This window comes from Terrabacter terrigena (genome assembly GCF_042676085.1).
In the GTDB taxonomy this organism is placed as follows: domain Bacteria; phylum Actinomycetota; class Actinomycetes; order Actinomycetales; family Dermatophilaceae; genus Terrabacter; species Terrabacter terrigena.
Map to the genome: position 1 here is coordinate 1 of NZ_JBHTKH010000004.1, position 56252 is coordinate 56252.

Here is a 56252-nt window from a genome sequence, read left to right on the forward strand (position 1 = left end):
CACCGGGAGGTCTTCATCTGCCATGAAGGTCAGATCGTGTCGTCACACTGACTCGACCAACGTGACTGGGCATCACATCTAGCCCTCCCACTCGACATCGCCCGGACCGCAAAGTCTGGCCACTCGACGGTTGACGGGGTCAGGTGAGGCAGTCCTGGCACGTGCCGAGCAGGGCGGCGTGGCCGGTGTCGAGGACGAAGCCGAGGTCGGCGCGCAGCCGCTCGGCGACGTCGTCGAAGACCTCGGGCGCGACGTCGAGCACCTTGCCGCAGGCGTGGCACTGGACGTGGGCGTGGTGCCCGTGCGGCTGGTGGACCGTGTCGTGGTCGGCGTGATGTTGGGCCGGAACCGCGCTGAGGTGGTAGACGGTGGCAGCACCGCCCAGGTGCACGTGTGACAGCACGCCGGTGTCGACGAGCGAGGTGAGCGTGCGGTAGACGGTGGCGCGGTGCACGGCCGGCTCGAGCTCGGCCACGCGGGCGCCGATGTCCTCGGCGGTGAGGTGCTCGTCGCTGCGGTCGGCGGCGTCGACGACCCGCAGGACGGCATACCTCGCCGGGGTGAGGCGCTCGCCCGCCGCGCGCAGCAGGTCGACGGCCTGCTCGACACGCGCGCTCTCCGGTGGGTTCGTCACCCCGCCATCCTCGCAGCGCTCACGCCTCACCGGCGCCGCTGCGCAGGAAGGCCGGCACCGCCAGCACCCGCCGGTTCGTCGTGTGGTCGTGGGACTCGAGCGGCAGCGTCGTGAAGATCGCCGAGAGGTGGGCCCCTTCACCAGGAGTATTGCGCCGCCGGGCCCCCGTACATCGGTGTCTCCCCGCAAACGCACGCCGGGGGCCCCGGTCACCGCCCCCGAGACCAGGCCCGACGGCATACGGCAGACTCTCCCCCGTGCGTGCACTCACCAAGCTGTCCGCAGGCCCCGGCCTGGAGCTCGTCGAGCGTCCCGAGCCCGTGTGCGGGCCCGCAGACGTCAAGATCCGCGTGCTTCGCGCCGGCCTCTGCGGCACCGACCTGCACCTCGCGGGCTGGGACGACTGGGCCGAGTCGGTCGTCACGCCGCCGCTCGTGATCGGCCACGAGTTCTACGGCGAGGTCGTCGAGGTCGGCGAGGACGTCACCGACGTCAAGGTCGGCGACCGGGCCTCCGGCGAGGGCCACATCGTGTGCGGCACGTGCCGCAACTGCCGCGCGGGCCGACGCCACCTCTGCATCCGCACGCAGGGCATCGGCGTCAACCGTGACGGCGCGTTCGCCGACTACGTCGTCATCCCGGCGAGCAACGCGTGGGTGCAGCCGGCCGACCTCGACCCCGACCTCGGCGCCGTCTTCGACCCGCTCGGCAACGCGACCCACACGGCGCTGCAGTGGCCGATGGTCGGCGAGGACGTCGTCATCACCGGCGGCGGCCCCATCGGCGTCATGGCAGCCGCCATCGCACGGCACGCCGGCGCCCGCTACGTCGTCGTCAGCGACGCGAGCGACTACCGCCTCTCGCTCGCCGAGGCTGCCGGTGCCGACCTGACGATCAACGTCACCCGCGAGAGCCTCGCCGACGCCCAGCGGCACCTCGGCATGAAGGAGGGCTTCGACATCGGCCTCGAGATGTCGGGGGCCGCGCCGGCAGTCACCGACCTCATCACCAACATGAACCACGGCGGCCGCATCGCGCTGCTCGGGCTGCCGCACCAGTCCTACGACCTCGACTGGGGCAAGGTGATCACCCACATGATCACGCTCAAGGGCATCTACGGCCGCGAGATGTACGACACCTGGTACGCCATGTCGCAGATGATCGCGACGTCCGAGCATCTCCGCGCCGCAGTCGCCCAGGTGATCACCCACCGGTTCAAGGCCGAGCAGTGGGAGGAGGCCTTCGAGACCGCACGGTCCGGCCAGTGCGGCAAGGTCGTCCTCGACTGGAGCTGAGGGTTTCTCGTATGCCGTCCGCTGCCGACCCGAGTGCGCGTCCCCGGCCGCTCGTCCTCCTGCACGGGCTGGGTCAGTCGCCCATCGCGTGGCAGGACTTCGTGTCGGCGTTCGGTGCCGGCCGTCCGATGAACGCCCCATGGATGCGGGGCCTGAGGCCCAGGGACCCCGTCGGATTCGACCTCGTGGCCGCGGCCGCCGGGGTCGCCGACGAGCTGGAGCTGCAGGGCGTCAGGCAGGCCGACTTCGTCGGGGTCTCGGTCGGTGCGAGCGTCGCGCTGCGCCTCGCCGTCGAGCGGCCCGAGCTCGTCGGTCGGCTCGTGCTCGGCGGCACGCTCGTGCGCCCCTCGAAGGGCGCGCTGCGCATGCAGCGGCTCGCCATGCGGCTCGTCCCAGAGAGCAAGCTCGTCGACGCCGGGGTCTCCCGCCCGCGGATGCTCGCGGTGCTCGAGGCGCTCAAGGGCTTCGACGGCACCGAGTCGCTGCGCGAGGTCACGGCGCCCACCCTCGTCGTGGCGGGCTCGAAGGACAAGGCAGGCGTCACCGCCGCCCAGCACCTCTCGCAGCAGCTGCCGACGGCGCGGCTGCAGGTCGTCGAGGGCGCCGGGCCGCTGCTCAACACCGAGTCCGCGCGCGAGCTGGCCGACCTCACCCACGCGTTCCTCGACGAGCAGTCCCTCAGCAGAGGTTGATGCCGCCGGCGTCGAGAAGCTCGGCGACGACCTGCTCGTCCGTGACCGCCGGCACCATCCAGTCCTTGCCGGCGACGGACTTGACGCCCGCCTTGCACTCGAACGTGCTGACCCGGCGGTCGAGCTGCACCGCCTCGTCGTAGAAGGCGGCCTCGACCTGCCTGCCCTTCGACGTGCACGCGATCCTGTGCTCCGCCAGCGAGCCCGTCGAGTCACCGCTCGACGGGCAGACGAGCTCGGCGACGACGGCCCAGGAGGGGTGCGCGGCGGCTTCGGGCGACTGGCTCGGGGAGCTGCCACCACAGGCGGCCAGGGCCAGCGCGCAGGCAGTGACAGCGCAGGCGGGAGTCAGACGTCGGAGCACGAGAGCGTTCCCTGAGGGTGGGGGATGGAGGGCGGGCCGGGCGGGATCACCGCGCCGAAACCCGAACAACCCTAGTGGGGCAGCACGCCCGGGCCCCAGTCGAGACAGCGCACCCGAGCGTGGGTGAGTGACCGAGTCGACACGTGGAGCGACCTGGCCGGGACGGGCGCGACGTCAGCCTCGGCGGCCCGGCGCTCGCCGCGAGTGCTCCCACGACGACCAGTGCCGCACGTCCACCCGGACGAGTGGACCTCCGGGGCGGTCGGTCGCGTACTGCGGGTACTTCGCGACGAGGGCGTCGAGGACCGCGCCGGTGTCGTCCGGGCCGTCCGCTCCGACCTGGACGACGGTCGCGTCGCCGTCGGCCCGGACCCACCACAGCTTCGTCCAGTCGTCGTCGTAGTGGTCGACGAGCAGGCTCACCGCCGGCTGGGCCTCGATGTTGGCGAGGCGGCGCAGCGCACGGGTCGACTTCGGCTTGTGGTCGACCGCGCTCCAGACGACGTCGCCCCGCACGACGAAGACGATCGGCACCAGGTGCGGCGCACCATCGGCACCGACCGTCGCCAGCCGGGCCACCCGGGCTGCGGCGAAGCGGTCACGGTCCTGCTGTCCCATGCACCGAGGCCAGCTGGGGCCGTCAGGCGGTGACCGTGATCTCGTGGATCTCGTCGGCGGGGTGCCCGGCACGCTCGTGAATGCGCTGCACGGCCTCGGCGCTCGGCCCCTCCGACAGGCAGAAGACGTGACCCGTGTTGGGGTCGGCCCAGGCGTGCTTGAAGTTCACGCCCTCGTCGTCCTGGATGTCGAGGTCGGCCTGGTGCGCCGCCAGGAGCGCCTCCGAGGTGACGCCGGGCATGTTGGTGTGCACGTCCATGAACTCGGGCATGTTCTCGCCTCACTGGTCTCACTCCCCCGAGGAATGGATGCGCCTCACGCTACGCCTCGATGTCACCCCCCGCGGCGACTTGGCAGAGGTCGCGGCGCACACCGCGGGGCATACGCTGGGTGGCGCCACAAGCACCCCGTCATGCCACCCGACCCACGAAGGACACCGATGTACGGCTCCGTGAAGGACGAGATCACCGCGACGCTCCAGGAGATCCGCGAGGCCGGTCTCTACAAGAGTGAGCGAGAGCTGACGTCGCCCCAGTCGGCGCACGTAACGACGCTCAAGGCCGACGCCCTCAACTTCTGCGCCAACAACTACCTCGGCCTCGCCAACGACCCCGGTGTCGTCGAGGCCTCGAAGAAGGCCCTCGACGAGTGGGGCTTCGGGATGGCATCGGTGCGCTTCATCTGCGGAACCCAGACGCTGCACACCGCCCTCGAGGCGAGGATCAGCGAGTTCCTCGGCACCGAGGCGACGATCCTCTACTCATCTTGCTTCGACGCCAACGGAGGCGTCTTCGAGGTGCTCTTCGGCGCCGAGGACGCGATCATCAGCGACGAGCTGAACCACGCCTCGATCATCGACGGCGTGCGCCTGAGCAAGGCGATGCGCTACCGCTACAGGAACGCCGACGTGACCGACCTGCGGGCGCAGCTCGAGGCGGCGCAGGCGGCCGGTGCCAAGCGCAAGGTCGTCGTCACCGACGGCGTCTTCTCGATGGATGGCTCGTACGCCCCGCTCGACGAGATCTGCGACCTGGCAGAGGAGTTCGGTGCGATGGTCTTCGTCGACGACTCGCACGCGGTCGGCTTCGTGGGTGACGGCGGCCGGGGCACCCCCGAGCTGTTCGGGGTGCAGGACCGCGTCGACATCGTCACCGGCACGCTCGGCAAGGCCCTCGGTGGCGCGAGCGGAGGCTACGTCGCGAGCCACCGCGAGATCGTCGAGCTGCTTCGGCAGCGTTCGCGTCCCTACCTGTTCAGCAACTCGGTCGCCCCGGCCGTCACGGCGGGCTCGATGGCCGCGCTCGAGCTGATCGAGGGCTCGGCCGAGAAGCGGGAGGTCCTCAAGGCCAACACCGCGCTGTTCCACACGCTGATGACCGAGGCCGGTTTCGAGCTGCTGCCGGGCACGCACCCGATCCGCCCCGTCATGTTCCCCGGCGAGGACGGTGCCCGGCGCGCCGCCGAGATCGCCGACCACATGCTCGGCAACGGCGTCTACGTCATCGCCTTCAGCTTCCCCGTCGTGCCCAGAGGCAAGGCCCGCATCCGGGTGCAGCTCTCTGCTGCCCACTCGGAGGCCGACGTGCGCGCGTGCGTCGACGCGTTCGTCGCGGCACGCGACGCCGTCGGCTGAGGCACCTGCCAGGCGAGCCCCCGCCTACACCTGACGGGCCGCCGTGCTCCCTCCCGGCACGGCAGCGAACACCGCTGTCGCGTCGGCGGGGTCGTAGCTGACGCAGGCGCCGGGGCCGGTCGCGCGCGCCTGGCAGGTGAGCACCTGACCGGCCGCCCGCTCGTCGGCGGTCAGCTCTCCGGCGCCGGGGTCGACGTCGCCCGAGGTCACCCGGGCGACGCAGGTGCCGCACGAGCCGGCCATGCACGAGTAGGGCAGGTCGAGCCCGGCGCGCAGGCCCGCCTCGAGGATGGAGTCCGCGCCGCCCTGCACGACCTCGCTGGCAGCCCCGCCCGCGACGATGGTCAGGGGCGTGCCGTCGGTGGAGGGCCCGACCGACAGGTCGGGTGCGGCACCTCGGTCGAACGACTCGGACCGGATTCGGTCGGCGGGCACGCCCGACTCGATGAGGTGCGACTTCACGCCCGAGACGAACCCGCCCGGGCCGCAGAGGAAGGCGTCGTCGACCTCACCGAGCCGCAGCGGCTCGAAGTCGGAGTGGGCGAGGCGCTCTGCGTCGAGGCGCCCGTGTCGCACGGCCTGCTCGGCCAGGCCCTCGGGCGTCTCGATCGGACGGCTGAACTGGTGCACGACCGTCAGCCGCCCGTCGGTGGTCTGGGCCAGCTCGTCGATGGCGTCGGCGAGCATGACGCTGTCGGGGCCCTTGTTGCCCACGAGCAGCACGGCGCGGCTGTGCGGCTCGAGGTGCAGCACGCTCTTGAGGATCGAGAGCACCGGGGTGATGCCACTGCCGGCCGCGACGCCCAGGACCCGGCGACGGGCGAGGGCGTTGAGGGCGGTCGTGAACCGGCCGGCGGGCGGGGCGACCTCGAGGGTGTCGCCCTCACGGAGGGTGTCGACGATCCACGGGGAGACGGCGCCGCCGTCTGCGCGCCGGACGGCGATGCGCAGCTCGCCGTCCGCGAGGCCGCTGCAGATGGAGTACTGACGGGTCACCGGCCTGCCCTCGACCTCGCGACGCAGCGAGAGGAACTGTCCGGGCTCGAAGCGGAAGTCCTCCGCGTGCCGCTCCGGCACCTCGAACGACACGGAGACCGAGTCGGCCGTCTCGCGCCGCACCTCGCGCACGGTCAACGGGTGGAACGCCGCACCGGCGATGCCGGCGGCCCCGGCGGCCGGGGTCGCCAGGGACGTGGACTGCGGGCCGCTCGCGGCGGGCGCGCCGGCGAGCACGGGCTTGCGGCGACCGGCGAGCAGGCGGTAGGTCGCCAGGAAGAGGTACGCGCCGGCGGCAACGACCGCGAAGACCTTGACGAAGAGGCCACCGGCGTCGGTGCCGGCGGTGAGGGTGTGGATCGTCGTCAGCACGAACACGCCGTGCGCGGACGCGTGCACCCAACGCCACAGGCGGTCGGGGATCCACCGACGCGTCCAGCTCGTCACCGAGATGGCCACGAGCAGGTACATGGCCACGACGCCCCAGGCCACGGCGGCAGGGCGGAACGACGACGCGAGCGGCACGAGGATGTCGGACGGCCCGAACGCGCTGTACTCGTCGAGCACCAGCCCGGTCAGGTGCACCCCCGTGAAGACGACCGTGAGCGCGCCGAGGGCGCGGTGCAGGTCGAGAAGCCAGGCCGGCGCCGCCCGGTTGCCGAACACGCGTGTCGACAGGACCAGGCCCCAGAGGACCGTCAGGGAGACGAGGACCCAGGCCGTCAGCCCGCTCGAACGGGCGATGTACCACCAGAGCTTGTCGTCCATGGTGAAAACCTCTCGTAGTCGTGCGTGGTGAGCACCTCTCCCGAGGAGAGGGTGATGCGGGCGTCGAGGGCGTGCCGAGCGAGCAGGGCCAGGCCCTCGTCGGCGCCGGCGACGACGACCGCCTTGGCGAAGACCTCGGCCCAGAGCGTCTGCGAGGCGACGACCGTCACGCTCGCGACTCCGGTGTCGGCGGGTGCACCGGTGCGGGGGTCGATGAGGTGGTGGGCGCGACGCCCGGTGGCGTCCGCCCACGAGCGCTTGAGCACGCTCGAGGTCGCGACCGCTCCGTCGACCACGCCGACGACCGACCCGGGGCCCTCGGGCGCGAACGGGTCCTCGACCTCGACGGCCCAGAGGCCGTCGGACGACCAGCCCCGCGCGCGCACGTCGCCACCGGCGTTGACACAGGCCCCGTCGGCCCCGAGCCCCACGAGCTCGGCGGCGAGGAGGTCGGCCGTGCGCCCCTTACCGATGCCGCCGAGGTCGATCCGGCACCCGGCGGGCAGCCGCACGGCACCGTCGTCCACCTCGACGTCGAGCGGTTCGCGGGTGGCTCGGCTGTGCGCGTCGGCCTCGGTGTCGTGTTGCCCGACTGCCACCTGCGGGACGGCCTCGTGGGGGCCGGTGCCGAGCAGCTCGAAGCTCCGGTCGTAGCCGGCGTGCACGAGGTCGTCGTGGACGCGCGGGTCGAAGAGTCCCCCGGTCACGTCGTACGCGTGCACCGCGATGCCGAGCAGCGACGCGGTCTCGGGCTCGACGGCCGTCCACGCCCCCTCGGCCGCGTTGAGGCGCGACAGGTCGCTGTCGGGCCGGAACCGCGACCACGCCTGCTCGAGGGCCTCGACGCGCTCGCGGGCGTGCCCGAGCAGGGTGTCCGCGTCACCACCGGCGACGACGACGTGGAAGTCGCTGCCCATGGCCCGGAAGCCCACCTCGGCCAGAGGAGGGGCGATCGGTGGCAGCACGTCGGCCAGCTGCGGAAGGTCGCTCGGTGAGCTGACCACGGCGGCTCAGCTCCCGGCGGACTTCGTCGCCGGAGGGGGTGGGGCGGCCGGGGCCGCAGCCGCCCTGGGCGCCGCGGCGGGAGCCGGCGACGAGGACGACGACGACGACCCGGAGGACCCGGCAGAGGCGCCGACGACGGAGCCCGTCGCGCCCGCGCTGCCGGCGGAGACGTAGACCTTCTTGTGCACGACCTTCGTCACGACGCGCGGCGTCGCTGCCGCCGCCTTGGCCTTCTTCTCGTATGCCGCCTGGGCTGCGTTCCACGCGGTCATCTCGGCCGCCTTGTGGCGCGCCTTCTCGAAGGCCTCGGTCCGACCGTCGTGGTGGATCGCCGTCACGGCCAGCACCGTGCCTGCGACGCTGAGGCCCGACACGACGATGCGTGACGCGGAGGCGGGGTGCGTGTGACGTCCCCTGCTCATCGGCGTACCTCGTCGTCGTCGGAGCCGCCAGAGCTGCCAGAGCTGCCAGAGCTGCCAGAGCTGCCAGAGCTGCCAGAGCTGCCAGAGCTGCCAGAGCTGTGGCCGGAGTCGTCGCCACCGTGACCTGAGTCGTCGACGGCCGGGGCAGCGGGCGCTGCCGGCACAGCCGGAGCGGGGGCTGCAGCCGGGGCGACCGCCGCAGGCGCAGCGGGCGTGGCGGGCGCGGCGGGCGCCGGGACGACGACCTTGTCGACGACGACCTTCGTGCGCACGACCGTGGGCTGCTGGGATGCCACGGCGACGGACGCGGGGCGCGGTTTCGGGACCTCCGGCAGCTGCGGCTCACTGGCGAAGGACCAGGCCGCGAAGGCGCCGCTGCCGGCTATGGAGACGGCCGCCGTCGCGGCGGCCAGAGCATGTCGGTGCTCCATCAAGGGACTCCTTCAGGTGGGTATAAATCGTCCAACGTAGGGACGGCCCGAGGCCGGGTCAAAGTGCGGGAGCAAACGGTCGGAGCGCCCATTCGCGGACGTTTCCGGGCAAACCTCCGCTCCGCGCAGCGGCGAGTCGGCGGCGCATTCAGCGGCGTCTAGACAGGCGGGTCCGAGGGAAGGTCGCGCAGCCACGGGCGGGTCAGCCGGAAGCGGCGCCCCGAGATCTCGTCGACCTCGATGGCGACCACGACGGTCTTGGGGGTGCCCACCCAGGGCCGCACCGGCAGACGCTCGGCGACGTAGGCGGCCTGTCCCTCGAGCACGTGCGCTCGCCCCCGGCAGATGACACTCGTCGCGTGCTCGCCCGAGATGTCGTCGACCTCGAAGGCGACGTCGCTGTTCGACGTGACGCCGAAGAGCTTGCTGCCCTCGGACGTCATGAAGACGAGGCGCTCGCCGTCGACCGCGTAGTTGACGGGGACGATGTGCACCTCTCCGACGAGGTGGAAGGCGAGGCGACCGAGCTCGCGCTCGCGCAGGAAGCCCCACGACTGCTCGGGGTGCAGCTCCTGGACCGTGCTGCTGGACGGGTCGTGCATTGTGTCGGACATGGTGGCCTCCTCCGGGTCGCATCGGGCGGCAGCTCGACTACTACATAGTGTAGTAGATTGGCCACGGGTATGGCAGCCCTCGCGGCGAGGCCCGCGTCACACGTGCGTCGTTCGTCGAGCGATGTCTCCCGTGCGATTGACTGGGGCCCATGGACTTCTACAGCTCCTACGCCCAGGGTTTCGCCCGCGTCGCCGCCTGCACGCTGCCCATCGTCGCGGTCGACCCCGAGCGCAACGCCGACGCGGTGGTCGCCGAGGCCCGCGACCTCGCCGACGAGGGTGTGGCGCTCGCGACCTTCCCCGAGCTGTGCCTCTCCGGCTACGCCGTCGACGACCTGTTCCTGCAGGACCCCCTGCTCGACGCGGTCGACGACGCGCTGGCCCGCATCGCCGAGGCCACCGCCGACCTCACCATCGTGCTCGTCGTCGGCGCGCCGCTCGAGAAGGGCTCACGCGTCTACAACTGCGGCGTCGTCATCCACGCCGGGCGCATCATCGGCGTCGCCCCGAAGTCCTACCTGCCGACCTACCGCGAGTTCTACGAGCGGCGGCACTTCGCGCCGGGCGACGACCAGCGTGGCCAGACCATCGACGTCGCGGGTGACCGGGTGCCCTTCGGTCCCGACCTGCTGTTCAGAGCCACCGACGTGCCCGGCTTCGTGCTGCACGTCGAGGTGTGCGAGGACATGTGGGTGCCGGTGCCGCCCAGCCACGAGGCGGCGCTGGCGGGCGCGACCGTCCTCACCAACCTCTCCGGCTCGCCCATCACGGTGGCACGCGCCGAGGACCGCCACCTGCTCGCCCGCAGCGCCTCGACCCGCTGCCTCGCGGCCTACCTGTACGCCGCGGCGGGCGAGGGCGAGAGCTCGACCGACCTGTCGTGGGACGGCATGACGATGGTCTACGAGAACGGCGCGCTGCTCGCCGAGAGCGAGCGCTTTCCCGACGGGCCCCGCCGGTCGGTGGCCGACATCGACCTCGACCTGCTCCGCCAGGAGCGGCAGCGCCAGGGCACCTTCGACGACAACCGCCGCACGCTCGCCCACCGCACCGACGGGTTCCGCACCATCGAGCTCGAGCTCTCGCCGCCGTCGGGCGACATCGGCCTGCTCCGCAAGGTCGACCGCTTCCCCTTCGTGCCCGACGACGAGGAGAGGCTCGCGCTCGACTGCTACGAGGCGTACAACATCCAGGTCTCGGGGCTGGAGCAACGGCTGCGCGCGATCGGCCAGCCGAAGGTCGTGATCGGCGTCAGCGGGGGCCTCGACTCGACGCACGCCCTCATCGTCGCGGCCAAGGCGATGGACCGGCTCGACCGCCCGCGCAGCGACATCCTCGCCTTCACGATGCCCGGCTTCGCGACGAGCGACCACACGAAGAGCAACGCGATCGCACTGATGGACTCGCTCGACGTCACGTGGGAGGAGCTCGACATCAAGCCTGCCGCGACGCAGATGCTCACCGCGATGGGCCACCCGTTCGGCCGGGGCGAGGAGGTCTACGACGTGACCTTCGAGAACGTCCAGGCGGGGCTGCGCACCGACTACCTCTTCCGCATCGCCAACCAGCGCGGCGGCATCGTCCTCGGCACCGGCGACCTGTCCGAGCTCGCCCTCGGCTGGTGCACCTACGGGGTCGGCGACCAGATGAGCCACTACGGCGTGAACTCCGGCGTGCCGAAGACCCTGATGCAGCACCTCATCCGCTGGGTCGTCTCGTCGAGCCAGTTCGAGGACCCCGTCGGCGAGACGCTCATCTCGATCCTCGACACCGAGATCTCGCCCGAGCTGGTCCCCGCCAAGGAGGGCGAGAAGCCGCAGAGCACCCAGGCCAGGATCGGGCCGTACGCGCTGCAGGACTTCACGCTCTTCCACGTGCTGCGCCGCGGCTACCGTCCGTCGAAGATCGCCTACCTGGCCTGGAACGCGTGGCGCGACAGCGAGGCGGGGGAGTGGCCCACCGGCTACCCGGAGGCCGAGCGGAGGGCATACGACCTCGAGACGATCCGGCACTGGCTCGAGGTGTTCGTCAAGCGCTTCTTCGCCAACCAGTTCAAGCGCTCGGCGCTTCCCAACGGCCCCAAGGTGGTCGCCGGGGGCTCGCTCTCGCCGCGCGGTGACTGGCGTATGCCGTCCGACGCGACCTCGGTGGCGTGGTTGAGTGAGCTCGACGCGAACATGCCTGAGAAGTAAGGAAACCCGAGTGGCAAGTGCAGTGAAGGTCCGTGACTACGCCGATGCGGACTGGCCGCAGGTGTGGCCCATCATCGAGCAGGTCGTCCGGGCCGGCGACACGTTCCCGTACCCGACCGACCTCTCCGAGGCGGACGCCCGGGCGATCTGGCTCGAGAACGGCCCCGGCGGCCGGGCGAGCGTCGCCGTCGACGGTGACCGCGTGCTCGGCACGGCCAAGATGGGGCGCAACCGGCCCGGCCCCGGGGCGCACGTCTCGACGGCCAGCTACATGGTCGCCGCCGACTCCCGGGGTCTCGGCGTCGGTCAGGCGCTCGTCATCGACTCGATCCAGTGGGCACGCGAGTCCGGTTTTGCCGCAATGCAGTTCAACGCCGTGGTGGCGACGAACAAGAGCGCGGTGCGGCTGTACGAGAGCCTCGGCTTCACGGTGATCGGCACGGTGCCGCGGGCCCACGAGCTGCCCTCGGGCGAGCGCGTCGGCCTCAGCATCATGCACCTCGACCTCTGAGGCCGAGCGTGCGTCAGGCCTCGGCGAGCGAGCGACGCAGCAGCTCGACGAGCGCGTTCAGCTGCACGGTGTCGCCGCTAGCCACGTCGACGTCCGAGCCGTCGAGCGCCCGGGCCGCGAGTCCCTGCTTGGCGTCGATGAGCTCGGCGATGCGCGAGTCGATGGTGCCCGCCGCGAGCAGGCGCCAGGCCGTGACCGGCTCGTCCTGACCGATGCGGTGCACGCGGTCGATGGCCTGCTGCTGCTCGGCAGCGGTCCACGACAGCTCGGCGAGCACGACGTTGGACGCCGCGTGGAGGTTGATGCCCACGCCGGCGGCGAGGAGCGAGCAGACGGCGACGGAGACCTCGGGGTCCTTCTGGAACGCGTCGATCGCGTCGGTGCGCTGCTTCGTGGTCTGGTCGCCGCGGATCGACACCGTGCGCAGCCCCGCATCGGCGAGCACCTGCTCGGCGCTGTCCATGACGTCGATGTGCTTGGCGAACAGCACGACCTTGCCGACCGAGTGCGACAGCTGTGCGGCGTAGTCGGCGGCGAGGCGCGCCTTCGCCTGGCCGATGCGTCGCACGAGGCTGAAGACGCTCTCGGTCTTCTTGCCGTCGGACTTCTCGCCGGCGCCGGCGCGCAGCTCCGATGCGGCGACGCGCCGCATCAGTGCCTCGTCGGGCTCGCCCGGGACCTCGGTCGCGTTGGCCTCGGCGAGGAAGGCGCGGTAGCGGCGGGCGAGCTTGTCGCCCAACGCCTTCTCGGCCGCCCGGATCGAGCGACCGAGGTCGTCGTCGAGCTCGACCGTGATGTCGGCGATGCGCTTGTCGGGCAGGTCCTTCGCCACGTCGACCTTGCGGCGTCGCACGATGCCCTGGTCGATGACGACCTGGCGTGCCTCGGGGTAGAAGCCGCGGTCGGCCGGCGTGAGGCCGATGTCGTCGAGCCGGCGCACGATCTCGGGGGCGGGCTTGCCGTCCTTGATCCAGCCGAGGAACCGCCAGATCGCGTCGAAGTCCTTGACGTCGTTGATGAGTGGCGTGCCCGTGAGGGCGATGAGCAGCGGGTTGCCGCCGGGCGCCGTGGCCCGGAGCCGGTCGCCGAGGGCGAGCACCTGCTGGGATCGCTGCGACCCGAGGTTCTTGATGAAGTGGGCCTCGTCGACGACCATCGACCGGAAGCCGAAGCTCGAGAGCCACGCGAAGTGCCGGTCGAGGATCTCGTAGTTGACGACGAAGACGTCGGCGAAGGCGTCGACGTCGTTGCCGTCGCCGTGGATCACGGTGACCCGACGCTGCGGCGTCCACCGCTCGACCTCGCGGGCCCAGTTGATCTTCACGACGTTGGGCACGACGGCGAGCATCGGGTAGGCGCCCGCGATCGAGGCCGCCATCACCGACTGCGCCGTCTTGCCGAGGCCCGGCTCGTCGGCGAGCAGGAAGGTGCGGTGCCCCTCCTGGACGCTCTGGAGGAAGCGCGACTGGTGGACCATGAGCTGCGACCCGGGCGGCGAGAAGCGGTCGATCTGCGGCTTCGGCGGCAGTGCCATCGTGGCCGCCTCCCCGCCGGCGCCCTGCTCGAAGGCGCGGTAGAGCGGGCTGAGGAGGTCCCACCCGGCGAGGCGCCCCGGCAGGTACTGCTGCTCGGCGCGGCCGAGGTCCGGCGTGAGGAACGGGTTGGCGAGCGCGCGCGACGGCACCGACTGCGGCGTGACCTGGCGCGCCGCGATCTGCGGGGGCACGACCGGTCGGGGCGGCTCCGGCGCCTGGATGACGAGGTCCTCCTCGGCGAGCTCGGCGCCCGACTCGAGCAGCCAGTCTCGGCGCATCTGCTGGGCGGCCGGACCCGGCTTGGCGTTCGCGTCGAGCAGGGTCAGCAGGCTCGTGTCGCGAGCGGCGATCTGCGCGAGGATCGTCGCGATGCCGTCGAGGCGCTTGAGCAGGTCGGCGCGGGTGCCGCCGGGGATCGAGGCGTCGTCGCGCACGCGGGCCCGTTCGGAGCGCATCAGCAGGGCCACGACGAGGAACTTGGTGCGGTTCGTCGGGCTGGCCTTGCCCTTGCTCGACACCCGCGACTCGACCTCGCGGACCCGCCGGGCGAGCACGGGGATGAGCGGCGCAGGGTCGTCCTTGCGCTGGTTCTGGCCCTGGCCGTCGGGGCGGCGGCGGACGCGCGTTGCCATGTTCCTCCTGATGACGCGGCGGACGCGGGCCCGATGCCCGGAACGGCACCCCCACCCAGATGGAACAGGTGACGCGGTGTCGGCGGCGGACTCGGCCCGAGTCCCGGTGGACGCGCCATCGCGCGCCCGACGTCCCCTGCCGGATCCGGCGTTGGCGCCACGGACGGGCGCTGGGACACCTTGACTCTACAGCCCGCTGGGCGTGGTCGGTGCCGTATGCCGTGTGCGTCGTCGCGAGGGCCGGCCCGCTCAGCCCAGGCTGACCCCGACGAGCGCGCCGATGGCGTACGTGACCCCCATGGCAGCGAGCCCCCCGGCGACGTTGCGCGCGATGGCGCGCGGCACCGGACTGCGACCGAGCCGGGCGCTGACCCAGCCGGTGAGCGCGAGGGCCGCGGCCACGCTGACCACCGTCACGTGGATGCGTACGCGCTCGGGACTGAACGTGATGGTCAGCAACGGCAGGAGGGCACCGACCACGAAGGCCACCATCGACGCCCCGGCGGCGTGCCACGGGCTGGTGAGGTTCTGGGGGTCGATGCCCAGCTCGACCTCGGCGTGGGCGGCAAGGGCGTCGTGCGCCGTGAGCTCGCGGGCGACGTCGGTCGCCAGGCCCCGGCTCAGCCCCTTCGCCTCGTAGAGCTGTGTCAGCTCCTCGAGCTCGCCGTCGGGGTCGTCACGCAGCTCCTGCCTCTCGAGCCGGATGAGGGCGCGCTCGGAGTCGCGCTGGGTGCTGACGGAGACGTACTCGCCCGCGGCCATCGACATGGCCCCGGCGGCGAGGGCCGCGATGCCGGCGAGCACGATGGCACCGCGGTCGTCGGTCGCGCTCGCGAACCCGACGACGACCCCGGCCGTCGAGACGATGCCGTCGTTGGCCCCGAGGACTCCGGCCCGCAGCCAGTTGAGCCGGGCGCCGACGCTGTCGTCGTGCGGCTCCTCACGGGCGTCGAGGGCGTCAGGGGAGTCGGTCACGCGGGCTCCGATCGAAGGGGGCTGGTCGACCCGATCGTAGGTCTGTGGGGCGACATCCGGGCGCGGGGGCCCGGAATGGGCGAGGATCGTGTCATGTCGGATATTCCGGACGAGTGCGGCGCAGGGAAGGACGACCTCTTCGGCTGGATGGTCACCGCGTCCCCCGACGGACTCTGGGTCTTCGACGAGGACGGCCGCACGCTCTACGCCAACCCACGGATGGCCGAGATGCTGGGCCGCGACCCCGACGACATGGTGGGCTTCTCGGTCTTCGACGCGGTCGACGACGTCGGCAAGGGGCAGTTCCGGCAGCACCTCGACGAGCTCGTGACGCGCGGCGAGCCGGGCGACAACCTCGAGTGCAGCCTGCTCGACGCCCACGGCGCGCGCTTCTGGGCCCTCGTGTCCCACACGCCCCTGGTCGACGACACGGGCAGTCGGCGCGGCTGGATGCACCGGGTCAGCGAGCACAGCGCCGAGCGGAAGCTGCTCGACCAGCTGGCCGAGGCGCAGGCCATCGCGAGGATCGGCAGCTGGGAGTGGGACGTCGGCAACGACCGCGTGTCGTGGTCCGACCAGCTCTATCGCATCTACGGCATGGACCGCAGCGAGCTGGCCCCGACCTACGAGGGCTTCCTCGCCCGCATCCACCCCGACGACCGCGCCCACGTCGCCGACACCGTCGGCGCGGCCATCGCTTCGGAGGACTCCTTCGAGTTCGACGCGCGGGTGCTGCGCACTGGCGGCGAGGTCGGCTGGATCCGCGGACGTGGCCTCGTCACGCGCGACCTCGAGGGCAACGCCGTCCGCATGGGCGGCACGGCGCACGACATCACCGAGCAGAAGGACGCCGAGCAGGCCCTCGGTCTCGTCACCGCGATGGCGACCGCCGCCAACGAGTCGGCGACCCTGGATGAAGCGCTGCCGGCCGTGCTCGTGGAGGTGGCCCGGCACACGACCTGGCGGCCCGTCCTCGCGACGGTCGTCGACGCGGAGGGCGGTCTCGGGAAGCCGATCCTCGCCGTCGACGGCACCGAGACGAGCAGCCTCCCGGTCGACATCGGCCTGCAGTTCGCCGCGCGGGCAGCCGCTGACCGCACCGTCGTGGCCGACGCCTCAGCCGCCGGATCGGTCATCGTGGCAGTGCCGGTCATGGCCGAGGACCGCGTCGCCTGCGTCGTCGTGCTCGACATGCGCAGCACGGCCCCGCCCGTCGCCTCCGACGCCGCGACCATCACGCAGATCACCGCGCTCCTCGCGCGGGTGGCCGACCGCGAGTGGACCGCGCAGCGGCTCGCGCACGCCCGCGACGCGGCCATGGAGGCCTCGCGCGCGAAGTCGGAGTTCCTCGCGACCATGAGCCACGAGATCCGCACACCCCTCAACGGCGTCATCGGCCTCTCCGAGCTGCTCGGCCGCACCGAGCTGACCCCTCACCAGCGACGGCTCTCCGACGGCATCGACCAGGCCGGCCGGGTCCTGCTCGAGCTCGTCAACGACATCCTCGACCTGTCCAAGATCGAGGCCGGCCGCCTCGAGCTCGAGTCCGTCGACTTCGACCCCGCGGCGGTCCTCGAACGAGGAGTGGCCCTGCTCGCCGAACGGGCCCGCGCCAAGTCGCTCAACCTGTCCGTCACCCACGCGGCGGAGGTGCCGCTGATGGTCTCGGGCGACCCGGTGCGCTTCGGGCAGGTCGTGGCCAACCTCACCACCAACGCGGTGAAGTTCACCGACTCGGGCAGCGTCTCGGCGCACCTGTCGCTCGAGCGCCAGACCCCTGCCGGCCCGGTGCTGCGCGTCGAGGTCACCGACACCGGCCCGGGCATCTCGCCGGAGGTGCGCTCGCGGCTCTTCGAGTCGTTCTCGCAGGGTGACTCGTCGACGACGCGCGAGTTCGGCGGCACCGGGCTCGGCCTCTCCATCAGCCGACAGATCGTGACGGCGTTCGGCGGGGAGATCGGCGTCGACAGCGAGCCCGGGCGCGGCAGCACGTTCTGGTTCACCGCTGCCTTCGCGACCGCGGCGACCAGAGGGCTCGGCCGCACCGAGTCGCAGGTGGCGGCCGTCTCGGGCCTGCGCGCGCTCGTCGTCGGGGCCAACGCCGCGCACCGGCAGCGGGTCGAGGAGCAGCTGGCGGCCTGGTCGATGACGGTGGCGTCCGCGTCCACGGGTGTCGACGGGCTCGTGCAGCTCGACCGCGCCGAGCGCGGCGGGTCGCCGGTCGACGTCGTCGTGCTCGACGACCCGGGCTCGGGCGCCGGCGGTCTCCAGATCGCCCGGATGATCCGCTCCGACGGGCGGTTCGCGGGCGTACGCCTCGTGCTCGTCTGTGCCCACGTGCCGCCACCCGACCCGACGGCCCTCACCGACTCAGGGGTCGACTCGACGCTCACCGCACCGGTCATGCCATCGGCGCTCTTCGACACCATGGCCGACGTCGCCGGCCGTCACCTCGTGCTGCCCGGTGCCGTCAGCGCCGTGACGGTCGTCGTGTCTCCGGAGGCGGACGGCCCGCTGGGCACCGTCCTCGTCGTCGAGGACAACGACATCAACCAGCTCGTGGCCAAGGGCATCCTCGAGAGCCTCGGGTATGCCGTCGTGCTCGCGAGCAACGGCGTCGAGGGGGTCGCGGCGCACCATGAGCACGGCGGCGAGCTGGCCGCCGTGCTCATGGACTGCCAGATGCCCCAGATGGACGGCTACGAGGCGACGCGCGAGATCCGGGCGCAGGAGCCGACCGGGCGGCGGCTGCCCGTCATCGCCATGACGGCCTCGGCGATAGCGGGCGAGCGCGAGCGGTGTCTGCAGGCGGGCATGGACGACTTCCTCACCAAGCCGATCGACGTCGCGCTGCTCGCCTCGACCCTGCAACGGTGGACCGGGGCGACCCGGGTGCGACGGTCGCAGGCCGCCGGCCCGGACGACGCGCAGCAGCCCGTGGCCCGTGCCGCCGAGTCTGACCAGCCTGCCGGTGCCGCGGTCCTCGACGACCGCCGTCTCGCCGAGCTGCGCGACCTCGAGCCCGGGGACCCTTCGCTGCTGCTCCGCTTCATCGACCGGTTCGGCGACGGTGCGCGCCAGCGCGTCACCGACCTGCGGGCCGCCCACGCCGACGGTGACGCCGAGAGCCAGGGCCGGATCGCCCACGGCCTCAAGGGATCTGCGTCCAACCTCGGCGCCTCGCTGCTCGCCGACGTGTGCAAGCAGGTCGAGGACCTCGGCGCCGCCGGGCGCCTCGCCGACGAAGCCCTCGTCGCCCGGGTCGAGGACGAGGTCGACCGGGCGACGAGGGCGCTGGAGGGGTACGCAGCCGAGATCCGCGCGCTGCACTGAGCCGGTGCGGGCCCGGACCCGCACCGCAGACACGCGTCGGTCAGGTGCTCTTCGCGCCGCCGGTGCCGGAGCTGCGCCCAGAGCCCTGACCCGAGCCGCTGCCGCCCGAGAACGGGTCGATGTTCTGGTCGAGCTGCTTGAGCAGGTCCTGCGGGTCGAGCTGGCTCAGCGGGTTCGGGTCGAGTCCGCCGAGACCACCGCCGGGAACACCGTTCTGCAGGTTCGGCAGCTGCTGGCCGTTCGGGTTCTGCTGCCCGAAGCCGCCCTGGCCGGTACCGCCCGGGAACTGGAGGCTGCGTCCGCCGCCGGGGCCGCGGAACGAGTCGCCGCCCGTCGAGCCGGCGGGCACCGCGGCAGCAGCGCCGATCGCACCCACCGCCGCCAGCACGATCGCGAGGCCGGCGGTGACGGCGGTCTTCTTCGCGCTCCAGCGTCGGCCCGTGCCGTCACCCACCCCGCTGTCGGCGATGGGGGCGTTGCCCGTGGAAGCCGGCGTGCCGGCATACGCGTAGGGGGTGGACGGGGGCGTGACGGGCAGCTCGCCCGTCGGCGGGGCGGCCGGCAGCAGCTGCGTGTCGTCGGTGTGCTGCACCGACGGTGCCACCGGCACGGACTGGGTCTCCGGCGCGTTCGGGTCGAACTGCGGCAGGCTCGGCCGCCGCTGTTCGGCCGGCCCCGGATTGGTGGACTCGTTGCTCATGACGGCAACGGTCGAACCGCCGGCTGTGGTGGTGCTGTGGCAGACCCGTCGGCGGGCTGGGTCTTCGGGACAGAGAGCCCACAGGATTCGCACAGGGATGTGCTGGTCATCCCACAGTCCGACGGGCTTCACTGGGTGACATGAGCGAGAAGACCAAGCCCGCAGCGGCCCGCCTCCAGCGCCTCGACGGCTCCCCGGTGCGCGTGCTCGTCGTCGACGACGAGGCCAACCTCACCGAGCTGCTCGGGATGGCCCTGCGCTACGAGGGGTGGGACGTGCGCGCCGCCGGCACCGGCATGGAGGCCGTGCGCGCCGCGCGCGAGTTCGACCCCGACGCGGTCGTGCTCGACATGATGCTGCCCGACTTCGACGGGCTCGAGGTGCTGCGGCGGATGCGTGCCGACAACAGCAACGTGCCGGTCCTGTTCCTCACGGCCAAGGACGCCGTCGAGGACCGCGTCTCCGGCCTCACCGCGGGCGGCGACGACTACGTCACGAAACCGTTCTCCCTGGAGGAGGTCGTGGCCCGCGTGCGCGCACTGATGCGGCGCACCACCGTCGCGGTCTCGTCGTCCGACTCGGTGCTCGTCGTCGGTGACCTCACCCTCGACGAGGACAGCCACGAGGTGATGCGGGCGGGTGACGAGATCCACCTGACCGCAACGGAGTTCGAGCTGCTTCGCTACCTCATGCGCAACCCCAGGCGCGTGCTGTCGAAGGCGCAGATCCTGGACCGCGTCTGGAACTACGACTTCGGCGGCCAGGCCAACGTCGTCGAGCTCTACATCTCGTACCTCCGCAAGAAGATCGACGCGGGGCGCGACCCGATGATCCACACCATGCGAGGAGCCGGTTATGTCCTCAAGCCGGCCGTCTGACGCGAACACCGACAGCGCCGAGAGCGCCCGCAGCCTCGACCGACCCGACCCCGCCGACCTCCCGGAGGCCGACGGTGCACCGACCCCTGACCTCGGTTCGTCGGTCGGCTTCAGCGACGAGCCCACCGACGGGTCCGCCGACGGCACGCGTACGTATGCCGTCCCGCTCGCTCCCGCGGCCGGGTTCCCTCTCGAGGTCGACCCGGAGGAGGACGACCGCCGCAGCCTGAGGGAGCGCGTCTCCGACGCCCGGGACCGGGCGCGGCCGTGGTCGGCCTGGACGCTGCGCGCCAAGCTCGTCGCCTCGATGCTCGCCCTCTTCACCGTTCTCAGCCTGCTCACGGGCGCCTTCACCGTCGTGGCCCTCCAGCGTCAGCTGATGAGCCAGGTGGACGACCAGCTGAACACGTCGATCACCCAGCTGGTGGCGAGCCACAGGCCGATCAACCTCTCGGGCGACGAGAACGACAACCTGGGGCCGCGCGGCCCGGGTGACGAGGGGCTCGTCGCCTACTTCCCCACGAAGCCGACGGACGACGTCCCCGGGCCGAGGGGCGCCGCCACGTCCGACGCACACCGGCGCACGAGCCTGACGACCGCGCAGCTCTCCCAGATCGGCGCGGCAGGCATCACGTCCGAGCCCAGGATCGTCACCATCGAGGGGCTCGGCCAGTACCGCGTGCTGTCGGCGTACGAGCCCCTGATCAACCAGGCGACCGGTGCGCGCACGACGGGCGCACTCGTCATCGGGCTGCCGGTCGAGCAGCAGCAGCGCACGATCCAGCGGATGATCGTCCTCGCGCTGTCGACCGCGGGCGCGGGTGTCATCCTCGTCGCGGTGCTCGGCACCTGGTTGGTGCGGCGCAACCTCGAGCCGCTGCGCCGGGTCGCGGCGACGGCCACCAAGGTGTCGCGCATGCCGCTGCACTCGGGCAAGGTCGCGCTCGCCGAGCGCGTCGACGCGGCCGACACCGACACACGTACCGAGGTGGGCCAGGTCGGCGCCGCCTTCAACGAGATGCTCGACCACGTCGACGAGGCCCTCAACGCCCGCCACCAGAGCGAGCAGCGAGTGCGCCAGTTCGTCGCGGACGCGTCGCACGAGCTGCGCACGCCACTCGCGTCGATCAAGGGGTATGCCGAGCTGTCGCGTCGTGAGCCGAATGCCGTCCCGCAGACGGTGACCCACGCGATGGGGCGCATCGAGTCCGAGGCGAACCGGATGAGCTCCCTCGTCGAGGACCTCCTGCTGCTCGCGCGGCTCGATGCAGGGCGCCCTCTCGACGAGGCACCCGTCGACGTCTCGATGCTCGTCATCAACGCGGTGAGCGACGCGCACGCCGCCTCACCCGGCCACCGGTGGGACCTCGACCTGCCGCCCGAGCCGGTGGAGGTCCGTGGTGACGCCGCCCGCCTGCACCAGGTGGTCGCCAACCTGCTCGGCAACGCCCGCACGCACACGCCCGACGGCACCCGCGTCACGACGTCGGTGCGGCCCGAGGGCGAATGGGTTCGGGTTGCGGTCCACGACGACGGTCCCGGCGTGCCGGATGCCTTGCAGCCCAACGTGTTCGAGCGTTTCGCCCGAGGCGACGACGCCCGCGTCCGGGCCGGCGGCAGCACCGGCCTCGGTCTCTCGATCGTGGCCGCGGTGAGCAAGGCCCACGGCGGACGCGTGGAGCTCGACAGCAAGCCGGGCGACACGACCTTCTCGCTCCTGCTTCCCGCCGCCGTCTGAAGCCCGACCAGACCCCGGAAGCCTCGCCGCGGCGCAGTCTCCGGGTCTTCTGCGTGTCCCGGAGACCGGAAGTGCGCCCGGGCCGCGCTGGCGCGGTTGCTCATTCCCGCACCAAAGTCGGGTCATAGGAACGGCACAGCCGCGAGCCCGAACGTTGGGCCATGGACACGATGACCCTCACCACCACGGGCACGGCGGGCGGCTCGGCACCGGCGCCCTCGGGGCCGGCAGACCCGCGCCCCCAGACCTTCCCGACGCCCGCCGCCGCCCGTGCGGGTCGCCCGAACCGCCTCCGGCGCCTGTGGCGCGGACCGGGCGCGGACCCGGGGTGGGCACGTCCGGCGATGTTCGGCCTCCTCCTCGCGACGCTCGTGCTCTACACGTGGAACCTCACGGCGAGCGGCTACGCGAACTCCTTCTACTCCGCTGCGGTCCAGGCCGGCGCCGACAGCTGGAAGGCCTTCTTCTTCGGCAGCTCCGACGCCGCCGGCTCGATCACCGTCGACAAGCCCCCGGCTTCCCTCTGGGTGATGGCCCTGTCGGTGCGCGTGCTCGGCCTCAGCTCGTTCGCGATCCTGCTGCCGCAGGCCCTGATGGGCGTTGCGACGGTCGGTGTCGTCTACGCCACGGTCAAGCGCCAGTTCGGTGCGGCCGCGGGACTCATCGGCGGCGCCGTCGTCGCGCTCACGCCAGTGGCGGCCCTGATGTTCACCTTCAACAACCCGGATGCCCTCCTCACCCTCCTCATGGCCCTCGGCGCCTGGGCCACGGTCAAGGCGATCGAGCAGGCATCGCCCAGGTGGATGATGATCGTCGGCGTCTTCATCGGTCTCGGCTTCCTCACCAAGACGCTCCAGGTGCTGCTCGTCGTGCCGTTCTTCGGCCTCGCCTACCTCATCGCGGCCCCGACGATCCTGCGCAAGCGGATCGCCCACTCCCTGCTCGCGGTCGGGGCGCTGGTGCTGTCGGCCGGCTGGTGGGTCGCGATCGTCGAGCTCATCCCGGCCTCGGCACGCCCGTACATCGGTGGCAGCCAGACGAACTCGTTCCTCGAGCTGACCTTCGGCTACAACGGCCTCGGCCGCATCAACGGCGACGAGACCGGCTCGGTCGGCGGCGGCGGTGGCGGCGGCAACTGGGGCGCGACCGGGCTCTTCCGGATGTTCTCGTCGAGCGTCGGCGACCAGATCTCGTGGCTCATCCCGAGCGCGCTCGTGCTGCTCGCGGCCGGCCTGTGGTTCCGTGGCCGTCGCCCCCGCACCGATCTGCGCCGCGCGGCCTATGTCGTCTGGGGCGGCTGGCTCGTCGTGACGATGCTCGTCTTCTCGTTCATGGCGGGGATCTTCCACGAGTACTACACCGTGGCCCTCGCTCCCGCCGTCGGCGCGCTCGTCGGCATGGGGGTGGTCGAGGCCTGGCAGCGTCGCGCCGACGGCCTCGGAACGGTCGTCCTCGCGGTCGCGACCGCGGCGGCGGCGACCTGGGGCTTCCTCCTCCTCTCGCGCACCACGGCATACGGCGACTGGCTGCGCATCTCGGTGCTCACGGTCGGTATGGCGGCCGCCCTCCTCATCCTGGCCACGCGCTGGATGCACGTGCGCGCCGTGCCGCTCGTGCTCGCCGGGGCGCTCGTGGCGGGCCTCGCCGGCCCGGGGGCGTATGCCGTGTCGACGACGGCACAGGGGCACGCCGGGTCGATCGTGACCGCGGGTCCGGCCGGTACGAGCCGTGGACCGGGCGGCATGGGCGGCCTGCTCAACGCCGAGACGCCCAGCACGGCCGTCGTCGCTGCCCTCTCCGCGAACGCCGAGAAGTACACCTGGGTTGCCGCGGCGATCGGCTCGCAGACCGCGGCCGGTCTCCAGCTGGGGACGCAGCTGCCCGTCATGGCGATCGGCGGGTTCAACGGTTCCGACCCGAGCCCGACGCTCGCCCAGTTCCAGCAGTACGTCGCCGACGGCAGGATCCGCTACTTCGCAGGCGGTGGACGTGGCTTCGGCAACCAGAACGGTGGCAGCAGCGCCTCCTCCGAGATCAGCGCCTGGGTGCAGTCCAGCTTCACCGCGGTCGAGATCGACGGCTCGACGTTCTACGACCTGACCCAGCCCGCGTCGTCGGCGCAGTGAGCGCGGTCATGACTGACATCCGCACCGGCGAGGTCACCCGCGTGGCCCCGCCGGTGGCGCGGATCCGACTGTCACGACAGGTGATCCGGTTCGCCGGGGTCGGGGCGCTCTCGACCGTCCTGCACCTCGGCCTCTTCGCAGGGCTCGAGCACGCGGGGCTGGGGTCGCAGCTCGCCAACGGCCTCGCGCTCGTCGTCGCGACAGTCTTCAACACGGCCGTCAACCGGGCATGGACCTTCGGCGTCACCGGGCGCGAGCGCATGGTGTCGCACCACGGCCAGGCTCTCGTCATCTTCGCGATCACGTATGCCGCCACGTCCCTCGCGCTCGCCGTGCTCGGTCGCGTCGCGCCCGAGTCCGGAACTGCGGTGCAGACCGCTGTCGTCGCCGTCGCGAACGTGCTGTCCACGGCCGTCCGGTTCGTCGCGATGAAGCGGTGGATCTTCCGCCCGACGGAGGCACCATCCACCGACGCCTGACCGTCAACGAGCGCCATCCGAAAGGGCACTCCGTCACGTGACGGAGTGCCCTTTCGACTGGGGGGTGGGGTGAGGGGCGCCCTGATCGGGCTTCAGTCGCGGTCGCCGTCTGCGGCGCAGGACTCCCACCAGGGGTCCTGGTGGGCTGAGACCACCTCGTCGATGTCGTTGCCGCTCAGCTCGATCCGCGTGCCGACCTTCGGTGCGACGAGCCGCACACCGCTCTCGGCGGCGGCGCGGCGGGCCCACCGGATCGGCTCGCTCCACCAGTGGGTCGCGAGGTTGAAGGTGGCCCAGTGGATCGGCAGCATGACCGAGCGGGTCTCGCCCTTGTTGACGTCGAGGTGCGCCTCGATCGCCTGGGCCGGGTCGAGGTGGATGTCGGGCCAGTGCACGCTGTAGGCGCCGATGGGGATGATCGTCAGGTCGAAGGGCCCGAGGTCGGCGCCGATGTCGGCGTAGCGGTGGGTCGGGCCGGAGTCGCCGCCGAAGAAGACGGCGTGCCGCGGGCCGCGCATCGACCAGGCCGCCCAGAGCGTCTGGTTGCGCACGAAGCCACGACCGGAGAAGTGGCGCGCCTCGCAGCACGTGAGACGGATGCCGGCGACCTCGGTCTCCTCGCGCCAGTCGAGACTCGTGATCCGCCCCGTCGGCACGCCCCAGGCGCGCAGGTGCTCGTCGACGCCGAGGGGCACGACGTAGTGCGGCCGGTGGGTGCGCTCGAGCTGGCGGATCGACGGCTCGTCGAGGTGGTCGTAGTGGTCGTGACTGATGACGACGGCATCGAGGTGCGGGATCTCCGCGATGGAGCCGGGCACCGGGTGCAGCCGCTTCGGCCCGGCGACCACCGACGGCGAGGCGCGGTTGCCGAAGACGGGGTCGAGCAGGAAGCGTCGGCCGTCGAGCTCGACGACGCTCGTCGCGTGGCCGTACCAGGTGACGGCGAGGTCGGCCGGCTCGTGAGGGTGGCGCGGCGAGACGAGTGGCACGGTGCCCCGGGGGCGCCCGCGGCCGAACTCGCGCACCATCGTCATGAGCATGCTGCCGGGGCCCTCGGCCTCGGAGGTGGCCACGACGTGCGTCGGCTCGTGCGAACGGAACTCGCCGTCGCGGTAGTTCGGGGAGCCGGTGGCGCGGGTTCGCTGGGTCGCGGTCGAGGCGCCCATGCGACGGAGGATCGGGAGCTGCACTGGCTTCTCCTGCCTGTCGTGCATCACGGTCGGTGACCCGGGGGGTGGGCCACCGTCATTCTCGTCCAGCGACGGGCGAGCCGCCTGAGTTCCCCTGTGGAGATCCGGTGACGGCCGTGTGAACGTCAGTCGCGGTCGTCGGGGGCCGTGCAGACCTCCCACCACGGCTCGGCGTGGGCCTTGGCGACGGTCCTGGCGTCGCCCGTGGTCAGGTCGACGCGCTCGCCGACCAAGGGGAACGCGACGGGCACCCCGGCCTCGGCAGCGGCACGGCGCAACCGGCGTACGGGCTCGGCCCACCAGTGCATCGACAGGTTGAAGGTGGCCCAGTGCACGGGCACGAGCAGCGACTCGCGGGCCGCGGTGCGCACGGTGCGGGTGGTGTCGGTCGGCTCACCCTCCTCGTGCACGCCACCCGGCGTGTCGATGCGATGGTCCTGTGCGATGAACCGGTCGGCGACACCGGCTTCGTCTGCGACGAGCGCCTCCGCGTCGTCCCCGATGCGGTTGACGTCGCGGTGGGCGGCGAGGGCCTGCTCGGGGTCCATGTGGATGTCGGGCCAGAACGGGTCGTAGGCGCCGACGGGCATGATCGTGAGGTCGAAGGGGCCGAGGTCGGCGCCGATGGCGGCGAAGCACTTCGACGTGCCGGAGTCACCGGGGAAGTAGGCCGAGTGGGCAGGACCGCGCAGGGCCCAGCCGGCCCAGAGGGTCTGGCTGTCGACGAGGCCGCGGCCGGAGTTGTGGCGAGCCTCGGTGCAGGTCAGCCGTATGCCGGCCACCTCGGTCTCGCCGCGCCAGTCGAGCGCGGTGATGCGCTCGCGCGGCACACCCCACGCGAGCAGGTGCGCGTTGACGCCGAGCGGCACGACGTAGTGGGGACGGTGGGTCTGCTCGAGCCGGACGATCGACGGCTGGTCGAGGTGGTCGTAGTGGTCGTGGCTGACGAGCACGGCGTCGATGCTCGGCAGGTCGGCGATCGAGCCCGGCACCGGGTGGGCGCGCCGGGGTCCCACGTGCCGCACCGGCGAGACGCGCTCACTGAACACGGGGTCGATGAGGAACCGTGCGCCGTCGATCTCGAGGACGGTGGTCGCGTGGCCGTACCAGGTGAGCGCGAGCTCACCGGGGTGCTGCGGGGGGTCGGCCGGCACCACGGGCGCCGTGCCCACCGGCTCACCGCGGCCGTGCACGCGCATCATGGCGAGCAGGGCGCTCGTCTGGGCCTTGATCCTCGGGCGCAGTGAGGGCTCCTGGCCCTCGAACCGCCGGTTCTTGAAGTTCGGGGAGTCCTGGACGAAGGGGAGGATCGCGGCCGGGGAAGCGCCCATCCGATGCATGACACGGATGAACTGGCGGGACCGGGTGCGTGACGAGGCCTTCTCGATGGCGTGCGAGAGGGCTCTGACGGACGGGCGGTCAGACGTGCCGAGACTGCGCATCGGTGACCTTTCGAGGGGTGTGCGAGGTGAGGAGGGGCTGTGGCAACGTACCCGCGCCGCGGTTCGTCGTCAGCATGGTGTTGACGTGACACCACAGTGGTGTCATAGTGATGCGCATGGACATCACCGAGTACGTCGACGCACTGCGTCGGGATCTCGCCCGGGCGGCCAGGGCGATGGGTCCGGAGACCGAGCAGGCCGCCGAGCGCATCGGCTTCGCCCTGGAGTCGTCGGCTCGCCTGGCCCTCATGGACGCCCTGTCGCACGCGGCGGCCGAGATCACCAACGAGCTCGACGGCACGTCGGTCGAGGTTCGGCTCCAGGGCCGAGAGCCCGTCTTCGTCGTCGTCGGCTCCGGCCCGGCCGCGCTGGCCCACGACACGCAGGCCGTCCGCACGGATGACACCACTGCGATGTCACCCGAGGACGAAGGGCCCGAGACCGCCCGCATCACGCTCCGTCTTCCCGAGGTCCTCAAGACCCGGGCCGAGGAGCTCGCGACGAGCCGCGGCCAGTCGCTCAACACCTGGATCGTCAACGCGGTCCGGGCGGCGACGTCGTCGGGCATCACCGTCAACATCGGCGCCCAGCTCGGCCCCCAGTTCGGGCCCGGCGCGCCGGGACGCAACCGCTCCTCCAACAAGCGGGTCCAGGGCTGGGTCCGCTGACCGGGCTCGCAACCGAGCCGGCACGCGACCCCGCCGTCACCTGAGACCTGCCCCCACGGCATACGCACTCCTCGAGACAGGACACCCCATGAGCACCAGCTTCGAGACCCGGTTCGACACGACCGGGCCGATCAACCTCAAGGTCGAGCTCCTCGTCGGCGACGTCACGCTGACGGCAGGCGAGGCCCCGACCACCACGGTCCGGCTCGTCCCCCGCGGCCGCGGCGGCACCGAGATGGCCGAGAAGTTCACCGTCGAGGCGCACGGCAACGACGTCGTCGTCATCGCGCCGAAGCGTGAGAGCTTCTTCGCCTTCGGCAGCAAGGGCTCGGTCGACGTCGAGATCGAGCTGCCGACGAGCAGCACGGTCGAGGCCAAGACCGGCGCCGGCGACATCGCGGCCACCGGCCTGCTCGGCGACGTGCGGGTCAGCACGGGCGCCGGCGACCTCGGCTTCCACGAGGTCGGCTCGGCCCACCTCAAGTCCGGCTCCGGCGACCTGACCCTCCAGTCGTCCCGCGGCGACGTCAACGCCAAGACCGGTTCGGGCGACGTCTCCATCGGCTCGGCCGGTGGCCGTCTCGACCTCATCTCCGGCAGTGGCGACATCACGATCCGGCGCACCGACGCCGGCGTCAAGGCCCGCACCGGCTCCGGCGACCTCCACATCGACGCGAGCACCGGTGACCTCGAGCTCATGACCGGCACCGGCGACGTCGTGCTCGGGGCCGTGCACGGCGGTCAGGTCCAGGCCAAGACCGGCACGGGCGACGTCAGCATCGGCATCGCGAACGGCGTCGCGACCTACCTCGACCTCAACAGCGTCACGGGCGATGTCGACGTCGACCTCGAGAGCACCGACGGCCCCGGCGACTCCGAGGCCCGCGCAAGCCTTTCCGTCAACTCCGGCAGCGGTGACATCCGCGTCAAGCGAGCGAAAGTGAGCCTGTCATGAGCACCTACAGCAGCACCCTCGGCAGCACCCTCGGCAGCACCGTCAGCCTGTCTCCCCAGGAGGCGCTCGCCCGCGAGCTCATCGTCGAGCGGGTCGCCGCCCGGCCCCATGCGCCCAGGGCCGCGCGCGTGCGCCCCAGCGTCCGGGCCGCGCTCTTGCTGCGCGACATCGCCGAGCGGCTCGACCCGTCAGCCGCCCGGCCGGCCACCACTGACGCGCCCAGGCCGCCGCACGAGGGCAGCCCCCGCCCGTGGTCGGCGCAGCAGCGACCGGGCGGCCGCCGGGTCCCGCACCGCCACAGCTGAGGACCCTCCTCGACGGAGCCCGCCGCACCCTCCCTGCGGCGGGCTCCGCGCTGTCGGCTGAGCACTGGCGGCGTGCGACGATCAAGGCATGTACGTCCCCAAGGACTTCGTCATGGCCGGGCCGGAGCTGCACGACTTCCTCGACGCGCAGGCATCCGCCCACCTCGTCACGGTCGGCCCCGACGGGCGCCCCGACGCGACCCTCCTGCCGATCATCGTCGACGGCGACCGGGTGCTCGGCCACCTCGGGCGCAAGAACCAGCAGTGGGCGCGCATCGCGCCCGGGTCGCCGGGGCTCGTCGTGGTGTCGGGGGCCGAGGCGTACATCTCCCCGAGCTGGTACGCCGCGAAGGCCGAGCACGGGCGCGTGGTGCCCACCTGGAACTACACCGAGGTGCAGCTGCGTGGCGCGGTGACGGTGCACGACGACCCCGACTGGGTGCTCGACGTCGTCACGCGGCTCACCGAGCGCCACGAGTCGCACCGCGAGAGGCGCTGGCACGTGGGTGACGCGCCCGAGAAGTACCTCCGCGGACAGCTGCTCGGGATCGTCGGCGTCGAGATGGTGGTCGAGTCGGTGGAGGGCAAGGCCAAGCTCGGGCAGAACCGCTCGGACGCCGACCGGGCGGGCGCGGTCGACGGCCTGCGGCAGGAGCCGGGCGTCCACTCGCACGTCGTGGCCGATGCGATGCAGGCGACGCTCGGGCGCTGAGCCGACCGCGGGCGTCATCGTGGCGCAATGCTTGCCGAACGCATTCGGCCAGCACAGACAGTGCACAGGCACCGGCCCGAGGCTCGAGTCATGGACACGACACCACTCCCCGATCGCCCCGTCCCGCCCATGTCACGCGGGGGCTACCGCAGCTCCCTGCGCCGCGGCCTCCGTGCCGCCGGTGCGGCTGTCGCCGTGGCATTCGTCGGCACGGCTGCCCTCGGCGCCGGCCAGGCGCACGCCGCCGGGGTCGCCGGCGGGCTCACGCCCGTGAGGTCGGCGACCCAGCCGGCACCCCCGCCTCACCCGCACCGGGACGACGCAGCCCATCCGGCGAACCTGCCGCCGGCGTCGACCTCCGCCTACCGCTACTCGTTCCGCGACGGTCAGCTCATCGAGCTCTGACTGGTGTCACCGGCTCGGGTCGAGCCACGCGTGCACGAGCGGCACCACCGAGGCGCCCTCGCCGCTGGCCGCCGCCACGCGCTTCATCGAACCAGCACGGATGTCACCGGCGGCGAAGACGCCCGGCACCGTCGTCTCGAGGCTCTCGGGAGGCAGGCCGTCGCGCCACTGGTCCTGCGGCACGTCGCGACCGGTGAGCACGAAGCCGTGCTCGTCGCGGGCGACCTCCTCGGGCAGCCAGCCGCAGTGGGGTGCCGCGCCGATGAGCAGGAACAGCCCCCGGCAGTCGCGCCGGGTCTCGCTGCCGTCGCGGACGTCGCGCGTCGTGACCCAGCCGAGTCGCCCGTCGTCGCCCGCGCCGCCCTCGACGACCTCGCAGCAGGGTTGGACCGTGATGCGCGGGTTGTAGCGGATCTCGCCGACGAGGTAGTCGGACATCGTCTCGGCGAGGCTCTCGCGGCGTACGAGGATCGTCACCGACCGGGCGAAGCGGGCGAGGTGGATCGCGGCCTGCCCCGCGGAGTTGCCGCCGCCCACGACGATGACGTCGGCGCCCTCCATCTCACGCGCGGCCGTCATGGCGCTGCCGTAGTGCACGCCGAGCCCGACGAGCCGCTCGATGCCGGGCGCGTCGAGCCGGCGGTACTTCACTCCGGCGGACACGACGACGGCGCGGGCGCGCACGTCGCCGCCCTCGGTGCAGAGGCGGTGCGGCTCGGGGTTGCCGTCGTCGTCGACACCGCCGGCGACGAACGACGTGACCGGCCAGCCGGTGAAGAACTGTGTGCCGAAGCGGATGGCCTGGTTGCGCGCCCGCTGGGCGAGGCGCATACCGCTGATGCCCCGCGGGAAGCCCAGGTAGTTGCGGATCATCGACGACGTGCCGGCCTGTCCGCCAACGGCTTCCGCCTCGAGGACCACCGTCGAGAGCCCCTCCGACGACGCGTAGACGGCGGCCGCGAGACCTGCGGGTCCGGCCCCGACGATCGCGACGTCGACGACGCGGTCGACGTCGACGTCGGCCGGCCTGCCGTAGATCCGCGAGGCGACGTCGCGCACGCTCCTCGCGCTGCCGACCCGCTTGGCCATGTCCATGACGAGCGGGAACTCGGGCTCACCGCCCTCTGCCGCGAGCAGCTGCAGCACGTGCTGCCCCTTCTCGCTGTCGGGGGCGTAGACGCGGTTGGGCATGCCCATCCGGTCGAGGTAGTCGCGGATGCCGAGCGTGAGGGCGTCCTCGACGGGAGAGACGATGGCGACCGCCACGACCTCCGGCTCGGCGACGGTCGAGCCCCAGTCGGACAGCAGCTCGCAGATGGCCGTGTGGAACTCCTCGTCGCGGGCGCCGCGCGGCATGAGCAGGTACGCGTCGTACTTGCCCTTGGCCATGCCGCCACGCAGGCGCTCGGCGTCCTCGCGGAAGGTCGACACGTGCGCGGCGATGACGCGGCGGGCGGTCGGCACCGTCTGCCGCCACCAGTGGAAGGCCTGGTGCACGTCGCCGTCCGGCAGGCGCGACTCGGTGACGAACATGGCCACCTGCCCGCCCTCGGCGACGACGCGCTTGGCGGCCTGCTTCGCCTCGTGCGCCGACCTGGCCGTCGGCAGCTCGTAATCGCGCGCGTATCGGCCGAACTCGTCGAGCAGCTGCTCGCAGCGGGTCTCGGACACCAGGATGATCGCCGGCTTCACCCTGTCGATCCTAGGAGCGGCGGCCCCGAGTGGGTATGCCGTCGAGCTCAGTCGGCGACCACGGTGACGTCGGCGGGCGCCGAGAGCACCTCGAGGTCGCCGTCGTCGGACACCGCGAGGTCGACCCGCTGCCCGCAGAACCGCAGCCCCTCGACGCGGAAGGCGCCGTAGGGCGACGGGCGCACCGGCGAGAGGCGCAGCGTGCGGGTGGCCGCGTCGGGCCGGGGGCGCAGGGCCACCGACAGGAGCGCGACCGCCGACGCAGCGGACCACGCCTGCGGCCGGCACGACGCCGGGTAGGGCGTCGGGGCGCCGGCGAGCGCAGCCCCCGAGTAGAGCTCGGGCCAGCGGTAGCCGAAGGCCTCTGCGGACGACAGCAGGGTGCGGGCCACGGCGCCGGCCTCGATGCCGAAACCCTCACGGGACAAGCCGATTGCCGTGATCGCGGTGTCGTGCGTCCAGATGGAGCCGGTGTGGTAGCCGATGGGGTTGAAGCCGCCGTTGCCGGTGCCGAAGGTGCGCACGCCGAAGTCGTCGAGCAGCTCGGGCCCGGTCACGGTGGCGGCGACCTGCCGGGCCTCGTCGGGGCGAAGGGCCGACGTGCCGAGGACATGGCCCATGTTCGAGCCGAGGCCGTCGACCGCGCGCCCGGCGCCGTCGAGGGCGATGGCGAGGTGGCGGCCGGCGTCCGTGTCGACCCAGAACCGCTCGCGCAGGCGCTGCTGGAGGGCGGTCGCCTGCGCCTCGAGGACGTCGGCGCCGGGGACCTCGAGAGCGCGGTGGAGGCGGGCGGCAGAGCGGAGCGCCTCGACGGCATACGCCTGGGCCTCGACGAGCGCGATGGGGGCGTCGGCGACGGTGCCGTCACGCCAGCGGATGGAGTCGCCGGAGTCCTTCCAGCCCTGGTTGGCGAGGCCGGTGCCCGACGTGTCGATGTACTTGAGCAGGCCGTCGTCGGGCTGCCCGTCGCCGGTGAGCCAGCCGACCGCGGCGCGCAGGGCAGGCAGGAGGGTCCGCGCGCGCTCGAGGGGGAGCCCCCAGTCGACGGCCTCGGCGAGCAGGCAGACCCACAGGGCGGTCGCGTCGACCGTGCCGTAGTAGACCTGCGGCAGCGTCATGCCGGAGTTCTTGTCGCGGTAGACGTGGCGCCGGAGCTCGTGCGGGATCTTGCCCGGGGCCTCACCGGTGGCCGGGTCGTGCGAGGTGCCCTGCCGGCGGGCGAGCGTTCGGAGCGTGCCCTCGGCGAGCTCGGTGCCGAGGGGGAGGAGCAGTCGGGCGGTCCAGATGGAGTCGCGGCCGAAGAGGGTCAGGTACCAAGGGGTTCCGGCAGCTGCGAACACGTCGGCGGGCGACGCGGGGTCGCGGAGCACGAGGTGGCGCAGGTCGTCGAGGCCGTGGTGGACGGTGCGGCCCAGGCGGTGGTCGCGGGCGGTGACGCGCACGTCGTCCCACTGCACGGCGTCGGCCCCGGGGTCGGCGTCGAAGGCGGACGCCTGCTGCCGCTGGGTGGTCACGCGGAGGCAGAGCGAGGCGGTGGAGCCGGGCTCGACGACGAGGGTGGCGCCGAGGATGACCGTGCCGTCCGCTCCCGCCTCGACGCTCGCCTCGGAGCCGACCGGCAGGCCCTCGAGGGCGAGCGTCGTGCGGTGCCACTCGTCCTCGAGCACCGCGCGGCCGTCGACGACGGTGGCGGACGTGGCCGGTCCGGTGAGCCGCCCCGACTTGACGGCGCCGATGTCGAGGCCGTCGCCGCCGACGACGAGTCGCACCGGTGCGTGCACCGTCTGCGCCGCGCGTGAGGTGACGGCGACCTGCTCGGTCAGGGTGCGACCACCGTCCGAGAGCAGGCGCCGCGAGCGCAGGACCTCGACGGTGGGGTCGGGCCCGGGGTTGCCGAGGCCGCGCGCCGAGCCGGCGTACTCCGCCGAGGCACCCGAGGCGCGCTCTGCGACGAAGGCCGGCGCCTCGCCGGCGACCTCGAGGCGGAGCGTGCCGAGGATGCGGCGGTCGTCGACGTAGAGCCCCTGGCTCGTGCCCGGGAGCACGTCGCCCGACCGGTCGGCGAGGACGGTCGCGTTGCCGTCGACGACGATGGACAGCTCGTGCAGCCAGGGCTGGCGAGGGGGGAGCGACGCGTCGCGCTCGGTCACCGAGGGGCCTTCCGTCGAGCGGGATGGGGGTGTCGGGAGCGCCGTCGGCGCCGACCCAACCTGTCACGGAACGGTCAAGCATGCTTGACCAATTCGGGCAGACAAGAGCATGCTCCCTCTCGTATGAACGTTCAAGTCCACCGGACTTGCCGGTTTTGAACGATCAACTCGCTGGACTGGATGGGCTCGACCGCAAAGGAGCGTGGAGTGCAGGCCGAGGAGTCGCGTGGTGCCCGGACGACGATCGTCGACGTCGCCGTGGCGGCGGGCGTGTCGCGCCAGACGGTGAGCAACGCGCTCAACCGGCCGCACAAGGTCGCGCCCGACACGCTCGAGCGCGTGCTGCGGGAGGTCGAGCGGCTCCGCTTCACGCCCCACGCGTCGGCCCAGCAGCTGCGTCGGCAGCGCGCCTCGGCCTTCGGCTTCGAGGTCAACCCCTCGGGCCACCGCCGGCTCGGGCACATCCTCGACGAGTTCCTCGTCGAGCTGACGGTCTCGGCCCCGGCCCACGCGAGCCACCTGCTCGCCTTCGCGCCGGACCCCGACGACGTCATCGCCGGCTACCGGCAGACCCTCGCCAGCGGGCTCGTCGACGGCTTCGTCCTCGCAGACACCCGCCACGCCGACCCGCGGCCCCAGTGGCTCATCGAGCACGGCGTGCCGTTCGTGTCGTTCGGCCGGGTCTGGGACCGCCCCGAGCTCACGCGCTGGGTCGACGTCGACGGCCACGCCGGCGTGCTCGGCGCAGTGCGCCACCTCGCCGCCTCCGGCTACGAGCAGATCGGCTGGCTGGGATGGCCCTCCGGTTCTCCCGTCGGCGACGACCGCCGCCGGGGCTGGGCCGACGGTCTCGCCGAGCTCGGCGTCACGGGGGAGGCCCCGACCGCCGAGTCGGTGCAGGACCTCGACGAGGCGACCGGCGCTGCCGAGCGCCTGCTCGACCGGCTCGGGACCGACGCCGCGATCGTCTGCGCCTCCGACCTGCTCGCCCTCGGCGCGCTGAGGGCCGTGCGCAACCACGGTCTCGAGCCGGGTCGTGACGTCGGTGTCGTCGGCTTCGACGACACCGACGTCGCAGCCGCCATGCAGCTCACGAGCGTGCACCAGCCCGTCGCCGAGGCCGCCCGCACCGCCTGGGACCTGCTCGTCGACCCTGAGTCCACCTCGGCCCCCGTGCTCCTCGAGCCCACCCTCACCGTGCGGGCCTCCAGCATCCGCGAAACCTCCGATGCGGACTCCTCCGCCGTCCTCGACCCACCGTGAAGCAAGCGCGGTTCCACGACGACCCACACGGCATACGCCGCACGTCACGCCCCCACCACCCGAAACAGGAGACATCGATGTCACGCAAGACCACCACGGCCGCCGCAGCGGCCTGCCTCACCGGAGCGCTCATCCTGAGCGCGTGCGGCGGGGGCGGCTTCAGCGGTGGCAACAGCGCCCCGCAGGCCACGTCGAAGGGCCCGGTCAAGCTCACCGTCATGATCGGCAGCTCGGGAGACGCCGAGACCAATGCGGTCAAGAAGGCCACCGAGGCGTGGGCCAAGAAGACCGGCAACACGGTCGAGGTCATCGCCGCCTCCGACCTCGGGCAGCAGCTGGGTCAGGCCTTCGCCTCGACGACGCCGCCCGACGTCTTCTACACCGACGCCTCCAAGGTCGGCACCTTCGCCAAGGCGGGCAACCTCTACGCGTACGGCGACCAGGTCAAGGACGCAGGGTTCCTGCCGACCCTCGTCAAGACCTTCACCTATGACGACAAGTTCTACTGCGCGCCCAAGGACTACTCGACCCTCGCGCTCGAGATCAACACCGACCTGTGGAGCAAGGCAGGGCTCACCGACGCCGACATCCCCAAGGACTGGGCCGGTCTCGAGGCGGCGGCCAAGAAGCTGACGTCGGGCAAGGTGACCGGCCTCGTCATCGGCAACGACATCAACCGCAGCGGCGCCTTCATCAAGCAGGCCGGCGGGTGGATCGTCTCCGAGGACGGCAAGACGATGACGGCTGACAGCGCGCCCGCCAAGGCGGGTCTCGCGGAGGTCCAGAAGATGATGAAGGACGGAGTCCTCAAGTTCAGCTCCGACACCTCCCCGGCCACCGGCTGGGGCGGCGAGGCGCTGGGCAAGGGTGTGGCCGCCATGACCATCGAGGGCAACTGGATCAGCGGCGCCAAGAAGGACTTCCCCGACCTCAAGTACAAGGTCGTCGAGCTGCCGGCGGGCCCCGCCGGCAAGGGCACCCTGCTCTTCAGCAACTGCTGGGGCATCGCCGCCAAGTCGCCCAACCAGGCGCAGTCCGTCGACCTCGTGAAGTCGCTCATCACGACCGACCAGCAGATGGCCTTCGCCGACGCCTTCGGCGTCATGCCCTCCACCGAGGAGGGCGCGAAGGCCTTCGCGGCGAAGTTCCCGGACCAGCAGGCCTTCGTGGCCGGCGGTCAGTACGCCCAGGGCCCGGTCAACCTGCCCGGCTTCGACGAGGTCATGACGAAGTTCAACTCGCAGCTGGCCACTCTCGGCAAGGGCGGCGACCCCAACGCGTGGCTGACCGAGCTGCAGAAGAACGGCACCGCGGCTCTCTCCGGCTGACACCCAGCCCTGGCGTCCGCCTGCCGCACCGCGCGGCGGGCGGACGCCACCCTCCCTGTTCGGTCACCGATCCCCAGGAGCTCTCCATGGCATCCATCGACGGACGTCCACAGGACGACGTCACGGCCTCCGGCGCGCGAGCCGGCCAGGTCGCCTCGGTCTCCAGCGGCGCTCCGACCGGTCAGGCCGGCGCACCGGGGGCCCGACGCGCTCCGCGTCGCGGACACGGCGGCATACGCGGCCGTGAAGGCATCGCGGGCTGGACCTTCGTCGCCCCGATGATCATCATCCTCGGGCTCTTCCTCGTCATCCCGATCGGGATGGCGCTGTGGGTGAGCTTCACCAACTGGCAAGGCAACACCAGTCCCTTCGTGGTCGGGCAGGGCACCGACGTCGTGGGGCTGAAGAACTACACCGACCTCTTCGCACGGGACGGCCTGACCCGCGACAACTTCATGCAGTCGATCGGCAACACCTTCTACTACGTGCTGCTCGTCGTGCCGCTTCAGACGGTCCTCGCGCTCGGGCTCGCCCTGCTCCTCAACAACACGATGCTGAAGGGTCGCAGCTTCTTCCGCACGGCCTTCTACTTCCCGTCGGTGACGAGCTCGATCGCCATCGCGACGGTCTTCCTCTTCCTCTTCTCCAACACCGGCGCCGTCAACGCCTTCCTCGGCTTCTTCGGCATCGACGGGCCGCAGTGGTTCAGCGACAGCCGCGGCCTGCTGCACCTCGCCTTCAACGCGGTCGGGGTCGACAACCCCGACTGGGCGCAGGGCGAGATCTTCGGCCGCAGCCTCTGGGAGTGGCTCTCCGGACCGTCGGTCGCGATGTTCGTCATCATCTTCCTCGTCATCTGGACGACGTCGGGCACCTTCATGCTGATGTTCATCGCGGCGCTGCAGGACCTGCCCGTCGAGATCGACGAGGCGGCGGCCCTCGACGGCACGACGCGCTGGCAGAAGCTGCGGCACGTGACCCTGCCGATGATCAAGCCGGCGCTCTTCCTCGTCATCACGCTCGGGATCATCGGCACGTGGCAGGTCTTCGACCAGATCTACGTCATGGGCAAGGGTGCCCCCGCAGGCACGACGCTGAGCCCGGCGTTCCTCTCGTACCAGCAGAGCTTCGGCAACTTCCGCTACGGCTCGGGCGCGGCCATGGCCTTCGTCGTCTTCGTCATCATCATCGTCCTGACGCGGCTGCAGCGCCACGTGCTGACCGACAAGGACGAACGCAAGCCCCTCTTCCGACTCGGAGGCCGCAAGTGAGCGAACGCCGGTCCAACCCCGTCAAGACGATCCTGCTCTATGCCGCGCTGCTCGCCTTCGCAGTGCTGTTCATCTACCCGTTCCTCATCCAGATCTCGACCTCGTTCAAGACCGACCCCGACGCGGCGAACAACCCGTTGTCACTCGTGCCGAACCCCGCCACCACCCAGGTGTGGCAGCGGATCTTCGGTCAGACCGGCGACTCCTCGGTGCCCGTCACCACGTGGGTCCAGAACTCCGTCATCGTGACGCTCGTCGTCACGGCCGGGCGCGTCTTCCTCGACTCCCTCGCCGGGTACGCCCTGTCGCGGCTGCGGTTCCGGGGCCGCAACGCGGTCTTCGCAGCCCTGCTCGCCGTGATGGCGGTGCCCGGCGTGGCCCTGCTCATCCCGAAGTTCCTCATGGTCAACTACCTCGGGATCTACGACACCTACACCGCGATGATCCTGCCCCTCGTCGTCGACGCCGCAGGCGTCTTCATCATGAAGCAGTTCTTCGACTCGGTGCCGGTCTCGATCGAGGAGGCGGCCCGGATGGACGGCGCGAGCATCTTCCGCACGTTCTGGTCGGTGGTGCTACCGATGGCCAAGCCGGCGCTCATCACCCTGACCATCCTGTCGTTCCAGGGCTCGTGGAACGAGTTCTCGCACTTCCTCGTGGTGACCAAGGGCACGCCCGAGCACCAGACCCTCGTGACCGGCCTGGCGAGCATGACGAGCGGACAGCTGGGCGCCGGCACGCAGTATCCGCTCAAGCTCGGCACCGCCCTGCTGGCGACGATCCCGGTCGCGCTGCTCTTCTTCGCACTCCAGCGCTACTTCATCCGAGGAGCGAACGAGGGAGGCGTCAAGGGGTGACCGCCTCCGCCATCGCCTCACGGTGCTGGCGGAGCGTGAGCCAGAGCCGGTGGGCGGTGATGACCACGAGCGCCCACGCAAGGCCGATGAGCCAACCGGCGACGACGTCGGTGAGCCAGTGGTGGCCGAGGAACACCCGCGACAGGCCCATTGCGACGACGAAGACCGTCGCCACCGTGATGCTGACGACCCGCTGCCAGGTGGCGGTCGTCTGGATGAGCACGAGGTAGGCCACCACCGTCGTCAGGACGGTCGCGTTGAGGGTGTGCCCACTGGGAAAGCTCGGCGAGATCTCCAGGGGAGGCACGGCCAGCGCCGCCGGCGGTCGGGCGCGGTCGACGAAGTCCTTGCCGACGATGGTCATCGCGATCGACCCCGCTGCGGCGACGACCGCGAGGACGACGGGGGTCCAGCGGCGCCGTCGCCAGGTGACGAGGGCGACCGCGGCGGCCGCCAGGATCGGCATCCCGACCGGGCCGCCGACGTCGGTGAAGGCGGTGACGGCCGAGTCGAGGCCGGGGGAGCGGAGGTGGACCGCCGCGTCGAGCACCGGTTGGTCGATCGCCGCGAGGGACCTGTTCTCGGCGACGCTCTCGTAGACCGACTCGATCCCCTCGACGAGCCCGACCATAACGAGGATGGCGATCGCGGCGAAGACGACGAAGGCCAGGTGGGCCGACGACCACTGCACGGTGCGGGTCGTCATGGCCACGAGCCAGCGGCCGAACCGGGTGTGCCACGACGTGAGGTCGCGGGTGCCGATCGTGTCGTCGGGAGTGGGCGGCCGGCCGGGTAGGGGCATGCGTACATCCTCGCCCACGGGCGGCCGACGTCCGTGCAGCGCACCGGCGCGCGCGGGGCGTGTTCACGGCACGCACGCGGGGGTCACCGACGCGCCGCCCCTTCTGAGTCGCGAGTGCTGTGCTCGGGCTCAGCCGCCGAAGTCCTGCGTCCAGTAGGCGCCGTAGGGGCCGCCGCTGGCGTAGCCGACGCCGATGGCCTTGTAGCTGCAGTTGAGGATGTTGGCCCTGTGGCCGGGACTCTTCATCCAGGCGGCCATGACGCTCGATGGGGTGCGGTAGCCGGCGGCGATGTTCTCGCCGAGCCGCGTGCCCGTGTAGCCCTGCGCCCGGATCCGCTGCACGAAGGTGCGCCCGTCCAGCGAGGTGTGCGAGAAGTAGCGGCGCTTCGCCATGTCGGCCGAGTGGGCCTGCGCCGCCCGAGCGAGCCGCGCGTCGGAGACGAGCGCCCGGCACCCGACCTTCGCGCGCTGGGCGTTGACGAGCTGGACCACCTGCTGCTGGTACGTGAGGGCCGCGTTCGCCGGCGCCGCCACGGTCGCGAGCGGGGCCCCGGCGAGCACCGCGGTCAGTCCTGCGAGCACCACCGGACGGGTGCGGCGGGCCCGGGTGGTCGGAGCGGGCGTCGTCTTCATGGTGCCTCCGGCGGGATGTGGCTCGGTCGTCTGCCGTCCCGCCACGGTAGGCCCGTACTCACCCGTACGCCCATGAAACCGACAAAAAGGGCAGGTGGAGGGCGCGCGTCAGCCGTAGCGGTCCCGGTGCTCCGCCCGCGACGAACGTGTAGGCCTCCTCCTGCTCCACGGCGTCCCAGGCCGCCTTGAAGATGCGGGCGGCCCGGCTTTCTCCGGGTCCTCGGGCCCGCGGGGCAGCTCGCGTCGGCCGTGCGAGCCGGTCCGGCCTTGCCGGTCCGCCGGCACCGGACGGCCGTACTTCCTCCCACGCGGTAGAGCTCCGGGTGGGCGCGCAGGTCGAGGGCCGAGAGGTCGAGCCCCTCGTACGGGTCCGCAGGTGGCGTCACACCATCACCATTCCCTCGCGGGCAGCCGCCCTGTCGTGCCGCTGTCGGCCCGGCTGGCTAGCGTGCTGCCATGACCCTCGAGGTGCGCCCCGCCACGCTCGACCGCTTCGACGACGTCGCCACGATGCTCGGGCCGAAGAACCCCGCGAGCACCGTCTGCTGGTGCCTGAGCCACCGCCTCGACTCGAGGACGAGCCGGCAGCTCCTCGGCGCCGCCCGGGGCGAGTACGTCCGAGACCTCTGCAGTCGCGCCGTCGCGCCGGGCGTGCTCGCCTACGACGGCGACGAGGTCGTCGGCTGGGCAGCGGTCGCGCCTCGCTCCGAGCTGCCCCTCGCGCGCTCGAAGCTGATCCCGCACGTCGACGACCTCCCGGTCTGGTCGATCTGGTGCATCCGCGTGCGACCCGGCCACCGGCGCCGTGGCATCTCGCACCTGCTCCTCGAGGGAGCCGTCGACTACGCGCGTGCGCACGGTGCTCCCGCCGTGGAGGGCTACCCCGTCGACAACCGCGGCGAGAAGGTCGACCTCACGATGGCCTACGTCGGCACCCGCGGGCTCTTCGAGCGCGCCGGCTTCACCAAGGCCGCCGACACCGACTCCGTCTCGGGCGGCTTCCCCCGCGTCGTGATGCGCCTGGCGCTGTCCTAGGGTCGGCGCCATGACGGTCGTTGGAGCAGACGGGCTGGCCCGCCCCACCTGGGCCTCGGTCGACCCGCTCCTCATGGAGTACTACGACACCGAGTGGGGCATGCCGATCCGTGACGAGCGCGGCCTCTACGAGCGCATCTGCCTCGAGGGCTTCCAGTCCGGGCTCTCGTGGGCGACGATCCTGCGCAAGCGCCCGAACTTCCGCGCCGCCTTCGCCGACTTCGACCCCGACGCCGTCGCGGCCTTCACCGAGCGCGACGTCGAGCGGCTGCTCGGTGACGCCGGCATCATCCGTCACCGGGGCAAGATCCGGGCCACGATCACCAACGCCCGAGCGACCATCGCGCTGCGCGACGAGGGCGGCCTCGTCGACTTCGTCTGGTCGTTCCATCCCCACGACACACCGCGCCCCGACACGCACGCCGACGTCCCGACCGTCTCCGACGAGAGCAAGGCGCTGTCGAAGGCCTTGCGCAAGAAGGGTTTCGCGTTCGTCGGGCCGACCACCATGTACGCCCTCATGGAGGCCGTCGGCATCGTCGACACCCACCTGCTCTCCAGCCACCGCCGCGGCAGCTCCGGCGTCTGGCCCGACTGAGGCGAGCCTCGACCCGGGTCAGCCGAGGATCGCCCTGGCGGCGTTGTGGCCGGGGATGGCGCTGACGCCGCCACCGCGCCGGGCGCCCGCGCCGCCGAGCAGCACGTTCGCGTATGCCGTCTCGACGCCCCACGTGCCCACCTCGGAGTCCCGCTCGGCCCACGGCCACTGCAGCGAGCGGTGGAAGATGTTGCCGCCCGGCAGCCCCACGGACTGCTCGAGGTCGACCGGGCTCTTCACCTCGATGCACGGGTTGCCGTCCGTGTCGCGGGCCAGCACCGACTCGATGGGCTCCGCGAGAACCGAGTCGAGCGAGCGGATGGTCGCGAGCAGCGCCTCCTTGGTGGCCGTCTCGTTGTCCTCTCGGAAGAGCCGTGCCGGAAGGTGCAGCCCGAAGAGCGTCAGCGTGTGGGCCTCGGTCGAGGCGAGCTCCGGGCCGAGGATCGAGCGGTCCGACAGCGTGTGGCAGTAGATCTCGCACGGCGGAAGGTCGGGGATGCGCCCGTCGCGCGCGACGGCATACGTCTGCTCGAGCTGGCTGTAGCCCTCGTTGATGTGGAAGGTGCCGGCGAAGGCGGCGGCCGGGTCGACGGAGGCATCGCGCAGGCGGGGAAGGCGCGTGAGCAGCATGTTGACCTTGAGCTGCGCGCCCTCGACCTCCGCCTCGGTCTCGATGGGTTCGGCCCCCGACGCCGCGAGCAGCCTGTTGAGCACCGTGGGTGCGCAGCCTGCGACGAGCGAGCCACCGACCGCGCTACCGCTGCCGGCGGACCCGCCGGCCCACGCCACCTCGCCCGTCGACGGGTCGACCGATGTCACCTCCGCGCCCGTCACGATGGTCGCGCCGGCCGAGACCGCTGCTGCCGCAAGGGAGTCCGTGAGGGCGCCCATGCCTCCGACCGGCACGTCCCAGTCGCCGGTGCCGCCCCCGATGAGGTGGTAGAGGAGGCAGACGTTCTGGCGAAGGTCGGCCTCGCCGACCGAGGCGAAGGTGCCGATGAGGGCGTCGGTGGCGATGATGCCGCGCAGCGTGTCGTCGGAGGTCACCGACTCGATGAGCTCGCCGACGGGTCGCGTCGTCAGGGCGTCGAAGAGGGCGGCGTCGTCGGCGAGCGCCCGGACGTCGTCGCGCGACCGCAGCGGCTGCAGCACCGTCGGGAAGACCCGCTCGGCCACGCGGCGCATGCGCGCGTAGAAGTCGGTCCACCCGGCATACGCCTCGTCGCCGCCCGTCAGCGCACGGAACGCCGCCCGCGTCGCTGACTCGTCGGCGTTGTCGACGAGCAGTCCTCGGGCGGGGTCGGCCGGAACCGGAGTGTAGGAGGAGAAGCGCCGCCGGGTGAGCTGCAGGTCGAGGTCGAGGTCGGTGAGCACCTGCCGCGGGAGCAGCGAGACGAGGTAGGAGTAGCGCGACAGGCGGGCATCGACCCCGGCGAAGGCGCGGGCCGAGACGGCAGCGCCGCCCACCCGGTCCGAACGCTCGAGGAGGAGGACGGTCCTTCCCGCGCGGGCCAGGTAGGCGGCGGCCGTGAGGCCGTTGTGTCCGGCCCCGATGATGATGTCGTCGTAGCGCACCCGGTCAGACTAGGTGGCCCGACCGGGCTGCGCCCGACGACCTCATCACGACTTCATCGCGACGTCACACCACATCACCCGGCGTCATCGCGCCCCCGCGGCCTGGCGCTGCGACCACGTGCGGTCGGCGGCGTCGATGCTCGCGCGGCTGCGCAGGTCGACCCCGGCCCGCTTGGCCGCCCCCTTCGCCTCGGGCGTCGTGAGGTCGGGCGCGACGAACCGCTCCGGCGCGATGGTGCGGTCGGCGGCGGCATACCTCCTGTTGCCCCCCGCGATGGCGTCGGCGGAGTAGGTGGCGCTGCCGCTCCCCGTGGCGAGGGTGACGCCGAAGGCGGGCTTCGTCACGACGGCATACCCGTCGCGGTGGCCGGCGACGTTGGGGTGGTAGCTCTCGCTGACCGGGCTGGAGAGGCCGTTGAGCCACTCGGGGCTGTCGCAGACCGCGTGCCCGACGAACTTCGAGGTGGGGTTGACGAAGGCGAACCCCCGCGCGGCGGCCGCGCTCGACGTGCGCGAGTTGAGCAGGTCGGCCGTCGCGTTGAGCCGCGACTCCTCCGTCGGCGAGAACCACGTGAAGGCGTTGCAGTCCTCGCCGTTGAAGATGCGCGGGTAGCCGACGACGATGACCTTCGCGTTCGGCGCCTTGGTGCGGATCGAGGAGTAGAGCGTCGAGAGGCGCCCCGGCAGCGTGTTGTTGATGATGCTCTGCGCGCCGTCGATCGCGCCGTTGCAGTTGCTCATCCAGGCCGGCTGCGCGCACTCGGTGAGCACGTCGGCGAAGCCGGCGTCGTTGCCGCCCACCGAGATCGTCACGTATGCCGTCGAGCTCGAGAGCGCCGACAGCTGGGTGTTCGTCACGTCGGCGACGGTCGCGCCCGAGCAGGCGCGGAAGGTGAGCGCCAGGCCCAAGGAGGCGGCGTCGAGTGAGGGGTAGGCGTAGACGGACCGCTGGCACGAGGTGCCGTCGCTGATGTAGCTGCGGGTGCCGGTGCCCGACGAGTACGAGTCACCGAGGGCGACGTAGGACCCGCCGGCGGCCGCCGCAGGCGAGCCGAGCCCAACGGCGGCGCCGACGCCGATGAGACCGGTGAGGCTGGCGGCGACCGCACGCCTGCGACCGGGGGAGCTGGTGGGGCTTGAGGACCTGACGGGCTTGCTCTTCACGACACACTCCTTTGTGGGTGGAAGGCTGATGACGCCGAGCACTGCAGAGCCATGCGAAAGGGCGCCGACCCCGCTGGTGTGCTGCGGGTCACACGTCCCGTACCGGACAGTAAGGCCCCGCGGTCGAGCCCGCGAGCCGAAGTCGACGCGCCGCCGGTGCGGGGCCGCCATCCACGCGTCGACGGCCTAGGCTGGCGGTGCACCGTGGTTCCGGAGGCCCGAGCGGGCTTCAGCGACAGGAGGATCGACGATGGGCTTCCCCGAGAACGTGCTGGCCAAGGGCGAGAAGGTCGAGCGCGACCTGCACCCGCACTGGCTCACCGTGGTGGTGCCGACGATCTTCGGGGTGCTGCTGGCCGCGGCCTGCATCGCGATCGCCGTCGTCACCCCCGACGACACCGCCGGCAACCGCATCCAGTGGATCGCGGTCATCGTGCTCGTGCTCGTCGCGATCCCCGCCGTCGTCGTGCCCTACATGCGCTGGCGCACGACGCACTACGTCATCACGTCGCACCGCGTCATGGTGCGCCGCGGCATCCTCACCAAGAACGGCAAGGACATCACGCTCTCGAAGATCACCGACGTGAGCTTCCAGCAGACCGTGCTCGACCGGCTCATCAGGTCGGGGTCCCTGCACATCGAGTCGGCCGGCGACAGCCCCGACGAGAACCTCGCGAACATCCCGCGCAGCAACGAGGTCCAGCAGCTCATCAACAGGCTGATCGACGAGGACGACCTGCGCCGGCGTCGGCACGGCAGCGGGGTTGTCGACGACGGCTACGACGACGGCTCCTACGAGCAGGACTACGGGCAGGGCCACGGGCAGGGCTCAGGACCCGACGACACGACCGTCGTCCGCCAGGGGCGTCGCGACCCGGGCGACCGTCCAGAGCTGGCCGAGGAGCGGCGCCGCCGACCGCGCGACGTGGAGGACGGCCGCGACCCGTCCTGAGCGAGTCCCGTGCCCCGCTTGACCTCGAGCGGACTTGAGGTTGCACGCTCTCGGGCGTGACCCACGAAGCGATCGCAGAACCCACCCGGACCACGGACGACGCACCACGCCTGCTCTCGCGCACCCACGCGCCCGTGGCACTCGGTGTCGTCGCCCTCGTGACCCTCGGTGCCTTCGAGAACCGGGCCGTCTCGACGGCCCTGCCCAGCGTCCTCGACGAGCTCCATGCCGTGACGAGCTACGGGGTCGTGACCGCAGCCCCGCTCGCCACCTACCTCGTGTCGCTGGCGGCCGCCGGGTGGTGGGCGGACCGCCACGGCCCGGCGCCCGTGCTCCGCGTCGGCGTCCTCGCCTTCCTCGCCGGCCTGCTCGCGACGGCCACCGCGGGGGCCCTGCCGCAGCTCGTCGCCGGTCGGCTGCTCGGAGGGCTGGCCGAAGGGCTGCTCGACGTCGGCGTCATGGTGCTCGTGGCACGCGCACTGGATCCACGGCTGCGCCCGCGGGTCATGGCGCTGTTCGCGGCAGCCTGGGTACTGCCCTCGGTGCTCGGGCCGGCCGTCACCGGAGCGGTCACCGAGGCCGTCGGCTGGCGCTGGGTCTTCGCCGCCGGCCCGTGCGTGCTCGTGCCCGTCTGGCTCGCCCTGCGGCCCGCCGTCGCAGCGTCCGGGGCGTACGAGTCGTCCGAGGCGTCCGGGGCGTACGAGTCGTCCGAGTTGTCCGGGGACACGACCCGCCTCACGCCGCGTCCCCTGCGCCTCGTGCTGCCGTGGGCGCTGTTGGCCGCCACGGCTCTCGTCGCTCTCAGCGTCGTCGCCGAGCGGCCCCTGGCAGGCTCCGGTGCCGAGGGACCGACGTCGGGCGCGCCCGGTGCGGGCCCGTTCGGTCCGGTGCCTCCCGTCCTCGTCCTCGCGACCTCCCTCGCAGCCCTCGCGCTCGCGGCGCGGCGCCTGCTGCCCGAGGGGTCCCTGCGTGCCGCCTGCGGGATCGGCGGGGTCGTGGCCCTCCGCGGGCTCCTCAGCGCCGCCTTCATGGGAGTCGGCGCGTTCCTCCCGCTCGTGCTCACGGTGCTGCGCCACCACGGCGCCCTGACCGCGGGGATCAGCCTCAGCATCACCGGGGTCGCGTGGTCGGCCGGCTCGGCCGTGCAGAGCCGGCTCACGCACCGGCCGATGCTCCTGCTGCGTCTCGGCTTCGGCCTGCTCACCGCCGGCCTGGCCACGACGAGCCTCATCGTCTGGGCTGACGCGCCGACCGCGGTCGGGCTGACGGGCTGGACCGTGGCGGGTCTGGGCATCGGACTGACGTCGAGCACCCTCTCGGTGCTGACCATGGGAGCGTCCGAGGACGCCGAGCAGGGACTCAACAACGCCGGTGGCCAGATGGCCGCCTCGATGGCGAGCGCCGTCTTCCTCGCCGTCGCAGGCGGTGTCATCGGGTGGTTCGGCACGCCGTCGCGTGAGGCGTTCGGCGTCATCAGCGGCCTCGCCGTGTCGCTGGGCGTCCTCGCCCTGGTTGTCACCGGCCGCGCCCGCTGCGCCGTCGACGTCACCGTTCGAGGAGCCTGATCGCGGATCTGCCGGGGCCGTCCCTTCTGGGACGGGCGCTCGCGTGGCAAGGTCGGTCCCATGAGCCTCCCGAGCGACGACACGACCGGACCCCTGGACCCGACGGCCGCCTACCGTGCGGCGCGCGACCAGCTGCTCGAGCTGCGGGGCGACCATGCCCGGGCCGTGCGGGAGTTCACCTTCCCCGACGTCGGCGACCGGTGGAACTGGGCCGTCGACTGGTTCGACGCGATCGCGCGCGGCAACGACGGGCCCGCGCTGACGATCGTCGAGGAGGACGAGTCCGCGGCGACGGTCAGCTTCGACGACATGGCGACTCGGTCGGACCGTGTCGCGTCATGGCTCGGCTCGCTCGGCATCGGCCGGGGAGACTCCGTCGTGCTCATGCTCGGCAACCAGGTCGAGCTGTGGGAGACCATGCTCGCCGTCATGAAGCTCGGCGCCGTGATCGTGCCGACGACCACCGCCGTCGGACCGGGCGATCTCGCCGACCGGATCGAACGGGTCGAGGCGCGCGCCGTCGTCACGAACGCGACGGAGGTGCACAAGCTCGACGACGTGCCCGGCGACTTCGTACGCGTCGCCGTCGGCAGCGACGCGGCCGGCGGCGCGCTCGAGGGCTGGCACGCGTACGCCGACGCCCACGCGTCCGACGCCGGCCCGGTGCCGCACCCGGGCACCGGGCCGGACGACCGGCTCCTGCTCTACTTCACGTCGGGCACGACGAGCCGCCCCAAGCTCGTCGAGCACACGCAGCGCTCCTACCCGGTCGGCCACCTCACGACCACGTACTGGATCGGCCTCCAGCCCGGCGACGTCCACCTCAACATCAGCAGCCCCGGCTGGGCGAAGCACGCGTGGTCCTCCTTCTTCGCACCGTGGATCGGCGAGGCGACGATCTTCGTCTACAACTACGCCCGCTTCGACGCCGCCGCCCTGCTCCGCGTCCTGCGCGAGCACGAGGTCACGTCCATGTGTGCGCCGCCGACCGTGTGGCGGATGCTCATCAAGAGCGACCTGTCGGGCGGTTCGGGCGCCCTCCGCGAGGTCATCGGAGCCGGCGAGCCGCTCAACCCCGAGGTCATCGCGCAGGTCGAGAAGGCGTGGGGCCTGACGATCCGCGACGGCTACGGCCAGACCGAGATGACGCTGTCGGTGGGCAACACGCCGGGCTCGGTGGTGAAGCCGGGGTCGATGGGTCGCCCGCTCCCCGGCTACCCCGTCGTGGTCGTCGACCCGGTGACGAACGAGCTCGTCACCGAAGCCGCTTCGGACGGCAACCGCGAGGGCGAGCTCTGTCTCGACCTCTCGCACCGGCCCGTCCCGCTCATGACCGGCTACCTCGGCGACGAGCAGCGCAACGCCGACGCGATGGCCGGCGGTTTCTACCACACCGGCGACGTCGCGTCGGTCGACGCCGAGGGCTACATCTCGTTCGTCGGGCGCACCGATGACGTGTTCAAGGCGAGCGACTACAAGATCAGCCCGTTCGAGGTCGAGTCGGTGCTCATCGAGCACCCCGCCGTCGCCGAGGCGGCGGTCGTCCCCGCACCCGACCCGGTGCGCCTGGCGGTGCCCAAGGCGTACATCGCCCTGGCGCCGGGCCACGAGCCCGGCGAGGAGGTCGCGCGCTCGATCCTCGCCCATGCCCGCGAAAAGCTCGCGCCCTGGCAGCGGGTGCGCCGCATCGAGTTCTTCGAGCTGCCGAAGACGATCTCGGGCAAGATCCGCCGGGTCGAGCTTCGCGGCCGCGAGCGCGACCTCGAGGCGCTCGGCGGCAGCCAGCCCGACCTGGAGTGGCGCGACGACCAGTTCCCCGACCTCAAGGGGTGACGCTCAAGGGGTGACGCTCAAAGGGTGACGCTCAGGTCGCTCAGGGGGCGATGGTCGACGTCGACGGTGCCGACGGCGCCACCGGGATGGGGCGCAGCGTCGTCTCCTCCAGTCGGCTGCAGATCCGCTTCTCGGGGTCGGGCTGGGTCGAGCCCGGCTGCTGCACGGTCGTCGGCGGACGGTAGGGGTCGATGCGGGCGCCGCTCACGACCTGCACGCTGTCGTACGCCGGTCGCCCCTCGAGCAGGTTGCGGAACGAGTAGCGGGTCAGCGAGGTCAGCTCGCACGACGTGCCGAACTGCGCGATGTCGAAGGAGTACGGCTGGCCGTTGAGCTCCTGTCCCGCACCCTCCGAGTAGTGCGAGACCACGCCGCCTCCGGTGAAGGTGCCGACCTGGATGCGGTTGCCCTCCAGCGCCGGCGTGTGGATGTGCCCGTTGATGCGCAGGCGTCCGCGCTCGACCTGCTCGGCGGCATACGGCTCGTGGGTCACGACGACGTCGGGCTCTGGCTCGTCGGCCACGGCGGCGTTGTAGCGGTCGGCGGCAGGCTTCGCCTTGCCCGTGGGGTCGGTGTTGTCGTCGCCGAAGTAGCGGGGGTCGTTGAAGCCGGTGATCCGCAGGCCGCGGAAGGACAGCTCGCGCAGGTCGCCCGCGGGGTTCTCGAGCAGGACGACGTTGGGGATGCGTGCCATGCGGGCGAGGACGGCCCGGTCGGTCGGCGACGACTGGTCGTGGTTGCCGCTGGTGAAGATGTAGGGCACGCCGAGCGACTGGATCGAGCGGTAGATGCCTGCCGCGTCGCCCTCCTGCACGCGGCCGAAGTTGACGAGGTCGCCGCTGTCGATGACGGCGTCGATGTCCTCCTCCTCGATGATCGTGCGCATCAGGGCGTACTGGTTGGCGCCGTGGATGTCGGAGACGAGGAGGAAGCGCGCCGACGGCGGCCCCTCGACGGTGCCCGCGACGTACTTCTGCTGGAGGGCCTGCGTGACGGCGAGCAGGTTGCGGAAGTACGGCGTGACCTGTGTCGCCCGCGCCTCGACGTCGGCGAGCAGGCCGGCGTTGCGCTGCACGACGCCGAGCACGCCGCTCGTGCGGTACTCCGCGAAGCGGGCCGGCTGGTAGGTGGTCGCGATCCCGGCGAACGTGCCGACCGACGCGACGACCATCGCGGACGCGACGAACGCGACGTGGTGGCGGCGGGTGTTGCGCTGCCGGATGTAGTGCGACGCCAGGGCGAGCAGCACCGCGATCGCCCCGGCGCCCAGCACGAACCGGATGCCGACGCCGGTCGCCGCCTGCCCGATCGCGGCCGAGATCTCGTCGTTCGAGGGCTGCAGCGCCCGGATGTCGACGTTGGGCCGCGTGAAGAGGTTGGTGATCTCCTCTCGCACGGCCACCTGCACGTCGAGCCCCGGCGCCACCACCGGCGAGGCGAACTGGACGTCGACGTCGCCGACGATCGTCGGGGCGTGCAGGATCGGCGAGTGCCGCGGCACGGGGTCGAGCCGCAGCACGGCGCGGTACTGCGACGTCTCGGCCACCGTGGGGGCGAGGTTCGTCGCGGCGACCCCGCCGAGGTAGCAGGCCGCGAGCACGGCGAGCCACTTGAGCAGGTGCGACCCGCGGCGCAGCCAGTGGCTGTCGCCGGCCAGCAGGTTCCTCACCTGTCGCACCGTTTCACCCTAACCGGACCGTGACCTGTCACCTCGAGAGCACCCACCGTTCACGTCGGCGTGCTGCCATGGGGCCATCCCGGCGACGACGCGAGGAGGAGATGTGGGACCCGTTCGGCGCAAGGCCGTCGTCGGCGCGCTCCTGATGGCGTATGCCGTCCTGCTCGCCTTCGGCCAACGACTCCTCGGCGGGTCGGCGGGCGTCGCCATCCTCGTCGCGAGCTTCGTCGTCGGGTTCGCGTGGCTGCTGCTGCTCGTCGCGCCGTGGGCGGCGCGTGGCCGGCCCGACCGGCCCGACCGGCCCGACCGACCCGACCGCTCGGGCGGCCTTCGAAGCCGGCCACGGGCACGACAGCCGCACCCGTAGCCTGGCCGCGTGGGCCTGGAGGACCGGCCCGAGGGGACCATCCTCGTGCGGCACGGCGAGCCGTCGGGCGCCGCGGGGCGCTTCCGCCGTGGGTGGATGGTTGCGGGGCCCGAGGGGGGCGGCCCGCAACGATCCAGCCGTTGGGGGAGTGCGGTGGGTCAGAGGTACTGGCCGGTGGGGCCGGCCTCGCCGGGCTGGTGGTCGGGGTGGGCGCCGGGCGGTGTGCCGTAGGACGAGCCGGGGCCGGGTGGCAGGGCGCGCATCTGCTGCAGCTGCTGCTGCGCTGCCATCTGCTGCGCCACGAGCGCCGTCTGGATGCCGTGGAAGAGGCCCTCGAGCCAGCCGACGAGCTGGGCCTGGGCGATGCGCAGCTCGGCGTCGCTGGGCGAGTCGTCGCGGAAGGGGAGGGCGATGCGGTCGAGCTCCTCGACGAGCTCGGGCGCGAGGCCCTCCTTGAGCTCCTCGAGCGATCGGTGGTGGATGTCGGCGAGGCGGCGCCGGCCGGCCTCGTCGAGCGGCGCGTTGCGCACCTCCTCGAGCAGCTGCTTGATCATCGAGCCGATGCGCATCACCTTCGCGGGCTCCTCGACGAGGTCGGCCGGGTTGGTGCGTTCGCGCGGTTCTGCGGGGCGGCCGTGTCCGTGGCCGTCCTCCGTCTCGTCGCTGCGGTCGGTGAGCGGCGTCGCGACGCCCATGCCGTCGGGCGACACGACGACGATCCGTGGGTCGTCACTCGTCGCCCCGTCGTCGCTCGGCTGTCCCTGTCGGCTCGCGTCGTCGCTCATGCGCTCCATCCTGCCTCACGGACCCGGACCAGCGGTCCGGGGCCCGTGAGGCAGGGCAGGCGCCTCGGGCGGGTGACGCCCGTCAGCGGGCGCCCGCCGTGGCGAACCACGGGTGGTGCAGGTCGTGGTACCGGACGTCGCTCATCGCCTTGTCCATGTCGGCCATCTGCTCCATGACCTCGGGAGGCATGTCCTTCTTCTCGCCCTCGCGCGCCTCGGCCTCGGTGCGGAAGGCCATGGTCTGGGTGAACCAACCGTCCTTGTCGACCGCGATGGTGCCGCCGAGGATGTCGGGGCGCTCGGTGTGGAGGGTGTCCATCGGCATGTCGCGCATCATCCGGAACTTCTCCGGGTCGCTGATGCGCCCCTGGATCACCTGGACGAACTGTGCATCGTCGGACCCGCCGTCGAGCAGCATCGTCACGTCGTCGCAGTCGTGGAAGGAGACGTCGCCGTCGAAGCACTTCTCCGTCTCGGCCCACCAGGCGCCCTGCTCGGGTCGCTCGCTGTTGCGCATGGCCGACTCGCGCGAGTCGAAGCGCACCACGCCGATGAACTCGTTGTCGTCGTCGATGCCGTAGGTGCCGCCGAGCCAGCCGTCGGCGCCGGGCTCGAGCTCGTCGCGCCATGCATCCATGCGGGCGTGGAGCTGGTCCGCGTCGTGGGTCTTGCCCTGAATCACTTGGATGAACACTGCAGGTGCCTCCCGGTACTCGTGTGGTGGGAGGGCCGCTTCGTGGCGAGGCGGTCCACCTGTCGACGGTACGCCGGTGGGCGCCCCGGCGACACGGGACGAGTCGGACACGGCCGGATCGTCCCGTGGGACAGGGCAGTTCAGACGTCAGGGCGTTCAGGAGCTCACTGGCCGGTGGTGAGCAGGATCTTCCCGATGTGGCCGGAGGCCTCCATCTCGCGGTGCGCCTCGGCAGCGTGCTCCAGGGGGTGGCGCGAGTGGATGACAGGTCGCACGTCGCCCGACTCGACGAGCGGCCACACGTGCTCGCGCACGGCGGCGACGATCGCGGCCTTCTCGGTGGCGGGCCGTGCGCGCAGCGACGTCGCGATGACCGCGCCACGCTTCGCGAGGAGCATGCCCATGTCGAGCTCACCGCGCCGGCCGCCCATGAGGCCGATCGTGACGAGCCGCCCGTTCGTGGCGAGCACCTCGACGTTGCGGCCGAGGTACGCGGCGCCCATGTTGTCGAGGATGACGTCGGCGCCGTGCCCACCGGTCAGCTCGCGCACACGCTCCACGAAGTCCTCGTCCTTGTAGTTGACGAGGAGCTCGGCGCCGAGGTCGCGGCACGCGTCGAGCTTCTCCTGGCTGCCGGCCGTCACCGCGACGTGCGCGCCGACGGCTTTCGCCAGCTGGATCGCCATCGTGCCGATGCCGGAGCTCCCCCCGTGCACGAGCAGCACCTGGCCGGGCTGGATGTTGGCGACGAGGAAGACGTTCGACCACACCGTGGCGGCCACCTCGGGCAGGCCCGCGGCGTCGACGAGCGACACCCCGTTCGGCACGGGCAGCACCTGCTCGGCGGGCACGGCGACCTTCTCGGCGTAGCCGCCGCCCTCGAGGAGGGCGCAGACCTCGTCGCCGACCTGCCACTGCTCGACGTCGTCGCCGACGGCAGCGACGCGTCCGCTCACCTCGAGGCCGGGGTACTCCGACGCCCCGGGCGGCGGCGGGTAGTGGCCGAGCCGCTGCATGACGTCGGCGCGGTTGACGCCGGCCGCCGCGACGTCGATGAGCACCTGGCCGGGACCCGGCTCGGGGTCGGGCACCTCGTCGAGGACGAGGCTCTCGGCGTCGCCGGGCTCGGGGATCGTGATCGCGCGCATGGCCCGAGCCTATTGACCTTCGCGCCTACTGCACCCGGCGGGCGCCCGCCGTGCTGGGGCTCAGCCTCCGGCCGATGTCCTCGGCGGCGACGCGGGCCCGGGCGACGAGGTCGCCCACGTGCTCTCCGGTGGCGTCGGCGGTGCGCAGCGTCAGAGCGATCGCCGCGAGCGGTCGCCCACCACGGTCGAGCACCGGCACGGCGACCGACGAGAGGTCGGGGGTGACGGTGCCCTCCTCGCGTGCATGCCCCTCGGTGCGCGTGCGGGCGAGGAGGCTGCGCAGCTCGGCGAGGGACCGCGGCCCGCCACCACCGCTGCGCTGCACGAAGGAGGCCCGGTCGGGGTAGAGGGCGCGCACCTGCGTCGCGGGCAGCGCCGACAGCATGGCCAGCCCGCTCGCCGTGAGGTGGGCGGGCAGGCGTACGCCCACGTCGGTGACGAGCATCGGCTGCCCGGGGGCGCGCTCCTCGAGGAGGTAGATGACGTCGCGGCCGTCGAGGGTGGCGAAGTGGGCGTTGCGCCCGCACTGGTCGACGAGGCGTCGCATCGCGGCGCGCGCGACCCGGGCCAGCGGCGCCTGCCGCTGGTAGGCCGACCCGAGCTCGTAGGCCGCCTGGCCGAGGCCGAAGCGCCGCTCCTCCACGTAGTGGGTGACGTAGCCACGCCCGTGCAGCACCTTGAGCAGGTGGTAGACGGAGCTGCGGGGCAGCCCGAGGTCGCGCGCGATCGAGGCGGCGGGCAGTGGCTCGGCGTGCCGTGAGAGGTGCTCGAGCACGTCGAGCGCGTTGGCGGCTGCCGGGGCGTTGGTCACGTGGGCCCACCTCCTGTCCGCGATCGGCGCGTCTCGCATCCGAGACAATTGTGCGCTTCAGCGGGCCCTCGCGCCAGTGCGCCGGCGGTTCGATGGGAGCCATGAACGAACGCCCCATCGTCACCGTCGGTACCGGCCCCCTCACCGTCGACGACGTCGTCGCAGTCGCCCGTCACGGCGCGCGTGTCGAGCTGTCCGCCGAGGCCGAGGCCGAGATCGCCCGCAGCCGTGAGGTCGTCGAGGCGCTGGCCAACGACACGGTGGCGCACTACGGCGTCTCCACCGGGTTCGGCGCCCTCGCGACGCGGCACATCCCGACGCCCCTCCGTGCCCAGCTGCAGCGCTCGCTCGTGCGCTCCCACGCCGCCGGCACCGGCCCCGAGGTCGAGCGCGAGGTGGTGCGCGCCCTCATGCTGCTGCGCCTCTCGACGCTCGCAACCGGCCGCACCGGCGTACGTCTCGAGACCGCCCGGACGTATGCCGCCGTGCTGAGTGCCGGCATCACCCCGGTCGTCCACGAGTTCGGGTCGCTCGGCTGCTCCGGCGACCTCGCCCCCTTGTCGCACTGCGCGCTGGCCGTCATGGGCGAGGGACCCGTGCGGCTCGAGGACGGCACCGTCACGGAGGCTGCAACCGCCTTGCGCGACAACGGGATCGAGCCCATCGTGCTCGCCGAGAAGGAGGGCCTGGCCCTCATCAACGGCACCGACGGCATGCTCGGCATGCTCGTGCTCGCGATCCACGACCTGCGCCACCTGCTCAAGGTCGCCGACGTCTCTGCGGCGATGAGCGTCGAAGGCCTGCTCGGCACCGACGACGTCTTCGCGGCCGACCTGCACGCCCTGCGCCCGCAGCCGGGCCAGGGTGCGTCGGCCGCGAACATCCGTGCCGTCATGGCGAACTCGCCGATGCGCGAGTCGCACCGCACCGAGGAGTGCACCCGCGTCCAGGACGCGTACTCCCTTCGCTGCGCGCCGCAGGTCCACGGCGGCGCCCGCGACACGGTCGAGCACGCGGCCCGGGTCGCCGCCGCCGAGCTCGCCTCGGCCGTCGACAACCCGGTCGTGACGCCCGACGGTCGCGTCGAGTCCAACGGCAACTTCCACGGGGCGCCGGTGGCCTACGTCCTCGACTTCCTCGCGATCGTCGTCGCCGACGTCGCGTCGATGGCCGAGCGCCGCACCGACCGGTTCCTCGACCAGGCCCGCAACCACGGCCTGCCGCCCTTCCTCGCCGACGACCCGGGCGTCGACTCCGGCCTGATGATCGCGCAGTACACGCAGGCCGCGATGGTCTCCGAGCTGAAGCGGCTCGCCGTCCCCGCGTCCGTCGACTCCATCCCGAGCTCGGCCATGCAGGAGGACCACGTGTCGATGGGCTGGTCGGGCGCGCGCAAGCTGCGCCGGTCGGTCGACGCCCTCGGCAGGGTGCTCGCCATCGAGCTGCTGACGTCTGCACGCGGCATACGGCTGCGGGCCCCGCTCGAGCCCGGCGCCGCGGCTGCGGCGGTCATCGCGGCCCTCGACGCGCACACGGACGCGACCCCCGGTCCCGACCGGTTCCTCGCCCCCGACATCGAGGGTGCGCACGCGGCGGTCGTCGCAGGCGCCGTCCTCGCCGCCGCCGAGTCCGCCAGCGGCCCCCTCAACTGACTCGAACTTCCCCCACGCACAAGGAGATCCCCATGGAAGGTGCACGTCCCGTCCGCGCGGCACGCGGCACGCAGCTGACCGCGCAGTCGTGGGCCACCGAGGCCCCGCTGCGAATGCTCATGAACAACCTCGACCCGGAGGTCGCCGAGCG

52 protein-coding genes (1 of these 52 running past the window's edge) are annotated in these 56252 nt (G+C 72.1%); 27 read left to right on the plus strand and 25 right to left on the minus strand.

Translation table 11 applies throughout. The features are described from left to right. Positions 1-139 precede the first annotated feature (139 nt). The gene (locus tag ACFQ2V_RS07530; protein ID WP_386052054.1) at positions 140-634 is read right to left on the minus strand and encodes a Fur family transcriptional regulator; all 495 of its coding nucleotides are present in this window, start codon (positions 632-634) and stop codon (positions 140-142) included. Positions 635-891: 257 nt separating this feature from the next. Between ACFQ2V_RS07530 and tdh the strand changes: the two genes are divergently transcribed. After that, positions 892-1929: an L-threonine 3-dehydrogenase gene (gene tdh / locus ACFQ2V_RS07535; RefSeq protein ID WP_386052055.1), complete on the plus strand. Its 1038-nt coding sequence runs from the start codon at positions 892-894 to the stop codon at positions 1927-1929. Between the two features lie 11 nt (positions 1930-1940). Next, positions 1941-2621: an alpha/beta fold hydrolase gene (locus ACFQ2V_RS07540; protein WP_386052056.1), complete on the plus strand. Its 681-nt coding sequence runs from the start codon at positions 1941-1943 to the stop codon at positions 2619-2621. On the opposite strand, the gene ACFQ2V_RS07545 is transcribed toward ACFQ2V_RS07540, so the two are convergent. From ACFQ2V_RS07545 to ACFQ2V_RS07555, 3 genes are all read right to left on the minus strand, one after another. Then, entirely contained in the window at positions 2608-2985 is a 378-nt protein-coding gene (locus tag ACFQ2V_RS07545; protein ID WP_386052057.1) for a hypothetical protein, read from the minus strand. The genes ACFQ2V_RS07540 and ACFQ2V_RS07545 overlap by 14 nt on opposite strands. Before the next feature lie 174 nt (positions 2986-3159). Beyond that, entirely contained in the window at positions 3160-3603 is a 444-nt protein-coding gene (locus ACFQ2V_RS07550) for a TIGR03668 family PPOX class F420-dependent oxidoreductase (RefSeq protein ID WP_386052058.1), read from the minus strand. A 22-nt stretch (positions 3604-3625) separates the two neighbouring features. Beyond that, positions 3626-3874, minus strand: a complete 249-nt coding sequence (locus tag ACFQ2V_RS07555) for an SCO4226 family nickel-binding protein (protein ID WP_386052059.1) — start codon at positions 3872-3874, stop codon at positions 3626-3628. A gap of 168 nt (positions 3875-4042) precedes the next feature. Between ACFQ2V_RS07555 and ACFQ2V_RS07560 the strand changes: the two genes are divergently transcribed. Further along, complete coding sequence (locus ACFQ2V_RS07560) at positions 4043-5236, plus strand: glycine C-acetyltransferase (protein ID WP_386052060.1); 1194 nt, start codon at positions 4043-4045, stop codon at positions 5234-5236. 24 nt (positions 5237-5260) lie between these two features. Here the strand turns inward: ACFQ2V_RS07560 and ACFQ2V_RS07565 are convergent, their stop codons facing one another. The 5 genes from ACFQ2V_RS07565 to ACFQ2V_RS07585 all read right to left on the minus strand — a co-directional run bounded on the left by ACFQ2V_RS07565 (position 5261) and on the right by ACFQ2V_RS07585 (position 9472). Continuing rightward, positions 5261-7000, minus strand: coding sequence for a 2Fe-2S iron-sulfur cluster-binding protein (locus tag ACFQ2V_RS07565; protein WP_386052061.1), 1740 nt, complete (start codon positions 6998-7000; stop codon positions 5261-5263). Beyond that, positions 6955-8004: an FAD:protein FMN transferase gene (locus ACFQ2V_RS07570; RefSeq protein ID WP_386052062.1), complete on the minus strand. Its 1050-nt coding sequence runs from the start codon at positions 8002-8004 to the stop codon at positions 6955-6957. The genes ACFQ2V_RS07565 and ACFQ2V_RS07570 overlap by 46 nt, the downstream gene beginning before the upstream one ends. 6 nt (positions 8005-8010) lie before the next feature. After that, entirely contained in the window at positions 8011-8427 is a 417-nt protein-coding gene (locus ACFQ2V_RS07575) for a hypothetical protein (protein WP_386052063.1), read from the minus strand. Then, a complete protein-coding gene (locus tag ACFQ2V_RS07580; RefSeq protein ID WP_386052064.1) occupies positions 8424-8858 on the minus strand; it encodes a hypothetical protein in 435 nt (144 codons plus the stop codon). Before ACFQ2V_RS07580 ends, ACFQ2V_RS07575 begins: the two co-directional genes overlap by 4 nt. A gap of 158 nt (positions 8859-9016) precedes the next feature. Continuing rightward, entirely contained in the window at positions 9017-9472 is a 456-nt protein-coding gene (locus ACFQ2V_RS07585) for a pyridoxamine 5'-phosphate oxidase family protein (protein WP_386052065.1), read from the minus strand. 149 nt (positions 9473-9621) lie between these two features. Between ACFQ2V_RS07585 and ACFQ2V_RS07590 the strand changes: the two genes are divergently transcribed. Together ACFQ2V_RS07590 and ACFQ2V_RS07595 are read left to right on the plus strand one after the other, a co-directional pair. After that, positions 9622-11664: an NAD(+) synthase gene (locus ACFQ2V_RS07590; protein WP_386052066.1), complete on the plus strand. Its 2043-nt coding sequence runs from the start codon at positions 9622-9624 to the stop codon at positions 11662-11664. 10 nt (positions 11665-11674) lie between these two features. Continuing rightward, positions 11675-12175 (plus strand): GNAT family N-acetyltransferase, encoded by a 501-nt coding sequence (locus ACFQ2V_RS07595; protein ID WP_386052067.1) that lies wholly within the window; start codon positions 11675-11677, stop codon positions 12173-12175. A gap of 13 nt (positions 12176-12188) precedes the next feature. Here ACFQ2V_RS07595 and ACFQ2V_RS07600 read toward each other — a convergent pair whose 3' ends face one another. Next, positions 12189-14342 carry a DEAD/DEAH box helicase gene (locus ACFQ2V_RS07600; RefSeq protein WP_386052068.1) on the minus strand — a complete coding sequence of 718 codons (2154 nt, stop codon included), beginning with the start codon at positions 14340-14342 and terminating at the stop codon, positions 12189-12191. A gap of 249 nt (positions 14343-14591) precedes the next feature. After that, positions 14592-15317, minus strand: coding sequence for a VIT1/CCC1 transporter family protein (locus ACFQ2V_RS07605; RefSeq protein ID WP_386052069.1), 726 nt, complete (start codon positions 15315-15317; stop codon positions 14592-14594). A gap of 93 nt (positions 15318-15410) precedes the next feature. Between ACFQ2V_RS07605 and ACFQ2V_RS07610 the strand changes: the two genes are divergently transcribed. Next, positions 15411-18650 (plus strand): response regulator, encoded by a 3240-nt coding sequence (locus tag ACFQ2V_RS07610; protein ID WP_386052070.1) that lies wholly within the window; start codon positions 15411-15413, stop codon positions 18648-18650. Between the two features lie 40 nt (positions 18651-18690). On the opposite strand, the gene ACFQ2V_RS07615 is transcribed toward ACFQ2V_RS07610, so the two are convergent. Then, entirely contained in the window at positions 18691-19350 is a 660-nt protein-coding gene (locus tag ACFQ2V_RS07615; protein WP_386052071.1) for a hypothetical protein, read from the minus strand. A 140-nt stretch (positions 19351-19490) separates the two neighbouring features. Between ACFQ2V_RS07615 and ACFQ2V_RS07620 the strand changes: the two genes are divergently transcribed. From ACFQ2V_RS07620 to ACFQ2V_RS07635, 4 genes are all read left to right on the plus strand, one after another. Continuing rightward, positions 19491-20228, plus strand: coding sequence for a response regulator transcription factor (locus ACFQ2V_RS07620; protein ID WP_386052072.1), 738 nt, complete (start codon positions 19491-19493; stop codon positions 20226-20228). Next, positions 20206-21966, plus strand: a complete 1761-nt coding sequence (locus ACFQ2V_RS07625; RefSeq protein ID WP_386052073.1) for a sensor histidine kinase — start codon at positions 20206-20208, stop codon at positions 21964-21966. The genes ACFQ2V_RS07620 and ACFQ2V_RS07625 overlap by 23 nt, the downstream gene beginning before the upstream one ends. Positions 21967-22127: 161 nt before the next feature. Beyond that, on the plus strand, positions 22128-24092 hold the full coding sequence (locus ACFQ2V_RS07630; RefSeq protein WP_386052074.1) for an ArnT family glycosyltransferase: 1965 nt from the start codon (positions 22128-22130) through the stop codon (positions 24090-24092). An 8-nt stretch (positions 24093-24100) separates the two neighbouring features. After that, entirely contained in the window at positions 24101-24571 is a 471-nt protein-coding gene (locus ACFQ2V_RS07635; RefSeq protein WP_386052075.1) for a GtrA family protein, read from the plus strand. 92 nt (positions 24572-24663) lie between these two features. On the opposite strand, the gene ACFQ2V_RS07640 is transcribed toward ACFQ2V_RS07635, so the two are convergent. Next, complete coding sequence (locus ACFQ2V_RS07640) at positions 24664-25761, minus strand: MBL fold metallo-hydrolase (protein WP_386052076.1); 1098 nt, start codon at positions 25759-25761, stop codon at positions 24664-24666. A 125-nt stretch (positions 25762-25886) separates the two neighbouring features. Continuing rightward, positions 25887-27092, minus strand: a complete 1206-nt coding sequence (locus tag ACFQ2V_RS07645; RefSeq protein WP_386052077.1) for an MBL fold metallo-hydrolase — start codon at positions 27090-27092, stop codon at positions 25887-25889. 227 nt (positions 27093-27319) lie between these two features. Between ACFQ2V_RS07645 and ACFQ2V_RS07650 the strand changes: the two genes are divergently transcribed. From ACFQ2V_RS07650 to ACFQ2V_RS07670, 5 genes are all read left to right on the plus strand, one after another. Next, on the plus strand, positions 27320-27871 hold the full coding sequence (locus ACFQ2V_RS07650; RefSeq protein WP_386052078.1) for a toxin-antitoxin system HicB family antitoxin: 552 nt from the start codon (positions 27320-27322) through the stop codon (positions 27869-27871). 88 nt (positions 27872-27959) lie between these two features. Next, on the plus strand, positions 27960-28826 hold the full coding sequence (locus tag ACFQ2V_RS07655; RefSeq protein ID WP_386052079.1) for a DUF4097 family beta strand repeat-containing protein: 867 nt from the start codon (positions 27960-27962) through the stop codon (positions 28824-28826). Beyond that, positions 28823-29131 carry a hypothetical protein gene (locus ACFQ2V_RS07660; RefSeq protein WP_386052080.1) on the plus strand — a complete coding sequence of 103 codons (309 nt, stop codon included), beginning with the start codon at positions 28823-28825 and terminating at the stop codon, positions 29129-29131. The genes ACFQ2V_RS07655 and ACFQ2V_RS07660 overlap by 4 nt, the downstream gene beginning before the upstream one ends. Before the next feature lie 88 nt (positions 29132-29219). Then, the gene (locus tag ACFQ2V_RS07665; RefSeq protein WP_386052081.1) at positions 29220-29843 is read left to right on the plus strand and encodes an FMN-binding negative transcriptional regulator; all 624 of its coding nucleotides are present in this window, start codon (positions 29220-29222) and stop codon (positions 29841-29843) included. Between the two features lie 90 nt (positions 29844-29933). Continuing rightward, the gene (locus ACFQ2V_RS07670) at positions 29934-30248 is read left to right on the plus strand and encodes a hypothetical protein (RefSeq protein WP_386052082.1); all 315 of its coding nucleotides are present in this window, start codon (positions 29934-29936) and stop codon (positions 30246-30248) included. Between the two features lie 6 nt (positions 30249-30254). Here the strand turns inward: ACFQ2V_RS07670 and ACFQ2V_RS07675 are convergent, their stop codons facing one another. Both ACFQ2V_RS07675 and ACFQ2V_RS07680 read right to left on the minus strand, forming a co-directional pair. Beyond that, a complete protein-coding gene (locus ACFQ2V_RS07675) occupies positions 30255-31940 on the minus strand; it encodes an FAD-dependent oxidoreductase (protein WP_386052083.1) in 1686 nt (561 codons plus the stop codon). A gap of 47 nt (positions 31941-31987) precedes the next feature. Beyond that, entirely contained in the window at positions 31988-34090 is a 2103-nt protein-coding gene (locus ACFQ2V_RS07680) for a glycogen debranching N-terminal domain-containing protein (RefSeq protein ID WP_386052084.1), read from the minus strand. Between the two features lie 180 nt (positions 34091-34270). On the opposite strand from ACFQ2V_RS07680, the gene ACFQ2V_RS07685 reads away from it, so the two are divergent. The 4 genes from ACFQ2V_RS07685 to ACFQ2V_RS07700 all read left to right on the plus strand — a co-directional run bounded on the left by ACFQ2V_RS07685 (position 34271) and on the right by ACFQ2V_RS07700 (position 38809). Continuing rightward, positions 34271-35353: a LacI family DNA-binding transcriptional regulator gene (locus tag ACFQ2V_RS07685; protein WP_386052085.1), complete on the plus strand. Its 1083-nt coding sequence runs from the start codon at positions 34271-34273 to the stop codon at positions 35351-35353. A 77-nt stretch (positions 35354-35430) separates the two neighbouring features. After that, entirely contained in the window at positions 35431-36681 is a 1251-nt protein-coding gene (locus ACFQ2V_RS07690) for a sugar ABC transporter substrate-binding protein (protein ID WP_386052086.1), read from the plus strand. 86 nt (positions 36682-36767) lie between these two features. Beyond that, a complete protein-coding gene (locus ACFQ2V_RS07695) occupies positions 36768-37952 on the plus strand; it encodes a carbohydrate ABC transporter permease (RefSeq protein WP_386052087.1) in 1185 nt (394 codons plus the stop codon). After that, positions 37949-38809 (plus strand): carbohydrate ABC transporter permease, encoded by an 861-nt coding sequence (locus tag ACFQ2V_RS07700; protein WP_386052088.1) that lies wholly within the window; start codon positions 37949-37951, stop codon positions 38807-38809. The genes ACFQ2V_RS07695 and ACFQ2V_RS07700 overlap by 4 nt, the downstream gene beginning before the upstream one ends. Here the strand turns inward: ACFQ2V_RS07700 and ACFQ2V_RS07705 are convergent. Together ACFQ2V_RS07705 and ACFQ2V_RS07710 are read right to left on the minus strand one after the other, a co-directional pair. Further along, positions 38799-39611 (minus strand): phosphatase PAP2 family protein, encoded by an 813-nt coding sequence (locus ACFQ2V_RS07705; RefSeq protein WP_386052089.1) that lies wholly within the window; start codon positions 39609-39611, stop codon positions 38799-38801. The genes ACFQ2V_RS07700 and ACFQ2V_RS07705 overlap by 11 nt on opposite strands. A 129-nt stretch (positions 39612-39740) precedes the next feature. Further along, complete coding sequence (locus ACFQ2V_RS07710) at positions 39741-40244, minus strand: CAP domain-containing protein (RefSeq protein ID WP_386052090.1); 504 nt, start codon at positions 40242-40244, stop codon at positions 39741-39743. Positions 40245-40700: 456 nt separating this feature from the next. On the opposite strand from ACFQ2V_RS07710, the gene ACFQ2V_RS07715 reads away from it, so the two are divergent. Together ACFQ2V_RS07715 and ACFQ2V_RS07720 are read left to right on the plus strand one after the other, a co-directional pair. Beyond that, entirely contained in the window at positions 40701-41279 is a 579-nt protein-coding gene (locus tag ACFQ2V_RS07715) for a GNAT family N-acetyltransferase (protein ID WP_386052091.1), read from the plus strand. A 10-nt stretch (positions 41280-41289) separates the two neighbouring features. Next, on the plus strand, positions 41290-41877 hold the full coding sequence (locus ACFQ2V_RS07720; RefSeq protein ID WP_386052092.1) for a DNA-3-methyladenine glycosylase I: 588 nt from the start codon (positions 41290-41292) through the stop codon (positions 41875-41877). Between the two features lie 18 nt (positions 41878-41895). On the opposite strand, the gene ACFQ2V_RS07725 is transcribed toward ACFQ2V_RS07720, so the two are convergent. Together ACFQ2V_RS07725 and ACFQ2V_RS07730 are read right to left on the minus strand one after the other, a co-directional pair. Further along, a complete protein-coding gene (locus ACFQ2V_RS07725; protein WP_386052093.1) occupies positions 41896-43452 on the minus strand; it encodes a phytoene desaturase family protein in 1557 nt (518 codons plus the stop codon). 84 nt (positions 43453-43536) lie between these two features. After that, complete coding sequence (locus tag ACFQ2V_RS07730; protein WP_386052094.1) at positions 43537-44616, minus strand: SGNH/GDSL hydrolase family protein; 1080 nt, start codon at positions 44614-44616, stop codon at positions 43537-43539. A gap of 250 nt (positions 44617-44866) precedes the next feature. On the opposite strand from ACFQ2V_RS07730, the gene ACFQ2V_RS07735 reads away from it, so the two are divergent. The 3 genes from ACFQ2V_RS07735 to ACFQ2V_RS07745 are packed head-to-tail and all read left to right on the plus strand — an operon-like array spanning position 44867 to position 48966. Beyond that, entirely contained in the window at positions 44867-45568 is a 702-nt protein-coding gene (locus ACFQ2V_RS07735) for a PH domain-containing protein (protein WP_386052095.1), read from the plus strand. 56 nt (positions 45569-45624) lie between these two features. After that, positions 45625-47133 (plus strand): MFS transporter, encoded by a 1509-nt coding sequence (locus tag ACFQ2V_RS07740; protein WP_386052096.1) that lies wholly within the window; start codon positions 45625-45627, stop codon positions 47131-47133. Positions 47134-47193: 60 nt separating this feature from the next. Beyond that, positions 47194-48966 carry an AMP-binding protein gene (locus ACFQ2V_RS07745; RefSeq protein WP_386052097.1) on the plus strand — a complete coding sequence of 591 codons (1773 nt, stop codon included), beginning with the start codon at positions 47194-47196 and terminating at the stop codon, positions 48964-48966. A gap of 40 nt (positions 48967-49006) precedes the next feature. On the opposite strand, the gene ACFQ2V_RS07750 is transcribed toward ACFQ2V_RS07745, so the two are convergent. Beyond that, the gene (locus ACFQ2V_RS07750; RefSeq protein WP_386052098.1) at positions 49007-50644 is read right to left on the minus strand and encodes a metallophosphoesterase family protein; all 1638 of its coding nucleotides are present in this window, start codon (positions 50642-50644) and stop codon (positions 49007-49009) included. Positions 50645-50747: 103 nt separating this feature from the next. Between ACFQ2V_RS07750 and ACFQ2V_RS07755 the strand changes: the two genes are divergently transcribed. Continuing rightward, on the plus strand, positions 50748-51011 hold the full coding sequence (locus tag ACFQ2V_RS07755; protein ID WP_386052099.1) for a hypothetical protein: 264 nt from the start codon (positions 50748-50750) through the stop codon (positions 51009-51011). A 158-nt stretch (positions 51012-51169) separates the two neighbouring features. Here the strand turns inward: ACFQ2V_RS07755 and ACFQ2V_RS07760 are convergent, their stop codons facing one another. From ACFQ2V_RS07760 to ACFQ2V_RS07775, 4 genes are all read right to left on the minus strand, one after another. Beyond that, positions 51170-51796: a bacterial proteasome activator family protein gene (locus ACFQ2V_RS07760; RefSeq protein WP_386052100.1), complete on the minus strand. Its 627-nt coding sequence runs from the start codon at positions 51794-51796 to the stop codon at positions 51170-51172. 82 nt (positions 51797-51878) lie between these two features. Beyond that, positions 51879-52478: a hypothetical protein gene (locus tag ACFQ2V_RS07765; RefSeq protein ID WP_386052101.1), complete on the minus strand. Its 600-nt coding sequence runs from the start codon at positions 52476-52478 to the stop codon at positions 51879-51881. 176 nt (positions 52479-52654) lie between these two features. Next, positions 52655-53638 carry an NAD(P)H-quinone oxidoreductase gene (locus ACFQ2V_RS07770; RefSeq protein ID WP_386052102.1) on the minus strand — a complete coding sequence of 328 codons (984 nt, stop codon included), beginning with the start codon at positions 53636-53638 and terminating at the stop codon, positions 52655-52657. Between the two features lie 25 nt (positions 53639-53663). After that, positions 53664-54449 (minus strand): IclR family transcriptional regulator, encoded by a 786-nt coding sequence (locus tag ACFQ2V_RS07775; RefSeq protein WP_386052103.1) that lies wholly within the window; start codon positions 54447-54449, stop codon positions 53664-53666. A gap of 101 nt (positions 54450-54550) precedes the next feature. Between ACFQ2V_RS07775 and hutH the strand changes: the two genes are divergently transcribed. Together hutH and hutU are read left to right on the plus strand one after the other, a co-directional pair. Then, positions 54551-56101, plus strand: a complete 1551-nt coding sequence (gene hutH, locus ACFQ2V_RS07780; RefSeq protein WP_386052104.1) for a histidine ammonia-lyase — start codon at positions 54551-54553, stop codon at positions 56099-56101. A gap of 32 nt (positions 56102-56133) precedes the next feature. Beyond that, a protein-coding gene (hutU, locus tag ACFQ2V_RS07785; RefSeq protein WP_386052105.1) for a urocanate hydratase crosses the window boundary here: on the plus strand, positions 56134-56252 show its beginning. Its footprint extends 1537 nt past the window's final position; the window shows 119 of its 1656 coding nt (coding positions 1-119); the start codon lies at positions 56134-56136; its stop codon lies off the right edge, out of view.

Coding starts and splice junctions, on each gene's coding strand:
- ACFQ2V_RS07540 (WP_386052056.1), top strand. CDS start 1,941: ATGCCGTCCGCTGCCGACCCGAGTGCGCGTCCCCGGCCGCTCGTCCTC.
- ACFQ2V_RS07550 (WP_386052058.1), bottom strand. CDS start 3,603: ATGGGACAGCAGGACCGTGACCGCTTCGCCGCAGCCCGGGTGGCCCGG.
- ACFQ2V_RS07555 (WP_386052059.1), bottom strand. CDS start 3,874: ATGCCCGAGTTCATGGACGTGCACACCAACATGCCCGGCGTCACCTCG.
- ACFQ2V_RS07560 (WP_386052060.1), top strand. CDS start 4,043: ATGTACGGCTCCGTGAAGGACGAGATCACCGCGACGCTCCAGGAGATC.
- ACFQ2V_RS07565 (WP_386052061.1), bottom strand. CDS start 7,000: ATGGACGACAAGCTCTGGTGGTACATCGCCCGTTCGAGCGGGCTGACG.
- ACFQ2V_RS07575 (WP_386052063.1), bottom strand. CDS start 8,427: ATGAGCAGGGGACGTCACACGCACCCCGCCTCCGCGTCACGCATCGTC.
- ACFQ2V_RS07580 (WP_386052064.1), bottom strand. CDS start 8,858: ATGGAGCACCGACATGCTCTGGCCGCCGCGACGGCGGCCGTCTCCATA.
- ACFQ2V_RS07585 (WP_386052065.1), bottom strand. CDS start 9,472: ATGTCCGACACAATGCACGACCCGTCCAGCAGCACGGTCCAGGAGCTG.
- ACFQ2V_RS07590 (WP_386052066.1), top strand. CDS start 9,622: ATGGACTTCTACAGCTCCTACGCCCAGGGTTTCGCCCGCGTCGCCGCC.
- ACFQ2V_RS07600 (WP_386052068.1), bottom strand. CDS start 14,342: ATGGCAACGCGCGTCCGCCGCCGCCCCGACGGCCAGGGCCAGAACCAG.
- ACFQ2V_RS07610 (WP_386052070.1), top strand. CDS start 15,411: ATGTCGGATATTCCGGACGAGTGCGGCGCAGGGAAGGACGACCTCTTC.
- ACFQ2V_RS07615 (WP_386052071.1), bottom strand. CDS start 19,350: ATGAGCAACGAGTCCACCAATCCGGGGCCGGCCGAACAGCGGCGGCCG.
- ACFQ2V_RS07620 (WP_386052072.1), top strand. CDS start 19,491: ATGAGCGAGAAGACCAAGCCCGCAGCGGCCCGCCTCCAGCGCCTCGAC.
- ACFQ2V_RS07625 (WP_386052073.1), top strand. CDS start 20,206: ATGTCCTCAAGCCGGCCGTCTGACGCGAACACCGACAGCGCCGAGAGC.
- ACFQ2V_RS07630 (WP_386052074.1), top strand. CDS start 22,128: ATGGACACGATGACCCTCACCACCACGGGCACGGCGGGCGGCTCGGCA.
- ACFQ2V_RS07635 (WP_386052075.1), top strand. CDS start 24,101: ATGACTGACATCCGCACCGGCGAGGTCACCCGCGTGGCCCCGCCGGTG.
- ACFQ2V_RS07645 (WP_386052077.1), bottom strand. CDS start 27,092: ATGGGCGCTTCCCCGGCCGCGATCCTCCCCTTCGTCCAGGACTCCCCG.
- ACFQ2V_RS07650 (WP_386052078.1), top strand. CDS start 27,320: ATGGACATCACCGAGTACGTCGACGCACTGCGTCGGGATCTCGCCCGG.
- ACFQ2V_RS07655 (WP_386052079.1), top strand. CDS start 27,960: ATGAGCACCAGCTTCGAGACCCGGTTCGACACGACCGGGCCGATCAAC.
- ACFQ2V_RS07660 (WP_386052080.1), top strand. CDS start 28,823: ATGAGCACCTACAGCAGCACCCTCGGCAGCACCCTCGGCAGCACCGTC.
- ACFQ2V_RS07665 (WP_386052081.1), top strand. CDS start 29,220: ATGTACGTCCCCAAGGACTTCGTCATGGCCGGGCCGGAGCTGCACGAC.
- ACFQ2V_RS07670 (WP_386052082.1), top strand. CDS start 29,934: ATGGACACGACACCACTCCCCGATCGCCCCGTCCCGCCCATGTCACGC.
- ACFQ2V_RS07685 (WP_386052085.1), top strand. CDS start 34,271: ATGGGCTCGACCGCAAAGGAGCGTGGAGTGCAGGCCGAGGAGTCGCGT.
- ACFQ2V_RS07690 (WP_386052086.1), top strand. CDS start 35,431: ATGTCACGCAAGACCACCACGGCCGCCGCAGCGGCCTGCCTCACCGGA.
- ACFQ2V_RS07695 (WP_386052087.1), top strand. CDS start 36,768: ATGGCATCCATCGACGGACGTCCACAGGACGACGTCACGGCCTCCGGC.
- ACFQ2V_RS07705 (WP_386052089.1), bottom strand. CDS start 39,611: ATGCCCCTACCCGGCCGGCCGCCCACTCCCGACGACACGATCGGCACC.
- ACFQ2V_RS07710 (WP_386052090.1), bottom strand. CDS start 40,244: ATGAAGACGACGCCCGCTCCGACCACCCGGGCCCGCCGCACCCGTCCG.
- ACFQ2V_RS07715 (WP_386052091.1), top strand. CDS start 40,701: ATGACCCTCGAGGTGCGCCCCGCCACGCTCGACCGCTTCGACGACGTC.
- ACFQ2V_RS07720 (WP_386052092.1), top strand. CDS start 41,290: ATGACGGTCGTTGGAGCAGACGGGCTGGCCCGCCCCACCTGGGCCTCG.
- ACFQ2V_RS07735 (WP_386052095.1), top strand. CDS start 44,867: ATGGGCTTCCCCGAGAACGTGCTGGCCAAGGGCGAGAAGGTCGAGCGC.
- ACFQ2V_RS07745 (WP_386052097.1), top strand. CDS start 47,194: ATGAGCCTCCCGAGCGACGACACGACCGGACCCCTGGACCCGACGGCC.
- ACFQ2V_RS07760 (WP_386052100.1), bottom strand. CDS start 51,796: ATGAGCGACGACGCGAGCCGACAGGGACAGCCGAGCGACGACGGGGCG.
- ACFQ2V_RS07770 (WP_386052102.1), bottom strand. CDS start 53,638: ATGCGCGCGATCACGATCCCCGAGCCCGGCGACGCCGAGAGCCTCGTC.
- hutH (WP_386052104.1), top strand. CDS start 54,551: ATGAACGAACGCCCCATCGTCACCGTCGGTACCGGCCCCCTCACCGTC.